Consider the following 57,671-nt stretch of genomic DNA (forward strand, 5'->3'; position numbering starts at 1 on the left):
AACAAGTACTGCGGGCAATTCGCCTTACGCCGCCAGATGTTCCCATCGACCTAATTTTGCACACTCCTGGCGGATTGGTGTTAGCAACAGAACAGATCGCTCGCGCTTTGATTCGCCATCCCGCTAAAGTTACCGTCTTTGTTCCTCACTACGCCATGAGTGGGGGTACGATGTTAGCCTTAGCCGCAGATGAAATTGTCATGGATGCGAATGCGGTTCTCGGGCCCGTCGATCCTCAATTAGGCAATATGGCAGCTGCAAGTATTCTTTCTGTGATCGATAAGAAGCCGATTGACAAAATTGACGATGAGACTCTAATGATGGCAGATTTAGCCCAAAAAGCCATCAATCAGGTACAGCGTTTTGTCCGAACCCTACTTAAGGACGAGATCCCCAGTCAGAAAATTGCTCCTGAAAACATTGAAAAAATTGTAGATGCTCTCACCAGCGGACGTATTACCCATGACTGTCCAATAACTGTCGAAGAAGCTTCTTCACTCGGTCTGCCAGTTACCGTTAGCCTGCCCAAATCGATATACGACTTGATGGAATTATATCCCCAACCTCCAGAAAGACGACCGTCGGTGCAGTACATTCCCATGCCGTATAGACGCTATCCTACTCTACCCGAAAGTACCAGAAAACCAAGATCTTAGTTAAAATTGACAGGCAATTATTCTAGATCCTCGTGAATTTTTTTTCATTTCTGCCAGCACGGAAATCCAAAGCTCGATAATGTTAATTAACTTCTTTAAATTGAAGTTATTCATTGGACTTTATTGGACTTTATTTAACTCTATTTTGGAGAGAGTTAGCGCTATTTTATCGTGTTTTATTTTGTAAAATTTTTCACTGCGATCGCGCTAACTCTACATCTTGCTAGTTTGAGTTTGAATTGCTTAATTTTCTTTTTCAATTGTTAAAGCGAGCTAGAACGAGTGATTTGCTGCCAGATAAAGATAGCAATAATCGCGCCTAAAACAGCTAATGCTATTCCTGGAATACTTAGAGAAGCTGCGGTTAACGCAAAAGTTCCCGTCTCAAAAAATACGGCTAAAGTACCGCCAATTAGAGCGCCAATTATTCCCAGAACCATAGTACCAAGAATTCCCCCGCCTTGATGACCGGGATAAATCGCTTTAGCAATAGCACCTGCTATTAGTCCTAAAACAATCCAAGCAATAATGTTCATATTATTTTCCTAAAAAAGTTTTTCTTGGTCTAACTCTAACTTGTTGAAGAAAAAATTACCTATATCCTAAGATATAAATCGAGTTTTCTAAATTTTAAATTTAGGTTTAAAAATGATGTTTATTGCTTAGCTTCGTTAAGCGATCGCTATCGCGAAGTTTCTTTGCACCCTTTAATAAAGAAAATATTGTTAAGAATTTGACGAACAATTAGATAGCAATCCTAGATGATTTGCAAGCATCTTGTTCGCTTGTAAGCAAATAGCGAGCAAGATGCTCGCACTGCCTAAACCTCTCGTCATTAATCTAGGACTGCTATAGTTTAATTTCACCTGTATTTTATATCGATAATTCTCTCAGGACTATTCGATACAGAATTTAAATCTCTGAACATCTATCTTTCTGTCTATAGTTAGAAGGGTGTACTTTAAAAATTTACTGGCGATTTTTAGTCGATTAAAAACTTAACTAAAGATAGATAAATATCCAACTTCAATCGAAGTAACCTAAGACTAGAGAAAAACGTCAATAAGTAGACAAACTCTCGAATTTTAAGTTATTTTTTAGGAGGAAAATCTCATGATTAAAGAAATGGCTTGGCTGCCTATGCAAGAAAACAAAGAAGAAATGGCATTGCATTTACGCACCACTCCCAATCGACCATGGAAACCTTATACATCCTTTCCAGAATATGCCGTTCCAGACCACCCCATCCCCGGAGGCTCGAAGGGATATGCAACTTTTCAAAAACTAAGACTCCAGGGCTGGAATTTACTTTCGACTCGCCAAGCAAGTCGATTAAATTATTATGCTTAAATGCATAGAATAATACTTAGATAGGAAAAAAATTATGGTGCCGTTAAGAGATGAGAACCCCAGTCGCATTACTCCTTATGTCACTTATGGGCTAATCGCTATCAATATTCTCGTATTTGTCTACGAGCTTAGTTTGACCGATTTCCAGCTCGCTCAATTTTTTGAATTGTTTGCCGTAGTTCCGAAAGAACTAACAGCTAGTTTTAGTGGCATTCCCGTCAATCAACCCGTACCAGAACCGCTAACTTTAGTGACCTCGCAATTTATCCATGCCGGATTTGTCCATATTGGTTTTAATATGTTGTTTTTATGGATTTTTGGCAACAACGTCGAAGAAGCACTAGGTAGCTTAAAATATCTAGTTTTTTATTTAACTTGTGGGATATTAGCTTCTTTAACTCAGTGGTTCTTCTCGGCCCAATCTCCAATTCCTTCACTAGGTGCCAGCGGAGCGATCGCGGGCGTTATGGGGGCTTATATTCTCAAGTTTCCTACCGCTAGGGTTGTCACCTTAATTCCGCTGGGCTTATTTTGGACAACTGTTAGAATTCCCGCCGTTTTTTTCCTCGGTTTTTGGTTTTTACAACAAGCCTTCAATAGCTTGGCTAGCTTCGATGTCAGAGCGCACATCGGCATGGAAAGCGGCGGCGTTGCCTATTGGGCGCACGCTGGAGGGTTTGTCTTCGGGGCTATCCTGGGTCCTCTATTGGGATTATTGTCCGATCGCGCCGAATCTTATACTCACTAGGATCGCGGCGATCGCTATTTCAAAAGAAAATTGAGAACTTTAAATTGTTGAAGAAGTATTGATAATATGACTCGTAAAGCTTGCCTTATATTTAATCCCGTGGCTGGTCAAAGCGATCCAAACCAGGATTTAGAAACAATTAAAGTGCTTTTGTCACCTGAATTTGACCTAGATATTCAGATAACCTCACAAGAAGTCGATGCTGACGAACTGGCCCAAAAAGCTGTAGAACGAGGTGTTGAAGTGATAATAGCGGCAGGGGGTGACGGCACCCTGTCAGCTGCCGCCGCTGCCACAGTGGGAACCGATATTCCCCTGGGTGCGATTTCTCGCGGTACTGCCAATGCCTTCGCTGCGGCTTTGAATCTTCCGAGTACGATTGAAGCAGCTTGTCGGGCAATTTTAACGGGAAAAACGAAAAAAGTAGATGCAGCTATATGCAACGGTAAGGCAATGGTATTACTTGCCGGAGTTGGATTTGAAGCAGAAACGGTCGAAAATACCTCGCGGCAGTTAAAAAATCGTTGGGGAATGCTGGCTTATGTAATGGCTGGAGTGCAACAGTTAAGTCAGCTTGAGGCTTTTGAGGTAGAAATCGAAACTGACGACAAGATTATTCGCTCTCCCGCCGTTAATGCTGTAACTGTGGCTAATGCGGCACCGCCAACCTCGATTTTAGCTCAAGGACCGGCAGGAATTATCTACGATGACGGGCTGTTGGATGTTACCATCGTCGCAGTCGAAAAATGGACTGATGCGATCGCGACATCTTATCATCTTTTACAAACGGGCAGAAGTGGTGATGCGGCTAGCCTCGATAAAATTGGCTATCTCAGAACTAAACGGGTAAAAATAACAACTCAGCCACCCCAGAAAGTCGTCTTAGATGGAGAAATTATCGGTACGACTCCGATTGAAGTTGAGTGTGTCCCTGACGGTTTAACCATTTGCATTCCCGAAACTCTAGCAGAAGAACCATCTGAAAAACTAGAGGGATTGCCCGGAGTAGAGGTAGAGATGAAGTCAGATACTTGAAAAATCTATGATTGAAGTTGGTATACTCAGATCTTTTGGTTCGCTCTCGCTACGCTCAACATGACGAAGTACTTTTCAGGTTCTGTCGCTCACTTGGCGGAGTACCTTGCACATTCTCTACTTTGGGGACAACCTGCTAGGAAGAAAAATTATTAGACTATCTGTGGATTTGGCATGAAACTCCGTTCCCTTTTTAAACTATTGCAAGAGACTTTTCAGGAATGGCAAAAGGACAAAGCATCTCAATTAGCCGCAGCTCTAGCATATTACACGGTTTTCTCGATCGCGCCGCTATTAATTATCGCGATCGCGATTGCGGGTTCTATTTTCGGTCGAGAAGCTGCCAGAGGGGAGATTTTCACTCAACTTCAAGAACTCCTTGGTAGCAAGGGGGCACAAGTCATTCAGAGTGCGATCGACAATGCCAATCAGCCCGATCTTAAAAGTTTTGCCTCTTTAATTAGTGTAGCCATTCTTTTATTGGGAGCTTCGGGCGTTTTTGCCGCACTTCAAGATTCTCTCAATCAGATTTGGAATGTCAAACCCAAGCCAGAACAAGGAATTTTGCCGATCGTCAGAAAACGCCTCCTATCTTTTGCAATGGTGCTTGCGATCGGCTTTTTACTGCTATTATCTTTGATTGTCAGTGCAGCACTGGCTGCCCTGAGCCATTTTGGACCCAGTTTTTTACTGGGTTTTGACTTTCTTTGGCAAATTTTAAATTTTCTCATCTCTTTTGGCTTTGTTTCGTTTCTGTTTGCTTTGATCTACAAATATCTCCCAGATGTAAAAATTACTTGGCGAGATGTTTCGGTAGGAGCAATAATTACTGCTTTGCTCTTTACTATCGGCAAGCACTTACTAGGACTCTATTTAGGTAATAGCAGTTTTGGTTCGACCTATGGTGCTGCCGGTTCTTTGGTGGTTTTCTTGGTTTGGGTATATTATTCTTCCCAAATTCTCCTATTTGGGGCAGAATTTACCCAGGTCTATGCCAGAAGGTATGGTTCGCAAATTCGACCAAACCGACACGCTCAGTTGTCACAATGACAATTCAGATCGCTGTTTTGGTCGTCAATCGGCCCACTTACGCAACAAGTTAGAATGGGTTTTTGAGAGTAAGTCAAATTCGAGGGTTTTCCCCTCCTTCGCGAATATAGATCGACGCACCGTATCCAACTCAAAGAGGATTTCCCGTTCTGAGGGATCGCGCACCAAACTTTGAATCCAGCCGACGGCAACCAACCTCGCCCCTTCGGTTACGGGTTCTACTCGATGAAGCATCGAAGATGGATAGACAATTGCCGAACCTGCTTCTAGTTTATAACTGCGATCGCCGTCCATCGTTGCAACGACTAACTCGCCACCGGAATAAGTATTCGGAGAACTGAGAAAGAGCGTAAATGAGACATCCGAACGCCACTTGCCCATAAAGGCATTATCGGTATGGCTGCCGTAGGACATTCCTTTTTCGTAGCGGCTAAACAGAATTGAGTGAATAATTTTCGGCAGGACGGCAGTTTTTAGTAAAAGATTGCGCTCTAGGGCTGCCTTAACCAGATCTGTCAGCTCTACAGACCGTTCGGAAGTTTTTTCCAATTGTATATTGTTTTTGACGAGCTTAGCATGCCAACCTGCGGTCGTTTTTCCATCCACAAAGTTAGCTTGAGATAAACTCTCAACAACAAATTGGAGTTCTTCTGGGGTAAGAATGTTATCGATAGCCAGAATCATTATACAGAGAAAGAGAGAAAAATATCACCTAAAGCTTGACCATGGTATGCTTGACAAGCTTTATCAATTAGAAGTAATCTTACCGTTTAAGTTAAAGAAAATACAGCCTGCTATGCTAGCGAACTTCAGGAGACTAATTGAGGAGGAAGACTATGAATTCTAAGGCAGTCAGCTTGTTTCTCGCCGTTACCTTAGCGACTACTCTCGGTGCTTGTGGTGGCGCTCAAAACACCGAAGGTGGCGAAGCTGGTAAAGAAACGACTCAACCTACACAACAAGCGCCTGCTAGTCCTGCTGGTGAGGCAGATGAAGGCGGTGAAGGCGGCGAAGGCGGCGAAGGCGGCGAAGGTGATGAAGGCGGCGAAGGTGGCGAAGGCTAGAGGACAATAGAAAAAGCCGTGTCAGAGATGTAGAGACATGGTATGCCATGTCCCTACTGACTCTTTAATGGATTGCAGATACTTTCTACTCTGCTTCGGGATCTTCTTCGCCTTCAGCCGAGGGTGGAACTAGAGCAACTGCCGCGATCGCGTCGTCATCGTCAAGACGTTGCACCCTAACTCCCGTCGCCATCCGCGATTGCAGCGAGATGGCATCTACTGCCTGACGAATAATAATGCCTCGGTTAGAGACGATCATCATCTCATCTTCCCGATTGACCACGTGAATGGCAATCAAGCGGTCTTGTGCAGAACGGAACTTGATCGCTCTCACGCCCATACCTGCCCGCTTTTGCAGTCGGAATTGCGAGACTGGTACTCGCTTGCCATATCCGCAAGTGGTAATGGCCAGCAGCCAAGGACCTTGATTGGCTTCTTCCGAGGAGACTAATTCCTCATTTTCAAGGGTTTCATCTTCCGATTCTTCCTCAGCCGTACCGATACGAGCAACGACTTGACTGGGTAGGATATCCATACTGATGAGTTCGTCGCCTTCTTTTAGTTTCATTGCTTTTACGCCTCGCGTGGCGCGACCTAAAGGACGCAATTGCTGGCTGTCGGCTTTGAAGTGAATTGCCATGCCTCCTTTGGAACCAAGAATGATGCTATCCTCTTCGCGAGCAAGTCTTACCCAGCGCAGTTGGTCGCCTTCTTCTAAGGAAATGGCAATGAGTCCGTTGGCACGAATATTGCTGAAGGCTGAGAGTGCGGTTTTTTTGATGTAGCCTTTGCGCGTCAGCATGATCAGGTAGTCATTTTCGGTAAATTCTTGCACCGCTATAATTGAGGTAATCTTCTCCCCTTGGGAAATGGGTAGCAGTTGCACGATAGGCACGCCTCTGGCAGAGCGCGATCCGGCAGGAATGTGGTAAGCATTGAGCGTATAAACTACGCCGCGATCGCTAAAGAACAGGATGTTATCGTGATCGCAGCAAGTCAAGAAATGCTCTACGACATCATCCTCTTTGATTTTCGCTGCTGCTTTGCCTCTGGTTGCTCGATTTTGCGCCCCAAAAGTATTGACGGGCATTCGCTTGATGTAACCCTGTTCGGTTAATAAAATAACTGCCTGTTCGTTGGCAATTAGGTCGGTATCGACCAGTTCTCCTTCTGCCTGTATGATTTCTGTTCGTCGGGGGGTTGCGTAGGCTGTCTTGATTTGCTGGACTTCTTGTTCGATAATGGCTTCGATCCGTTCTCGCCGCGCCAGAATGTCCTGCAAGTCGGCAATTTTAGCTTGCAGTTCTTCGTGTTCGGCTTGAATCTTTTCGGCTTCTAATGCCGTCAAACGTCGCAGTTGCATTTGTAGAATGGCATCGGCTTGCGCTTCAGACAAGCTAAATCGTTCTACCAGTTGTGTTTTTGCCGTTGCTGTATCTGCCGCCCCTCGAATTAGCTGAATGACCGCATCTAAATTGCCGAGAGCAATCAATAAGCCTTGCAAGATATGGTCTCTTTCTTCGGCTTTGCGCAGTTCGTACTGAGTGCGTCGGGTAATGGTTTCGATGCGGAAATCAATGAAGACTTGGAGAAATTGCTTCAGACTGAGGAGGTGGGGTTCTCCGTTGACCAGCGCCAGCATATTGGCACCGAAGTTAGCTTGTATGGGAGTCTGCTTGTAGAGGTTATTGAGAACGACGCGGGGATAGGCATCTCGCTTGAGTTCGATGACGATGCGCATGCCATCGCGATCGCTTTCATCCCGAATGTCGGAAATTCCTTCAATCTTTTTATCGTTAACCAGTTCGGCGATTTTCTCGATGAGCGCTGCTTTATTGGTTTGATAGGGCAGTTGAGTGATGATAATCGCTTCTCTGTCGGGACGACCATGCTGTTCGATGGTTTCAATTTGGGCGACTCCTCGCATGATAATCGAACCGCGTCCCGTAGTGTATGCCTCTTTAATTCCAATGCGACCTAAAATCTGTCCTCCGGTAGGAAAGTCGGGACCGGGAATATAGCGCATCAAGTCGGCATCGCTCATCTGTGGGTTGTGCAGCAGTGCCACAACTCCATCGACCAGTTCTCCTAAGTTGTGAGGAGGAATATTTGTTGCCATCCCCACCGCAATTCCCGACGATCCATTGAGGAGTAACTGAGGAATCCTGGCAGGTAAGACGACGGGTTCCTGTTGCGAACCGTCAAAGTTATCGACGAAATCGACGGTTTCTGCTTCGATATCTCGAAGCAGGGCGTTAGTTGATAGCGATTGCAAGCGACATTCGGTATAACGCATCGCGGCGGGCGGGTCGTTGTCCACCGAACCGAAATTGCCATGTCCTTCGATGAGGGGATGGCGCATGGAAAAGTCTTGCGCCATTCGCACTAGGGCATCGTATACTGCCGTATCGCCGTGAGGATGGTACTTACCCAAAACTTCCCCGACCACGCGAGCGCATTTACGAAATGGGCGATCGTGGGTCAATCCCAGTTCGTACATTGCGTAGAGAATACGGCGATGTACTGGTTTGAGACCATCTCTGGCATCGGGAAGCGCCCGTCCTACAATAACGCTCATCGCGTACTCTAAGTAAGATCGGGACATTTCGTTGCTCAGATCCGTAGGAATAATCCGATCTTGAGAGAAGGTCATAGGGGAAAAAACTCCGTTAATCTGTATAATATAAGAGACAGACAGCTAAAAAGCAATTATAACGAGCAAAAAACGCCTTCTTTTTAACAGAGAAGACTGAAAAAACCGCGAGTTTCCTAACTATTTTAACACGCAGAGTCTCTTTTTGGCTTTGGCTAAGACTGCTTCAAAAATCGAGGATAGCTCTAAGCTTTTGATTTTGAGGGGTTAAGTTTTTTTTAGATTGTGGCGATCGCCTGGCAAAATCAGAATCAAAAAAATATTTACTTTTAATATATCCTACCTAAATATTTTTGGTGCAAATAAATATAATAGTAATTTTTCTAAAGGATTATTTGGATCGAGCATTAAATGATAAAACCCTTTAACCAGATAAGCAAAAGCTATTAAAAATAGCAAAAAAGACCCAAAAAACCAAATTTTATCCGAATTAAATCTTAAAAATCTCATATTTTCAATCTATTTTTCGTTTGCAATCGCTGGCTCTATCGCCAAATATATAATGAATAATCAAAAGCTTGCCCAAGAGGAATTTTCACCAACGCTTTATGCAAATTTCTCCATCAATGCTTATGGCGCTCTTAGCTGCTAAAAACATTCTCGGAGAGGAACACGATCTCTGGAACGTCAATACGGAACGCTCCTATCACGAGGAATTTACTCAACAAGAGTGGCAAAAACGACAACAGGAATTAAAAGCAGCGCAAGTCTAAGATAAGTCGTTAGAAGGGGTAAGGCAATGCCTTGCCCTGACAAAACGCTCTTAGCAGATTGGCACGAGGATAGTTAGACACTTTAATTTTCATGTTATATACACTCGTCGTTTGGACGATACTAATTTTTGTTTGTCCTGCTATCGGAATAGCCGTTCTCAATTGGTTAAAAGCAGATTGCTTCGATCGCAGGAGCGATCGCTTGATGATTGCCGTTTGGTTGGGGACGATCGCTCTTAGTATATCCTTGCTTGCCATCTCGCTGGTCGTTCCCCTATCGCCGTTGGTCGGCGGGACAGTCGCGATCGCTTTAGTTGCATTGTCTTTGGGATCGCGCCAGGCGAGGAGGGAGATTTTTAGTTTTCAATCGCTTCTTTCTCTGAAATTAATTACAGGATGTCTCGCTGTAGAAATAATCGTCGCCGCTTTAACGACCCAACAAATTAATTGGTTTGATACGGGTCTTTACCATCTCGGTTCCATTCAATGGCTATCTCAATTTGGAGCCGTTCCTGGATTGGCTTTAATTCATTCTAGATTTGGGTTTACCTCATCTTGGTTTGCTTTTTCTGCCCCATTAACTCCTCAATTTTTAGGCGATCGCATCGGGGCAATTACTAACGGATTTGTCTTTTTAATTTATGTTTTCTATTTTTTAATCTGTTTGCGTCGAGGAATTAGCAAAAATCTTCGATTATCCGATTGTTTTTTTATTTTCTTTTCAGGCGTAATTATTGGTGCCTATACTTTATCGGCTTTTTTGAAAGAATCTATCCTGGTATCCTTTTCTCCTGACGTTCCGATAACGTTTCTTGTCGGCATCACAGCTTGGAGTATTTTAGTCATTTCCAACTATCGTCGATCGCCTTTAGCAGAGGAGAATACTTCTTATTTAGATGCCTATCTTATCCCGCTGATTCTCTCTGTTGGAGCAGTTAGTATAAAGTTGAGTGCCCTTCCTCTTTTGGCGATTGGCTTCTTGTTTTATATTTTTGGGAAAAAGTTAGCGATCGAACGAGTTTTTGTGGGAGTTATCCTAGTCGCTATTGCGTTACTACCAAATGCTCTGTTTAGCATCACTACCTCTGGATGTCCCTTCTATCCTTCCCAGTTCATGTGCGTCGATCTACCTTGGTCGGTTCCAGAACAAACCATTGCCAATGAAACGTCAAAGATAACCGGATTGGATGTGCCGTCTGGTAGCGATAATTTTTTATTGGCTGCCTTACAAAAGCGATTTGCCTGGATAAAATCTTCAATTAAATTACAAATAATGCTTCTATTATTTGTAACTTCACTAATTTTATCAATATGGATGTTAGTAATATCGAGAAGCTCAAAATTCATCAAAACTAGGGGAGGAGATTGGATAATTGCTTTGGGAATTTTAGGAACTTCTTTTATATATACTAAAATTCCTTTGTTAAGATTTGCTATGGGATATTTAATTGCAATTCCTGCCTTATTTTTAGCTAAATATTATTTGGTTAGGGAAGAGAAAAACTTTATCTTATCTCATTTTTTCAAAATAATCGAATTGGCTAGAGTTAAACAATTTACTCGCTTAGGAGCAATTGGCTTAGCTGTAGTTTCTGTTGCGATCGCGGGAGGACAATCTCGCCTAGTTTTTCCCTCTAAATTACCGAGTTTTGATTTAATATATGCAAAAATTAATGATGTAGAGTACACCTATCCAGCAAACTGGACGAATAAATGCTGGATTACTAAATTGCCTTGTTCGGAAGTAGAAATAAAAAATGATATTAAATTGCGCGATCCAGCTAAGGGAATAGGAGCGGGATTTATTCGCAATGAACCCAAAAATAGTGAGATTGAGAGATGATTGACATAAGAAAATTCTCGCTTATTGTAGATTTTATTAAACCGTCAAAATCATCGGAGCATGGAGTACAAATCTAGACCGTTTGTTTCTGCGATCGTTCCGGTTTTCAACGATTCCGAGCATCTGAAAATTTGTTTGGAAGCTCTAGAAAAACAGACCTATCCAAAAGAGCTTTATGAAATAATTGTTGTCGATAACGGTTCGAGCGATCGCGAAAAAGTTCAAAGCATTATCGCTCGATTTAGACAAGCTATTTTAACCGATGAAAGCATTCCGGGTTCCTACGCTGCTCGCAATAAAGGAATCTCGCTAGCTAAAGGAGAAGTAATCGCTTTCACCGATGCAGATTGTATTCCTGCTCCAAATTGGATAGAAAAAGGAGTAAACAATCTGCTCAAAGTTCCTAACTGCGGGCAAGTGGTCGGTAAAGTAGACCTTTTTTTCAAAAACCCAGATCGACCGACAGCCATCGAACTTTATGAAAGTATTACTGCCTTTCCTCAAGAGAAATTACTTAAGGAGTATAAAGGTGGGGCTACCGCCAATGTTTTTACCTTTAAAGAAGTCATCGATCGCGTCGGAGCTTTCGATGCAAGTTTAAAATCGAATGGCGATCTTGAGTGGGGAGCGCGGGTTTTTGCTAAAGGATACGTGCAAATTTATGCCGATGACGTATGCGTGGCGCATCCAGCAAGATATTCTCTGGCTCAACTATACAAAAGAACGATCAGATTAGCAGCAGGAAGCTATCAGCGACAGTGTAAAAACGTGTCTTCTCGCATACAAAAGCAGAAGCTGTTTCTCGATTGTTTATGGCGCAATATGATTCCTCCTTTATTTTTTGTCTTTAATGCTTTTCGAGATTCGCGCTTGCAAGGATTGAACCAGAAAATTCAAGTGTCTCTGATTATGTTTTATGTCAGATACGTAAGTGCTTGGGAACTGTGTCGGCTTCAATTAGGAGCAACGTCAGCGAGGGAATAAAAAACTTTCTGAGGATAAGCGAGACTGGAAATTCCACCGCTCATTTTGACAAAAATATAAAACTATGGAACCCAAACAGCCTTTCTTTTCCATCATTATTCCCACTTACAATCGCCCAGAGCGACTGGAAACTTGCTTGAAGTCCCTAACTCGTCTGAACTACCCGCACGATCGCTTTGAGGTCATCGTCGTTGATGATGGTAGCGCGCGATCGCTAGATTCGGTCGTATCGCCATTTAGAGGGGAACTCAACCTCCAGCTCATTCGGCAAACTAACGCCGGACCCGCCGCCGCCCGCAATACGGGCGCTGCCAGTGCGAGGGGAAAGTTTCTTGTCTTTACCGACGACGACTGCCAACCCGATCCCAACTGGTTGAAGGTGTTCGAAATTTATTTCGACCGATATCCCGATAGCTTGCTCGGCGGTCATACGATTAACGAATTATCTGAGAATCTCTACTCGGAGGCCAGCCAGCTTTTAGTCGATTATCTTTATACTTACTACAATCGCGACCCCGAACGAGCTGCTTTCTTTACTTCTAATAACTTTGCCCTATCGACAGAACGCTTTCGCGAGCTTGGCTACTTCGATACGACATTTCCCTTGGCGGCAGGAGAAGATCGGGAATTGTGCGATCGCTGGTTGCATCGCGGTTACACGATGGTTTACGTCCCGGAAGCTTTAGTGTATCACGCCCATAAACTTTCATTGCCTACCTTCTGGCGGCAGCATTTTAACTACGGTCGCGGCGCATTTCATTTTCACCAAGTCCGTTCGCAGCGCAATCTAGAACCTATTAAAGTCGAGCCACTGACATTTTATACCGACCTGCTGCGCCATCCTTTTTCTATCCCATCTCGCCATCCAAGAGTCTTATTGGCTGGCTTATTTTTTGTTTCCCAAGTTGCCAATGTCGCAGGGTTTTTCTGGGAACGGTTGCAGCGCGATCGCAGTCCTAAATGACGAAACTAATGGTGCTGATGACAAATTAATTAGACTTTTTGTTTTGATTCGGGGAAAGGACAATCTTCGATTTGGAAAGTTAATACCAATTTTCAGGTTTTCGCGATCGACATTCTTCTCCCCTCTCCCTTTTTGGGAGAGGAGTTGGGGGTGAGGGCGATCTCATTAATGAATGAAAAATGGTATAATTTAAAGTTCATAAAATACATAATATAGATTTAATATAAGCTCTCCCATCTCCCATTAGTTATTTTCAGCCAGGGAACTACTTCATCGATAAAACCTCTAATTGTTCCAACTGAAATATGTCTTCCTACACCAGTTTTTCGATGTCTGTGAGAGGTAATCCCGATCGCTTGTCCATAAGAGTTAATCAATGGTCCGCCGCTATATCCGGGGAGAACTAAGTCACTAGAAGTTATAAAAGCTTTTAAAAGCGTTCTATAGGATTGTATTTTTTGACTCTGTAATTTAAGAACCTGTCCATTGGTCATCTTCCATTCTTCTGGGAAAGGAAAGCCAATTGCATAAACTGGATTTGAATCTATTAAAACTAACTCCTCTCCTGCCTCATCTTTAATCTTAGTATCAGCCCAAGTCACTTTTGGCAGATCGTTAGCTCCTTGTAATTTTAATAGAGCCAAATCAAAAACTAAATCGCTTTCAAAAACCTTGCCAGTAAACTTTCTTCCATCTTTTAATTTAACTGATACCGTCGATTTTTTTCCGACAACATGCTGGTTAGTAAGAACTAACCCATCAGAAGTAACAATTATGCCACCACCTCCACATTCGCTGTCTTGGCTCGTTTCTTTTTCGATACAAACAATAGATGGACTAACTTTTGCATAAACTCGATCGGGAGACAAGATTTTCCCTTCTTCAACAAAAGCAGTTGCCATTAACTTAGAGGAATGAAAGGCAAAGTTTTTTTTACTGTCTGACTTGGATTGAAATTGAGCGATTAATTGTTCTGCTTGCCAAGTATTGTAATTATTAGTTGCTCGATAATCTATTTTGCTTTTTTCTCGAAATAAATCTCGTGCTTTGCTTAGATGAAAAATTGCCTGTTTTTCTTTTCCTAAAACTCCTAAAACATTCCCTAGATCGCTATGAGCTTCTGCAAAATCCGATTGAAGATCGACAGCTATTTGGTACTCGGCGATCGCGGCAGGTAAATCCCCCAGCACATCTAGCACTATTCCTAAATTATAGTGAGACCAAGCACTACGAGGATTTCTTTTTACTTGCGATCGGTATTGCTCGATCGCCTGGGCTAGGGTACTATAGTCCCACCGATCGGAAGCTGGTTTTAGGATTAGGCTATACCTAGCTAAAGACTCATTGGGATTAACAGGCATTTTTTTGGCATAAGTTTTTATAAATTCTTGGAAGTAATGTTCAGTTTTCAACAGCCAGCCTAAATTGGTATTAGCGACTCGATAGGATGGCTTAAGATCGAGTGCTTTCCTAAAAGCCGCGATCGCGTCTTGTGAGCGATCGTTCCAAAAAAGGATTACCCCTAGATTGTTATAGGCTTCCGCTAAATTAGCATCCTGTGCGATCGCTTTACGAAAAGCTATCTCTGCATCTAGCATTTGTGAGTGTTGGTAAGACTCGATGCCTGCTTCTAAAGCAGCAATCGCATTGGGATGGCGAGATATACTTTCTTTCTCAGCGGTGACAGAAATATCGGTACGCAAGCAATCGAGGTGTGTTATAGAGAAAATTAAAATGCCAACAATAACCCCGCAAATGACCAGAAAATAAAACTTTTGAGTAAATTTGGACATGGCATATCTACAAGACTTGCCTCTCAATCTCGGTTTTTCTAATCAGAACTGATGTATCGTTCGAGCGATTGGATCGTCACTCATCCCATTTTAATTGAATGCGATCGCGCTAAAATCGATCTCTGTAGGGGATAAGCAATATAGCAAGATAAATCTTTAAGCAATCAATTTCTTGGAGCTAAAATATTAACCTAATAAACTGAAATAGCCTTGTATATTCAGGTACAATCTTTGAAATAATTTTTAATCTAAAAAAATGACCAAAAAAGTTTTAATTATTGGGGGTTGTGGAAGAATTGGGAGTAGCGTAGCGCGAGATATCGCTAACCACACCGATGCAGAAGTTATTGTTACGGGTCGCCAACCCAGACAAGATATTAAACAACCTCTACAATTTCTTGCCCTAGATTTAGAAGATTTAGAAAGATTAAGAGCTGCGATCGCAACTTCTAACTTAGTCATTCATTGTGCGGGACCGTTTCATTATCGAGATGGTCGGGTTCTCAAAACTTGTATCGAACAAGGCGTTAATTATATCGATGTTAGTGACCACCGTTCTTTCTATCAGAAGGTTATCAATTATCGAGACGAAGCAAAAGCGGCTGGTATTACAGCAATTTTAAATACGGGAGTTTTTCCAGGAATTTCTAATAGTATGGTTCGTCAAGGAATAGAACAGCTTGACGCAGCTGAAACGATTCATCTCAGTTATGTTGTAGCAGGTTCTGGCGGTGCTGGTATTACCGTCATGCGCACTACTTTTTTGGGATTGCAACAACCATTCGAGGCGTGGATAGATGGCAAATGGCAAAAAAAATTGCCTTACACCCAACGAGAAATTATAGAATTTCCCAAACCATATGGCAAGACAGGCGTTTATTGGTTTGACGTGCCAGAAACTTATACCTTTGCTGAATCTTTTCCTGTCAAAAACGTTATTACAAAATTTGGGTCAGTTCCCGATCTATATAATCATCTAACCTGGATTACAGCTCATGTTTTTCCCTCAGCATGGGTTAAGAGCAAAAAAGGAGTTGAATTTTTTTCTCATGTCGGTTATAAAATGACCTCCGTGACCGATCGCTTTAGCGGCATCGGGGTGGCAATGCGAGCGGAAATAAGCGGCAAGAAAGGCGATCGCAATGTCAAATATTGCTCGACAATGGTACATGAAAATACAGCCATTGCTGCTGGATATGGAACGGGAGGCGTTGCTCAATTAGTACTAGCAGGAAAACTCCACCAACCCGGAATTTTTCCGGTAGAACAAGTCTTGCCAACGAATTTATTTGAGGAAACCATGGCAAGTCGAGGAATTGAAATTCATCGACAACTAAACGTTGAATAATATCAAATCCGTTTATAGGTTGTCCCAAAAGTAGAAAATGAATTCCCTTGCCGCTAAAACTCGAAATAAATAAACTCCGATGGCGTTTTTTCTGCCAGTAGAACAGTTAAACCAAGCAATACTGGCGATACCCAAGGAGAGAGGAGTAACTCGTACTCAAATTTCCGCTGCCAAATAGCGATATGCTCCATCAGGAGAACAGCCGTTGCCAAGATCAAAATGGCAATCAGCATGACTCCTTCATTTAGGCTGTAGGAACTAAATAATTCGCCCAAGCCAGTCAAAGAATAGTTCCAAGGAGTTGCGATCGCAAGTAATTTAGCTAGCAGTCGTCTAGTATTCGTCTCCATAAAGAATAAACATCCCAGAACCACCGAGGCAAAGGTTAGTCCCCAAGAGATAAATTGAGGCTGGGACAGGTATTTGCCAACAAAGCCATAAAAGGGTCTGCCCAAATAGCGTAAAACTAGCAAGAGAGCGCCGTGATAAGCTCCCCAAAGGATGAAATTCCAGGCAGCACCATGCCAGAAACCAGAGAGCGTAAAAGTGATAAACAGGAAAAAGGGAGCCAATTGCTTTTGCGAACCCATGAGCGGAATAAAGACGTAATCGCGGAACCAAGTACTTAGCGTAATATGCCACCGCCGCCAAAATTCATTGATACTCTGAGAAGTATAGGGAGCTAGGAAATTAAGCGTTAATTTAATGCCCAAAAATCTAGCCAGACCCACTGCAATAAAGCTATATCCGGCAAAGTCAAAATAAATTCTGAGTGCAAATAAGAAAGCCTGGAACCAAATAATCCAAGCGTTATCTGCCACTTTCAAATCAATATAAGGCGAAAGGTTGTCGCCGAGGACGAATTTCATAAACAGCCCCAAAGACAGCCACTTTAGCCCTTGCTCGCAATTATCAAAAGAAAATTTAAAGCGAAACGATTCAATTTGAGGAAAGAGATCCACGCGGCGTTCGATAGGACCGGCGACGATTTGAGGAAAGAAAGAGACGAAGTTAACATAATCGATAAAACCGATCGGTTTCTTTTTCCTTGCCGTCAGCGAATCGACGACAAAAGCGACCATTTGGAAAGTATAGAAAGAAACGCCGGGAGGAATGCGATCGGGTACTGGAATGGGAAAGGTTGTTTGCCAATTTTGCGGTATAGTTGCTACCAATCCCGCCACATCTTCGACAAAAAAGGCTAGATATTTAAAATAGGCAAGAATTGCGATATCAAAAACGATGACAGTCATCGCAATAAGCCTAGCTTGCACGCTTTGGTAACGCAACATCAGCGCCACCATAATGTAATTGAAGACGACCTCGAAGACAAAGACAGCGAAGCTAATGCGATCGGTATTCAAAAACAGCATTAGCGACCAAACCATCAGTCCAATGCTGTCAAAGCTATCTCGCCAAAGATTGAGTGTCTTTGCAAGATAGCGTATCCCGAAATAGGGGATAGCAAATCCGATTAAAATAACCCAAAAGGAAAAGTCAGAGTAATTCAAGGCTCTGCAATATGGGATTGGTGATTAGCGATCCCGTCCGTAGGACGGTGGAGATAAGAGAAAAAAGAAAAACAGTTAAACTTATCAAATAGTACGGGCGCACGGCGGTGCGCCCTTATACTGATTACTGATTGTATTATTTACGCCCCCAAAGACCCCCCCAACCTTTTTTTCCGCTAGAAGCTGGCTGTACTGTTTCCTGGCTAGGAGCTTCTGCTTGGGCAGTTTTAACGTCGCCTAACGCACTCGACAAATCAAAGTTCTCGCATAAATATTGAGCTGACTTCTCAATGGTTGGATGATCCCAGAACAGCGTAGAAGGAAGCTCTAGATCGAGCCAATCTTCCAAGTCGCCCACCATCGTCACGGCATCGATAGAATCGAGTCCGTAGCGGGTCAACGGTTCGGTAACGCTGATCGTTTTGGGATCGAGAGATAGTTGCTCGGACAACTGCTTGACCAGCCAATTTTGGACGGCTTCGGCGGGAGTCATTGCTGGTGCTTGTTCGTCAAGCTTGAAGCTGGAGTTCTGAATTTGCATGGGTTTTATCCTCTTGTGTTTTTGATTGCGATCGCGCGAGTTGAAAAGGAACGATTGAGAACAGTTTATCTTCTCTATAAAGCTTAAGCAGTTCTTGAGCGACGTTTTCTACATAAGCTTCACAGATAAAGTACGGCAGGGGTCGCAAGGTACGCAAAAGTCTGTGCAGACTCAGTACCAGCCATTCTCCCTTAGCAAAGAAATCGCCCAAATTTTTCCGATTATACAGCCACATATGCAAGCAAGCTGCTGCTGCGTGCAACGTGCAGTACTTCTTGGCGATTTCAAACAATTCGGGCGATTGCTCGTGACCGAATTCAAATTTTGAGTTCGCTATCTGTTCGTCATGGGCATTTAATTCCTCTAATACTAGATTTCCCAGATCGAGCAGCTTAGCCAACACTGCTCGATCGAGAGCGGCATCTTCTTTCAATCCCTCCAGTTGTTGTAGAGCAATTTCTAGTCCTTGTAATAGGTCGTCCATACCGCGACCGAACAGTTCTAATTTTTGGGGTTCAAAGGTCGGCAGGGGTTGGTCTAGAGAAAAGATAGTTTCCAGGCGAGACTGAATTTCTGCCATCGTTTGCGGCTTTCTTCTGGCGCGGTATTTGCTCAACTGACGCAACTGAAGGATTAGCGCGTGCAAGTTAACGATCGTGCTGCCATCAAACATGCTGATAATGGAGTTATCCCGCAGCACCTTTTGGAAAATGCCATAGTCGTGTTCTTCCCGAAAGTAGAAACGAGAACCCAGAACGACATAAACGTTATTCACCATCGTCTCTAACCGCACAGTGACGAAGTATTTCACCACCGATGCCCAGACGCTAAACTGCTCTGGGATAATGTGAAATCCTCTAGCTGCGCCTATCGTTTCGCACTCGCAAATTAAAATGTCGAGGAAGGCATCGACGAGGGTTTTACGAGGCTGAGGGATGTCAATAACTTTCTTGCCGTAGAGAACGCGGTTAGTGGCAAAGTTCAGGGTTGTCCTAAGAGCAGTATCGGCAGCCCCGTGGGAGAAAGCAGCGCACAACATTCGCGTAATTTGGAAGCCTTTGAGCGCCAATTCCAAGCCGTCTCCCTCTTCCTTGAGGCGCATCGAGTCGGGAACGAAGCAATCTTTAAACCCAATCCCGCTCATATCAGAAGCGCGAATGCCGTGGGTAAGGATTTTGGGGAGGTTGTAGTACTGAGAGGGGTCGAGTTCGCGCTTGTCCACCATAAAAAGGGTAAGGCATTTCGGACCGCCTGCGGGTTCTGTTTTCGCCAAAATATAAGCAATGCCAGAAATAGTAGCGCGGTTGATGGGCCATTTTTCTCCGTTGAGAAGATAGCCGCCGGGAACTTTCGTCGCCGTCAGTTCGCCGCCTACTAAATCGCTGCCGTGTTCTCTCTCGGAATAGCCGAGACACATTGCTCCACATTCGTCTATGATGTAGCGAGCGAGTTTTTGTTTCTGTTCCTCGCTTCCTGCCATCCAAGTCAGAAACGACCAGAAGAGGGTGGTAAAGGCAATGCCGATGGTCTGATCTCGACGCGACAGAACTCTGACAAAGGCGACAAATTCCTCAAAAGAGGTAAATTTTCCGCCACAATTGGCAGGGACGTAGTAATGTTGTAATTTCCATTTGTATAGCCAATCAATTTCTTGGTGCGGGAATTCCTCGCTTTCATCGATTTCCATGACCCGCCTAAAAGACATAATGCTGTCTGGGGCGAGAGGATCGCCTAAATCTTTTTCGAGCGTTTGGGCAACCCAGTATTGCTTGAGTTCGTGCATCAGATTTTCGCTCCATTCATCCAAGAAATGATTTCAAAACAATGCTTTTTTTGTCATTGCTGAAGGTCGAGAGGTTACCAGAATTTGTCGCTATTTTAGCTATATCTTCTGTTGGTTAGCTCAAAAGGAGCGCGATCGCCTTCCGATAAAACTACAATTTTTACTCTTCAATTGCCTCATCCGCAGGACTAAATTTTGCCACGAGTTCGGGATTTTCGCTCCAAGCGGCAACGATATTAATCGTTCCATTCAAGAAGTTCTGGCGGCAAGCGCGACGCTGAATTTTGCCGCTCGCCGTTTTGAGAATGGTTCCCGATTTTGCCAACACGATCGCGTAGACAGGAATTTCATGCTGTTCGGCAATTTCTTGACGAATATCGCCAATTATTTGCTTTAGATCTAAATTTTCAGTTCGACGCTCGACTTCCTGCACGATAACCAATTGTTCTTCTCCATTATCTTCAATAGAGAAGGCAGCCCCATAATCGGGACGAAGAGCAGGATGCAGATGTTGCACCGTCCATTCAATATCTTGCGGATAGTGATTCGTGCCTCGCATAATAATTAAATCTTTGATCCGTCCGGTAATGTAGAGTTCTCCATCTTTGAGGAATCCGAGGTCGCCCGTGCGCAGGAAAGGCCCTTCTCCGCTATCTTGGATATAAGCTCTGAAAGTGCGCTCTGTCTCTTCCTCGCGCTGCCAGTACCCTTGAGCGACGCTGGGATCGGCAACCCAAATTTCGCCTACTTCATCGGGTGCACAGCGAATTAAGGTATCGGGATGCACGATCGCAACTTTGGTATCGCAAACCAGACGACCGCAGCTAGCAATAGTCCGAATGCCGTTTTCTCGCTCTGGCTTGGCATCGACAATCTTATCTTTTTCTAAGGCGGCAGCTTCTAGGCGTGTAATAACGGGTTTGTGTCCTTTGGGTTTCGTCGAGACGAGCAGGGTATATTCTGCCAGTCCGTAGGCGGGGGCAAAGGTTTCCCAAGCAAAGCCGCAGGGAGAAAAGGTTTCGACAAACTTTGCCATCACTTTCGGGTTGATGGGTTCGGCGGCGTTTCCTGCCGCTTGCCAACTGCTCAGATCGAGTTCTTCAAGATCTTTGGGTTTAACGCGGCGAATGCACAAGTCATAGGCGAAGTTAGGCGCTTGAGAGTGGGTGACGCGATATTTAGTAATGTTTTTCAGCCATTGAACGGGACGCTTGATAAAGGCGAAGGGAGACTGGAGATAGCAAGGCGTGCCGTTGTAGAGAGGCACCATCATTCCTTCAACGAGTCCGTAATCGTGGAAGTATGGCATCCAAGTAAGCGTCACGCTATTGGGTTCGTAGCCGCAAGCTTTTTGTAAGTAGCCAGCATGGTGGATCAGGTTAAAATGACTGAGCATTACACCTTTGGGCGTGGAAGTAGACCCCGATGTATACTGAAGATAAGCTAACTGGTTTTTGTCTGCCTGCGGATCTTGCCACTGTTCGGCGAGGGCAAGATCGACGGTTGCCGAATCGATCCAGTGCATTAGCTCGAATTCGGGAAATTCGTCGCGCACGTTCTCGATTAAAGACAAAATTCCCGCCGTAGTTAGAGCAAAGGTGGCTTGAGCGTCTTTAACAATTGCTCGCAGTCTGGGTAAGGTTCGCTTGAGTCTGCCGGATTCTGGCGGGGGAACGGGAATGGCAATCACTCCCGCATACAGACACCCGCAAAAAGCAGCGATGACTTCCAGTCCTTGAGGATAGAGCAATAGCGCTCGTTCTCCTTTTGCCCGATACTGTTGTAGTAAGGCGGCGATCGCTCTGGCTTGACGGTCTAATTCTCCATAGGTCAGAGGCGCACTTTCTGTTTTTCCATCGATGAGAAAGGTGTAAGCATGACCGTCAGGTTGTTGTGTAGCTCTCCCGCGCAGGAGTTCGATTAGGGTCGAAGGAACCGTTTGGGTCGCTGTTGATTTTTCAAGGCTTTGGGTCATCTTTAACTCGTTAGTAAATTTTAGATTAGTCCTCCTGCCGTTCTGCGACTTCCTTCAGACACGACGGAGCGGCAGAGCGTTACCTACATTGTTGATAAATTAGAACATATAAACGTTAACTTATTACAAATTATGTCAACCTCTTACCTAAATTGTCAGCCCCATTCAACTTTTTTCCGTAAAAGTAACTTTCAAGAGCTTTAAGAAAGCTACTCTTGCATAAATTCAAGATAAAGATTCAAGCATAATACTATTTTTAAAGCTTTTAAAGATAGAGTTTCTAAAAACCTTTTTAATTTAATAAGAAAAGCTATGGCACCGACTCGGTACGATTGAAAAAAAAGATCGGGGATCTCTCGTAGGCGTAATTAATACGAAGCCTATAAGCTAGTACAAGCCAAAATAGATGGGAAAGGAGGTCGAAAGAGGGTGCGATACTCACTTTTGAGTCGGTTTCAAGGCGGTTTGCTCGGCGGTTTCCTGGGAGAGACTTTAATTGACAGTTCTTCAAAACGAGAAGGAACGATCGCATCGGAGATAGGGATCGACTCGATCGAACCTTGGCTCGCTTCTAGTACGTTGTCTGCCGAAGACTGGGAGCAAATTGGCGATCGCCTGTCTGCTGCTTTAGAGGGCAAAACGCCTACTAACAGCGGCGAATTGGCTGTAGCGGCGCTACCTATACTGTTCTTTTTTCATGACGACTTGGGGTTGCTCAAAGAGCAGCTACAACATTTGGTAAACATTTGGCAATTGTCCGCACAGACCTTAGAAGATGTTTTAATATGGGCGTATGCGATCGCGCTGGCACTCAGAGAAAAACTCGATCCCGATCGATTGCTTCCTCAAATCTTGGTTCGCTATCGATCGGCTCAGACTCCCCTCATCGACCAGCTAGAGCAAGTTCGGACTTGGTTAGAGCAAGGAACTTCCCTACGGCAAGCGATCGCCCAAATCTCTAGGGACGGCAAACCGAATCCGATCGCGCTAGCGCTCTACTGTTTTGCTCGCACTCCAGAAGATTTTCGACTTTGCTTGATGCAAGCTATTCGGACGGGCAAACAAGCTTCTCTCGTTGCTGCTCTAACTGGTGCTTTGGCAGGAGCGCACAACAGTTTTAGCGGAATTCCTATCGATTGGCGTGTAGCGGTTGGAAAACACCCAACGGGTCAAAAACTTACTAGAGAGGCGACTTGTCTGTTTGCCGCTTGGTCGGGCGCTTATAAACTAGAAGGCTTGGATACTCTTAAATCTGCTGCTGTCACTTCGCCTCTGGTGATGCAACCCCGCTCTTCTGTCAAGATTATTTCTCAAGGAGAATATTCATTTTTAGATCCTTTGTTTAATGTAGACAGTAAAGTAATAAAAAAGTAAACGCTGATGTTTTACACGATAGTTTACTAAGTATTTATGCTTAAAATTTATGAAATCGCTAGCGAGGCAATTCCAGCCAGCTCCTTCTAATCCTATAAAATCAGATCGTTTTCACAATCTATGAAGACCTTTCGTTTATTGACCCAGCAATTTGAAGAATGGCGACGAAAAGATCGAGAGTCTCATTCCTTCTCCGGATCGGAGAAGGCCCCTGTGCCAACGACGGCAAGAGCAGGAGCAATTTTAGAAGAGCAGGCCGTCTCAAACCAACCCTCTGCATCAAAGCACGAGCGCAAAGCTCAACCGCTAGTAATCGTAGTGGCGATCGCTTCTTTGACCAGTATTTTTGGCTATCGCTTCTACAATCAACCTCAACTAGGTGTCGGTACGGTTGCCCCCGAAACGATTCAAGCGCCCAGAGACGGTCGTTTTGAAGATGCTAAAACCACAGAACAGAGGCGCAAAGAGATTAAAACGGGAGTTACTCCGATTCTGAAACGGGATTTGCAAGCCAGTTCTCAAGTCGAACAAAATTTAGCTGCCATTCTCGATCGCATCGAACAATTAAGACAGGATATCGGCGCTTTTCCATTCGTAGAGGTAAGCGTTCTCTCTCTAAACAGCCAAAAAGCTTTACGTTCGATGCCCGAACCTAACTGGCAAGCCATTCTTGCCGCAGCCCAATCTAGCGCGTCGTTTGAGGGTTCAGATCCCGTCATGAAGGCGGCGATCGCCTCTTTAAAAACCTATCGCCAAAAAGTACCTCAACCCGAATTTGAAACCTTAATAACCAAAATTTCCATCGCTCGTCAACGATATGCCAAAGCCACGAGCGTAGCAGTAACACATGCCCAGATCGAATTAGACCCAGGCGCGATCGCTGCTTTTCTAGATTTGAGCGATCGCACTTGGCAGAATACCAAACTCGAACTCTCTCAGGTATCGAGAAGGATTCTCACTCAAGGAATTCCCAGGGGGCTGCCGCTTAACGTGCTAGAAGAAACCGTTAAGATGCATTCGAGCCTCTCGCTGACGCAACAAATCCAGCCCGCCGCCAATCAATTGTTGTTGATGGTGTTGCAACCTAATTTGATGGTCGATCGCGAAGAAACGCAACTGAGGGCAGAACAAGCGGCACTCGCTGTAGAACCCGTTATTATAGAAGTTAAAAAGGGAGACACAATCGTTGAGGAAGGCGACGTTATCGCCCAAGAAGATTTTGTCGTTCTCGACGGTTGTGGGTTAAGCCGTCGCGGAATTAGCTGGATGGGTTTAGGTGTCTCTGCTATTCTCGTCGCTGGTGCGACAGGTATATTTTGCCTGGTCGTCAAGCGAGTCCGCCGCCCAATCCGCCGTCGCGATGCATTTTTGCTGTGTTTGTTGACTCTGAGCGCTCCCGTCATGGCTGCCCTTCATCCCCGATACATGAGTCTGCCCGCGATCGGGCTGTTGGTCAGCAGTTTCTATAGCCCAACCCTAGCAGCGACCCAGGTCGTTCTAACAGGCGGACTGACGACTTTTGCAGTCGGGGCTGTCGGTTGGGAGTATTTGCTGGCAGGTACGGCAAGTGGGCTACTTGCTGCTTACTTCGCCGGACGACTTCGTTCTAGAGATGAATTATCGCTACTAGGAGTAGGAGTGGGCTTAACCCAAGGAGGAACCTACTTCGTTGTCAATTTGATTCTGACTTCGTCGGCGGGAACGCTTTGGTCTGCCCTTTTGCCAGGCGCGATCGTTTACGGGCTGTTGGGCTTAGCTTGGAGCGTAGTTGCATTGGGAATCTCGCCCTACCTAGAACGATTGTTTGATTTGGTAACGCCGATTCGGTTGGTAGAATTGTCCAATCCTAACTGCGGTCTCTTAAAACGACTGGCAACAGAAGCGCCCGGTACGTTTCAACATACGCTCTTTGTTGCCTCTCTTGCCGAAGCAGCTGCCAGGGAATTGCACTGTAATGTAGAATTGGTCAGGGCAGGAACCTTATATCACGACATCGGCAAAATGCACGATCCCATGGGATTCATCGAAAATCAGATGGGCGGTCCTAACAAGCACGATACAATTAATAATCCCTGGATTAGTGCGGATATTATCAAAAAGCACGTGACTGAAGGCTTGGTAATGGCTCGCAAATACGGATTGCCCAAGGCGATCCGAGATTTTATTCCCGAACATCAAGGAAAGCTACTCATTTCTTATTTCTATTTTCAAGCTAAACAAAGAGCCGAACAGGAAGGCAAGCCCCCCGTATCGGAGTTAGATTTTCGCTACGATGGTCCGATTCCCCAATCGCGAGAAACGGGGATTGTTATGCTGGCAGATGCCTGCGAAGCAGCGTTGCGATCGCTCAAAGAGGCTACGCCAGAAGTCGCTCTAACAACCATTCACAAGATTTTTAAAGCCCGCTGGCGGGATAATCAACTCGTCGATAGCGGCATCAGATACGAAGAGCTACCGATTATTGCAGAAATTTTTGTCAGGGTTTGGCAACAAGTCAATCACCAGCGTATTGCTTATCCTAAAGCGGTTCTAGATTCTCACAATCCTGGAAAACTACACTAATACGAGTTTGAAGACGATTTTTCAAGACGCGATCGCAGATAAGTATCGATTAGAAAATTCAATTAATAACGAGCAATATCAGTAATCCTAATAATCGTAATTTCAACTACCTGAAATTACATAGAATCAAAAATATTTTGATGGCTGACAAAATTTACTTTCTAGATATATCTGCTAGCTACTTCCTATCGCGATCGCAAACTCTCCGTATTTCCACTCATCCTCTCGACAATTCCTTCTGCTTGATGAACGAGTTCCCTTAACTTCTCCAACGTTTCCTGACCGACAGATTGCCATAAACCTCTTTGATTCGCTTCTAACAATCTCTCTGCCATATCTCTTAACGCCCAAGGATTCTTTTCTTGGATAAACTGTTGTACTTTTTCATCAAATAAATACGCTTCGGCTACTCCTTGGTACATAAAATCTTCTACGCATCTCGCCGTTGCATCGTAGGCAAATAAATAATCGACTGTCGCCGCCATTTCAAAAGCACCTTTATAGCCGTGTCGCATGACACTTTCTATCCATTTCGGATTGACGACGCGCGATCGATAGACTCGTGCAATTTCTTCTCTTAATAACCGAACTTTGGGATTGGCTGGAATCGAATTATCGCCGAAATAAGTTTGAGGATTCTTACCCGTTAATGCACGAACGGCAGCCGTCAATCCTCCCTGAAATTGATAGTAATCATCCGAGTCTAATAAGTCGTGTTCTCGGTTATCTTGATTGTGCAATACGACTTGTAATTGTTTTAATCGTCGTTCAAATACTTCTGGTGCTGCATGACCGATTCCCTGCTTGTCATAAGCATAGGAACTCCAGTTAATATAAGCGCGGGCTAAATCTTCATCGTCTTGCCAATTTTGTGCTTCAATTAATCCCTGCAATCCCGCACCATATGCGCCTGGTTTTGAACCGAATATTCTGTAACAAGATTTCTGTTTAGCTCGTTCTTTTTCTAATCCTTGTTGTTGCCAGAATAATGTATCTGCTTCAACTTGCGCCGCCAAGGGATTAATTTCTTTTTCTTCTTTTAGGCTTGACACTGCATTTATCGCATCGTATAATAATTCAAGTATGTTGGGGAAGCTGTCCCTAAAAAAGCCCGATATCCTAACCGTCACATCGACGCGAGGTCGTCCTAAAGCAGACGGGGAAAGAATTTCAAAATCTACGACTCTTCGAGACGAACTATCCCAAACGGGTTGTACTCCCAGCAAAGCGAGGACTTGCGCGACATCATCTCCTCCCGTTCGCATGGTGGAGGTTCCCCAGATAGAGATAGCAAGGGTTTTGGGATATTCGCCGTTTTCTTGGGTATAGCGTTCGACCAGTGCTTCTGCTGCTTTTCGTCCTACATCCCAGGCGGTTTCGGTTGGAATGGCACGAATGTCTACTGAATAAAAATTGCGCCCTGTAGGAAGAACTTCGGGTCTTCCTCTAGTAGGTGCGCCAGAGGCACCGCTGGGGACGTATTTGCCATCTAATCCATTCAAAAGGTTAGTAATTTCTTGAGGGGTTTTTTGGAGGGCGGAGAGGAGAATGTTTTGAATCCATTCGAGTTCTTTTTGGGTTGCTTGTCCGAGGGGAGTTTGGGTTGGGTTTTCTATTAGTTCGGCGGCGTATTCTTCTATTGCTTCTATTGCGTCGCCTTGAGTACGGGCGTTTTTCAATCTCTCGCAGAGGCGATCCCCCCTGCCCCCCTTATTAAGGGGGGAGGGCGCAGGAGAGAATTTATCGCTGGGGTTGGCGGTGAGGGGGTTAAAGTCGAGGTGTAAATCTTGGGCGATCGCGCGGGTTAAACCAAGGCGATCGCGACTAGGAGAACGGGCAATAGAAACAATTAAATCTCGCAGTTGTTTTCCTTGAGGACATTGACCAAATATATGCAATCCGTCTCGTATTTGGGCTTCTTTTAGTTCGCATAAATATCCATCGGCAAGGGTGAGGTATTGGGCGATGAATCTGGGATCTATTTTATCGATTCCTAAGTCTTTATTTAGGTTGGTTTTGGTGATGAGTTTGCTGATGCGATCGCTAATAATTTTAAGTCGAGAGGGATCGAGGTTTTGCGCTTCGTAATATTCATCGATTAATGCTTCTAGTTTTTCTAAGTCGCCATAGAGTTCGGCACGAGTCAAAGGGGGAGTTAAGTGATCTAAAATAACGGCATGGGAACGGCGTTTTGCTTGCGAACCTTCTCCTGGATCGTTGACAATAAAAGGATAAAAGTTTGGTAGGGTTTTTAGAGTAACTTCTGGGTAACAAGTCTCGGATAAAGCAATACTTTTACCGGGCAGCCATTCTAAGTTACCATGTTTGCCAAGGTGAACGATCGCGCTTGCTCCAAATTTCTGTCGCAACCAATAATAATAGGCAAGATAATCATGGGTTGGTTCTAAATCGGGAGCGTGATAGTTTAAACTCGGATCGCGATCGTATCCTCGCGATGGTTGTATGCCAATAAATATATTTCCTAGTTGGATTCCGGGAATGGGAAATGAAGAAATCTTTTCTCCTCTGTCCTTTCTAAAGTCTCCCCAGCGATCGCAAATTTCTTTTTGGACTTTTTCTGGCAAAGTAGAAAAATACTTTTGATAGTCTTCTAAAGATAATTTTTGATGAATGAGACGTATTTCTTTTCCTTCTGGATCGTTGGTTATGCCAACCGTCAATCGTCTTATTAATTCATCGCCATTTTCAGGAATGTCTCGAACAAAATAGCCAGCGTTTTGTAATGCTTTGAGAATTTCAATACAACTTGCCGGCGTATCTAAGCCAACTCCATTGGCAATTCTGCCATCGCGATTGGGATAGTTTGCTAAGATTAAAGCAATTTTTCTTTTCGAGATGGGAGTTCGCCTTAGACGTATCCAATTGGCCGCGAGATCGGCAATAAAATTAATGCGATCGCATTTGGGTTGATAAACGACAACATCAGTTTCTAAGGATTTATTCCAAGTCTTGACTGATTTAAAAGAAACGGCACGAGTAATAATTCTTCCATCTACTTCTGGAAGGGCAACATTCATGGCTACGTCTCGCGGCGTTAATCCTTGAAAACTAGACTTCCATTTTTCTTCAGTCGTGCTACTTAAGATAACTTGTAAGACGGGAACGTTAATTTTTTGCCATAATTGTGATTGTTCTTCTTTCCCAATTCTGGCTAAAGAAAAACTGGTCGTATTCAATAATAATTCAATCGAGTCTATAGGTGAAGGTTGAAAGTAAGTTAATAGTTCTTCTTGTACGTCTGGATCTCGCAAAGAAGAAATAAATACTGGTATAGGGGATAAGTTTTTCTTCTTTAAAGCTTGACAAATTGCATCAATTGGTAATGTATTTCCGGCTAGATAATGAGCGCGATAAAACAATAAACCAACTTTTGGGCGAGCGATCGCTCGTTCTTTTTCTACTAATTGCCAATCATACAATCCAACGCGAGGAATGACTTTAGGAGGGGAAGGATTGTAATTATATCTCAGACAAACATCGGCAACGAATTTTAAAGCATTAATCCAGTTTTCTCTGCCTCCTTCTGTAAAATAGCGCCACAAGCGATTGACTGTTGCTAAAGAAACCGTGGAATGGCTCATTAAGTCGGGATCGGGTCGATCGTCGCCAGGTAATATAAATAAAAAAGCCTCCGTTTCTTGAGCGATTTCTTTAAGAACTTCCAATCCATAAGACCAATAGGATCGTCCGCCAAGTAAGCGAAGAATAATAACTTTTGCCTGCGACAAAATTGTATCTGCATAGGTATCAATACTGAGTTGTTGTTGTAGTTGTAGAAGATTAACAACTCGAATCGCAGGAAATTGAGAAGGTAGACAAGAAACGCAAGCAGCGAGGGTTTGAATATCAGTATCTGCTGCCGTAAGTAAGACAATGGGAGCAGGAGTTTGTTCGATAAAAATTACCCCTTCCGAATCGGAATTCCATCCTCCTGGGGTAGCAGTAATTCGATGCATTTAAATTTCTTATCTTTAAAAATGATTAGGTTTCAAGATAGAGTGAATAATGACGCGCCATTCTAAATATAGCCAACCCTAGTGCCTACCGACCCAACCGCAGGAATGGATAATTCCCAGACTTCCATCTTACGCCGAACTGTGTCCAGCGATACTTATAAGCGACTCTGTTCCTTATGGCAGCAGATGGCAGAGAGGAAGGGACAAGATAGCATTTTATTGACAGAAGAAACCCTTTTTTCCGTAAATCCAAGCCTTGCAGAGAAAAAATATCGAGAACGCTTTTGTTTGCTATTTTCTCCAGAATTTAGAGCACTTTTGATAGGAACGCTCAGAACAGAGGATTTGCTTTATCAAATTAGCATTATCTGGGATACTCGGACGATCGCAGATTTTGTCGATCGACTTAGCGAAGAAAGCGGACAACGAACAGAAATACAATGCCTGCGCGATCGCCTGCAACAAATTTTAATCGCTCAACCGTCTAATAATCCGGATCTCCAATGTCACTTTACTCTCAAATTATTAGACATTCTGACTCCGGAGACTTTAGGAGGATTGGAGCAGATGTATCCTCGCGTGTCTATTTGCAAACCCGTAGAAGATGCACTGCGCCAACAGGTTACACAAGAGCGTCTTCTCAATCAAGTTATTACTCAGATTCGTCAAAGCTTAGAGTTACCCGTCATTTTAGAAACTGCCGTCAAAGAAGTTAGGAGTTTTCTTCAGGTCGATCGCCTGGTTATTTATCAATTTATCAATGAGAGTTCTGCTGAGAACGAACGGAATCATTCTTCTCAAAGTTTGGGACGGGTGACTTATGAATCCAGAGCATCCGATCGCATTCCTTCTATCTTAAACCTGACTGCAGAAGATGATTGTTTCACCTACATTCCTCGTTACACAGAAAAATACCGTCGCGGTTTGGTTGTTGCGATCGAAGATGTAGAAAAAGCTTATTCTTCATCTTTTTGCTTAGTAGAGTTACTCAGACAACGCGATGTAAAAGCTAAATTAATTGCTCCTATTGTCGTAGAAGAAAAACTGTGGGGATTACTGATTGCTCATCAATGTTTTGAGACTCGTCAATGGTTTGAAAGCGAAAAAAACTTTTTGGGACAAATTGGAGAACACTTAGCAGTTGCGATTTATCAAGCTCAATTATACGCTGAAGTTCAACAGCAAAAAAATACTTTTGAACAACGGGTAATCGAACGCACCCAAGAACTTCGCGATACTCTGCTAGCCGCTCAATCTGCCCATCAATCCAAAAACGAATTTTTGGGCAATATGAGTCACGAATTACGGACACCTTTAACCAGCGTTATTGGTTTGTCGGGAACTTTATTACACTGGTCGGATCGAGGTTCTGCTCTCTCGCTAGCAAAGCAGCGACAATATATACAAATGATTCAAGACAGCGGCAAACAATTGCTGGAATTAATTAACGAAATTTTAGATTTTGCTCAATTAGAGGCAGGAAAAGTATTATTAAATACTAAAGAATTTTCACTGCAAAATTTGTCTCGTCAAGTGCTTAAAAATCTTCAAACTGAAGCAACTAATCAACAAATTCATTTAGAATTAGATTGTCGAGTCGAACCAAGACACGATCGCTTTTATGCCGATCCCGATCGCCTTCAACAAATTCTCTTTCACTTGCTTAAAAATGCTATCAAATTTACTCCGGCTGATGGAACTGTTATTCTAAGAGTTTGGAAAGAGAATAACTACGCTGTTTTTCAAGTCGAAGATACGGGAATTGGCATTTCTGAAGACCAATTACCGCTATTATTTGAGAAATTTCAACAGTTGGAAAAATCCCGCCAACGCACCCACGGCGGCACAGGATTGGGATTGGCATTAACCAAACAATTAGTCGAATTGCATCGAGGAACGATTGAAGTCGAATCAACAGTAGGAAAAGGATCGTTGTTTACCGTTCGCTTGCCCAACCAATCTCATCGTCAGCTCAAAACTACGCCAGCTTCAAAAGTAGAGGAACGGGTAACTTTTGAAAGTAAAAGTATCGTTCTCATCGAAAGAGATGAAGAAGTTGCTACTTTAATGTGCGAACTTCTGACAGCAGCTACTTATCAAGTTGTCTGGTTGATTGACAGTACGACAGCGATCGGGCAAATCGAACTTTTGTGCCCTTCTCTCGCTATTGTCGATCGCAATATCCCCGATGTTTATCATATTAGTAAAACTCTCAAAAAATTACAGACAACAAAATCAATTAAAATTCTTTTATTGAGCGATAAAATTACCTCAACAGACTGGCAATCTCTCTCAAGAAAAGGTATTGATGATTATTTGCTCAAACCCATTCAACCTCACCTTTTATTACAAAGGGTTAGTGCTTTAGTCTCAAGCGATCAAAACTCAGAGAATGATAAAATGAAGTTGTGATTGGGGATTGTTAGTAGTCAGTGATAGGTGGTTTATGGTTGGTCGTTTCTCTCTTCTTGGTTTTATGCAATATTTACTAATATTAGCTTTATTGCTTGCTACTTTCTTCGTATTATTCGCCCTACAAAATGCTGAGGCAGTCACGATAGATTTACTTTTTTTTAAAGTTCAAAGTTCTTTGGCGATCGTGTTGTTATCCGCTCTAGGTTCGGGAGTACTGATTGGCTTATTAGGTTCGAGTTACAATAGCTTTAAAAAAAGCCTACAAATTGCTCAACAGAATAAACAAATTCAAGAACTTCAGAAAACTTTAAACGAAAAAGAAATGGCTTTAAAAGCCCAAATAACAGAAGCGAAGAAGATAGAAGAAACTGTAGCCAGCGAATCTGCTAAAACGTCTCAATGAATATTGAAACGCTGAAAAATAGCTTAATAGTATCCTGTCAAGCTCCTATAGATTCTCCCCTACACGACCCGAAAATTATCGCAGCAATGGCAAAAGCTTCCGTTATGCAAGGAGCAGCAGGAGTAAGAATCGACACGCCCGCTCATATCGAGCAAGTGCGACAACAAATGCCCGACATTTCTATCATTGGCTTGTGGAAAAAACAGTTTCCAACGTCGGAAGTTTATATTACGCCTCGTTTTGAAGAAGCGATCGCGCTCGCCCGGGCAGGGGCAGATATCATTGCCATTGATGCTACCCGTAGAGAACGCCCAGAGAGAGAAACAGTTTCAGAAATTATCGAGAAAATTCACACAAGACTAGACAAACTGGTTATGGCGGATATCGATACGATTGAAAGCGCGATCGCATCCGCTCAAGCAGGAGCCGATCTTGTCGCCACAACGCTTTATGGATACACGCCCCAAACTCAACACCTCTCCCCTCCCGGTTACTCGCTCCTAACGGAGATGGTAGAAAAGTTACAGATTCCAGTCATTTGCGAGGGAGGAATTAGTTCTCCCGAAGACGCAAAGAAGGCCTTAGATTTGGGTGCTTTCGCTGTCGTTGTCGGTACGGCTATTACCGGAATCGATCTGAAAGTAAAAGCTTTTAAGGCTGTTTTTAGTTAATTCTTCTTCATTTTGAACTTTGAACTATTTTGTCAGCTCAATGCCTGGAACTGCTGCCAACACAGGTACAACGCACGGGGGACGTGGAAGCAGCCCTTCCATTTACCGCCTTTGAGATTCAAAAGCACTTCACCGCGACGGTTGAGGTAGCCAAACCACTCGCCGTATTCTGGATCGGCAAAATGCGACCAAGCGTAATCGTGCATCTTTCGATACCAGTCCCAACACGCCTCGCGCCCCGTCAGGCGATAGCCCATTGCCAGTGCTACCAAGGATTCTAAATGAACCCACCACAGTTTTCGATCCCACTCTAGTTGCTGTGGCGGATGACCGTCTGCATCCAGAAAATAATATAATCCGCCATACTCAACATCCCAAGCAAAATTGAGGGTATTAAGCATCGCGTCTACCGCCTGGTTTATCGTTGTGGCGTCGTGACGACGACTGGCAATATCCATAACGAACCACATCGCTTCAATCCCATGACCGGGATTAATCAGCCGCCCGTCAAAACAATCGACGTGGGAACCATCGGGGGCAACATTTTCATAAATTAGTCCTCGATCGCGATCCAAAAAATCTGCCATCACTTCCCGAACCGTCATATCTAGGACATTTTCAATGGTTTCCTCGCTCAAAAGCCATGCCATTTCCAGCGTCAAATTGGCTAAAATCATCGGCACTGCCAGCGCTTTCATCGGACGAGTGCCGGGATAGATCTTGTTGTATTTTCCCTTCGGATTATCCTTGCGGCGTAACACATTATTGTAAGCTTGCAAGGCTATCTCTGTTGCCCAGCTTTCGCCAGAAGCCATTGCATATTGGCTGAATGCCATGGCAGCAAAGCAATCAGAAAAGATACTGTAGGGCTGCACTAGCGGATTTCCGGCGCGATCGAGGGCAAAATACCAGTTGCCGTCTGCATCTGTGCCATGTTGAGCCAGAAAATTGGCTCCAATGGCAGCAATTTTGAGCCAGTCTTCGCGCTTTTCTAACTGGTTGTAAAGCATCGAGAAGATCCAGATCTGACGGTTTTGCAACCAGACAAATTTGTCGGTATCATAAACGTTTCCCTCTCGATCTAAACAGGTGAAATAGCCGCCTCGTTCCCAGTCGAGCGAGTGTTTTTCCCAAAATGGAATCACATCCTTGAGGAGTGCGTTTTTGTACAGTTGCGCCAGTGCTTTAAAGTCGTACTCCACGATCCGATTTTTTCCAAAACTAATCGCGTTAATTATCGCCTTTGTGAGAGATCTTCAACAAGGGATTTTGTGGGGTGGGCGACGCGGGCGATCGCTTTTCCCTGCAATCGGAATCTGACTAAAATGCTTTAGCGATCGTTCCCGCTCTAGGACAGTTTTTGGGCTGGCTAGCCATTTATGACATTTAGGCTCTTTATTTGCTACTGTTAATCCTATAGACAAAGTTTCATAAAAAAGAGTTTTACAGCCATATCACCTATTAAAGTCTATGTTTGCTATCAAATTATCTGCTAAACGTCCGATCCTTGCCCTATTTGTCTCAGGTTGTTTGTTGGCTGGCATGCAAACGATTGGCTGGGCGCAGGGCAATCCTGGATTAACAATTTTCAGCGGTGTCGAGCGCGAAAACATTCTAAATTACTATCTAGATTTTGGTGGAATCCCTCGCCAGTGGGATCGCTATAAGCTTTACGTTCCTGCTAAAAAATTGACTCAGGGAGCCAGCAAATTCTTCATCTCCTATCCAGAACACTTCAACGGCAAGTTTGATACAGATAAAGTTGAAGTCCGAGTCAATAAGGAGTCTGTTCCATTGCGAGAAGTCTATTGGGATAAAGAGAGTCGCGTTCTCGAAATCGATCTAGAACGGCCAATCGAAGCAGGCACCAAAGCGACTATTGTCTTGTCTAACGTTAAAAATCCTGACTTCGGAACATACTACTTTGTGTGTGACGCTCAAGCCGCCGGACAGGTTCCCGTTCGTCTCTATTTAGGCACTTGGATTGTTAGTATAGAAGGACGGTAAACATTGGTACTTCCTCCGAATAAATTCGGGGGATTCTAACAGGTTGTCCCAGAAGTATAGAAGGTGCAAGGTAATTCGCCGCGAGGCGGCGGAGCCTGAAAAGCCCTTCGTCATGTTGAGCGTAGCGATCGCGAAGCGAAACATCTTATCCCAATTCACAATTCGCAATTATCAGTTCGCAATTATTCAATCGCTCTGGGTGTAAAGCTTTTGCCTTGAACATCTGTAGCGTTCTTTTTTAGAGATGGTCTGATAGCACTTTTGAGTTAGATGAGAGACGGGCATTGGTCGATTGGGGAACACTTAGAATGACAAAATAAAATGGACTTTTGGGATGTCTTCTAATAGTTGTCTAAGACGAGAGAAGAAAAGAAACTGCAACTAATAATCATTAACTAAAAGGGAACAAATCTTCTGCATCGATAAGTCATATGAGGCGAACGCACTCAAAAAATAGACCTTGCCGATACAAATTATCAGTGCCACGCCAGGACCTACTACGACTGAAAGAATTCTTGAGCTGATCCTAGCCCATCCTCAAGGAATTACTATCAAAGAATTGAGCAATCGTTTAAATCGCCCTGTTTCGATGGTTAACCTATGTTTAAAACCCCTTCTCTCATCCAAACAAGTTTATGTTCGACTCAGCGAAAGCGGGATGCAACAGATTTATTATCCAAGCGCGATCGCATAGATAGTTTCATTATTTCATCTAGCTGAAGCGATTGGTGCGATCGCAACTTCCCCAGTTTCTACCCTAACAATTAAACTAATTTTATTTTTCTGATTAACTTTATTCATTTCAAAAAACGAGCGAATATCTGTCTATAATATTTTGCTAGAGAAATTCTTACAAAAAATACCCCCAATATGCCTGACATTGTTGATATTGCAGTAAGCGCCGATAACTTTCAAACTCTGGTTAGTGCCGTTAAAGCTGCTAATTTAGTAGATACTCTAAAAAGTCCCGGACCCTTTACCGTTTTTGCTCCTACTGACGACGCTTTTGCTAAACTTCCCCCAGGAACGATACAAACCCTAGTACAAAATATTCCTCAACTAACTCGAATCCTCTGCTATCATGTCGTTCCTGGTAAATTAATGAAAGCAGACTTAGAAAAAGTTGATTCGATAACTTCTGTAGAAGGTTCGCCCATTCGGATTGATTGTTCCGATGGCTTTGAGGTAAAAAATGCCACTGTTATTGCTGCGGATATCGAAGCGGATAATGGGGTAATTCATGTTATCGATCGTGTTATTTTGATGGGATAGTGTATGGTTGGTTATTTTCTATCTAACCAGATTGGCTTTATTAAGTAAGATAGCAGCGATCGCTTTCGTCTCCAAGACATTGACAAATAATCTAGTGACAGAATTTTTCTATTGCAGTTTAGTATGAAATATGGACGTAACTGGACTCGAACCAGTGACCTCTACGATGTCAACGTAGCGCTCTAACCAACTGAGCTATACGTCCGCACAATTTGTTATTATAACACAATAACTACTTATAGGGACAAATTTTTTAGTTAATTTCAAAACAGAGCGCTTCACTTTAAAAACTGTCTCTAAAGATCGCGCGATCGAGCAGGGTTTGCTACAATAGCATGCGGTCATTCAGCCTATGTTTAGTTAAAATCTTTGAGCCAACCAGTAGATATTCTTCCCCCTGATACATTAGCGCAAGAACTAGCAGCCATTCAGCAAACTGGCTCCAAGCGCATTGCTATTTTAGGCTCGCGCCATGTTCCCCTAACTCACCAGCAGTTGATCGAAATGATGAGCTACGCTCTCGTGTTGGGCGGCAATCGCCTAATGACCTCTGGTGCCACGGGAACGAATGCAGCCGCTATTAAAGGTGCCATGCGAGCCGATCCCAATCTTTTAACCGTAATTCTGCCTCAAAGTCTCGAACGCCAGCCACGAGAATCGCAGGAACAACTCAGGCAAGTTATTCACCTAGTACAATGCCCAGAAAACGATCGCTTGTCTCTGGCTGAAGCCAGTGCTATATGTAATCGAGACATTATCTCTCGCTGTCAACAGCTTATTTGCTTTGCCTTTCACGATAGCGAGACGTTGCTGAAAACTTGCCAAGAAGCAGAAGAACAACGCAAGCTAGTTACCTTATTCTATTTTGACTAGGATAACGCTCGCCCTCGAATCGCGAGATTGGGGGAATTAACCAAAACTAACCCAATCGCCCTGTAATATATTTTGCTATCTTTGCTAGCGTACTTTGATGCCTCGCCTTTTATTATAGTAGGCAATTAAAGCTCTCAAGTTCTTTTTTAAGCTCTCTCAAAAGAGTACTTTTCAGAACTTTTGAGAGCGAAGAGCCAATAGAATACCTAATCTAAAGAAAAGAGGAGTAAACTCATATGAAATGGAAGTTAATTGCATCTATTTTTCTAGGGACAGTTTTATTAACGACGCTCAGTTTGAGACCAGCCAAAACTCTCTCTCAGGAAACCCCTCAGCCTAACTCGCAACCTGAAATGACTTTTGTCTGTGCTTCAGATGTAGCTCCGCCAACTACCTATGCTTACATTCCAGGAAAGGTTGAGCTTCAACCCTTAATGAGTTGGTATTCTGAATATTTACTTCCAGGCGATTCGGCAGCAGCACTTTGTCAACAAGCCGCTCAAAAACTACAAAGTAAATACAACGAGCAACAAGAGTACCTCTTGGCAAGCAATTGGACAGATGAAATGTGGAAAGTCTGCATGGTCTCAAAAGAAGGGGAAGACTGCAATGCAAGCAGTAGCGTCTATTTATTTAGCTTAAACAGTAGCTATCAATCCCCTAGATGTTTAATGGAGGGAATTCAACCTTTACAATGTCCTCGCTCCAGAGGAAAGGTTATCAGCCTTCCAGGAGGAAGTTATACGCCTAGATGGTGGATTTTCTAAAGCTACATTGGTCTCGTCAAAAGTTGCTATCTGTGAAAAGATGGAATGATTGAGCTAAAAATTTGGAATTTATCTCCTTAAACTTTGAAAAATGCTTGCTAAGTCCATCTACTGGCTATCTTTTGTTTCTTTACTAACTGCTACTTTATTACAAGGTACTACGCAGATTGCCCGAAGCATGGAAGAGCAAGATTCCATTTCAATGCGATCGATTCAAAATATAAATCCTCCAGCACGGACTGGAAGTTTTCTTGAAGACTCAAACTTTTTTTCGCTGCCAATTTCTCAGTCTAACACGCCATTCTCACAAAATACAACGATAGAACCCCCTAACTTGCGCCGCGCGCCCGTTGGCGGAGAAGAGGAATTTAAACCCCAAAAAGTGCCTTTAAATATTCCTGGACTTGAACAGATAGAGCAACAGGAAGCTAGATCGGCTCCCTATAAAGCCGCTCCTAGCATTTCCATCATAACCCCTTCTGGTTATGGAGCTGATTGGGGAACGGCGGGGATCGGAATCGGTTTTCAACAGAGAACTCGTTTTACAGAAACCAGCGATGCGGTAGTTGGATTAGGTTTTGGTTTAGGCGACGCTCAAAACCTTGTGGGCATTCAAGTCGGTCTTGCCTTAGTAGATGTCAGCGATCCTTTCAGAGATGGAAGTATAAGTTTTAAAGTCCATCGACGTTTACCATACGATTTCAGTCTCGCCATAGGCGTACAAGGTGGAGTAACTTTTGGAGTAACCGACGGAGGTTCATCTGTTTATGGCGTTGTCAGTAGAAGATTCGCCCTCAAGCGAGATGTCAGAGAACCGTTTAGCGAAATTTACACTTCTTTAGGAATTGGGGGAGGACAATTTCGCTCGGAGTCTGATATTAATGAAGGAGTTGAATCTGTGGGATTATTTGGCAGCGTAGCCGTAAGAGTTCTCGAACCAATGAGTTTAATTACTGAATGGACTGGTCAAGATTTAACGATAGGAATTTCATGGGTTCCTTTTCGAGATCTCCCTCTAGTAGTTGTTCCAGCAGTTACCGATGTGACTGGGACAGCTGGAGATGGCGTTCGATTTCTTATTGGCGTTGGTTACGGCTTTTCATTTTAATTGATTTAACAATTAATTAAGATTTTGATGATAAGAATATGAAAATCTTTCAATCTTGGTTCAAAATCAGTTTATTTGTCAGTCTATTTCTGATGCTTACCACTCCCGGTAATACTCAGACTGGCAATATGTCAGATGTTACCGGACCCAATCCTATTCCTGGGGATACTACCCCAGGGGGCGGTAACAATAACTCTGGCGGCAATACCAACTCCGGTGGGAATACCAACTCAGGCAGCGATAATCAAGCAGGGGAGAATACTAACTCCTCCGGTGGGAATACCAACTCAGGCAGCGATAATCAAGCAGGGGAGAATACTAACTCCTCCGGTGGGAATACCAACTCAGGCAGCGATAATCAAGCAGGGGGGAATACTAACTCCTCTGGTGGGAATACCAACTCCGGTGGTGGAACCGGCAACATCAGTTCGGGTACTGGCAATACCAATTCTAGCAGCAATAACCAAGCAGGGGGCAATACTAACTCCGGTGGAACTACTAACTCCGGCAGCAATAACCAAGCAGGGGGCAACCGCACGGGGACTAATACTTCTGACAACCGAAACGCAGAAGGCGGCAATCGGACGGGAGCTAATTCTCGCAACGCTGGGTCGGAAGATAAGACGCAACGGGCAACTGAATCGGAAAATCAGAGCGGGAATACCAATTCCGGCAACAATAACCAAACAGGGGGCAACCGCACGGGGACTAATACTTCTAACAACCGAAACGCAGAAGGCGGCAATCGGACGGGAGCTAATTCTCGCAACGCTGGGTCGGAAGATAAGACGCAACGGGCAACTGAATCGGAAGACCAGAATCGACAGGCAACGGAACGAGAAAGAACTGACCGACAGGAAGCTTCGCGAGAGCAAGAGGAAGCCAAACGAGAACAAGCTGAAAGAGAACGAACCCAACAAGAACGAGAAGAACGAGAACGAGCCGAACGGGAAGAACAAAAGGAAGAGAAAACCGATAAAGAGACTCAGCCACGACAACCTGCTGTCGCTGTAGATAGAAGTGCGTATGACAGTCAGCTTCAACAAGCAGATCCCGTGCAAGCAGTGCAGCTTCAGGAAGAGTTTCAAGCAGTAGAAATTCAGAATTACTTAGGCATAGAACTGTATGGGGACAATCCTCCTCCTGAAAAGATTTCTGCTAGTTTATCCAATCTCAGTCAAGTCACTGGGAAAAAATCCGCAGTGATTTATGTATCTGCTGTTGATGAAGAAATCATTACTTTTTCAGTTTTGCCAAGTCCTTCCCAGGTTTCCGATCGCTCTGGTGCTAGCAGTCAAATTCATGGTTCTAAAGAGCAAAACCAAAAAGATAAGCTCGCCCAGCAAAATGAGTTTACCATGCTGCATAAAACATCGATCCCGCGAGCTAAATTATTAGAAACTGTCAAAAAGTTTCAGGAAAATATCAGCGATGAATTCAAGGTAGGAGAACAAGAATATTTACAATATTCTCAGCAGTTATACCAGTGGATTATCGCACCTATAGAAGACCAGTTAAAAGCCAATGGGATTGATATTTTGGTGTTCGCATTGGATGATGGTCTGAGAGGATTACCGATCGCAGCTCTTAACGACGGTCAACAGTATTTAGTTGAGAAGTACGCTTTAGCTATAGTTCCCAGTTTTGGTCTTACCGACATTGGGTATGTCGATGTAAGAAGAAGCCCTATTCTAGCTATGGGGGCTTCAGAATTTACCGATAAAGTTCCTCTACCAGCAGTGCCAGTCGAACTACAAACCGTTATCGAAAATCCTCGTCGCGGAGAGAAGTTCCTCAATCAAGATTTTACGATCGCCAACTTCAAAAACGAGAACCTCAAAGAACGGTTTTCTATCATCCATCTGGGAACTCACGCAGAATTTCAACCAGGCGATCGAGATCGATCTTACATTCAATTCTTTGATAGCCGACTCAGCATGAGTCAACTCGTACAACTCAGCGACGAACTGGGCTGGAGTTCGTCTAAAAATTATCCGGTAGAATTACTGGTGTTGAGCGCTTGTCAAACAGCTTTAGGCGATCGCCAGGCAGAATTGGGATTCGCTGGGTTAGCCGTTGCAGCTGGAGTCAAGTCGGTACTCGCCAGTCTTTGGAATGTCAGCGACTTGGGAACTCTGGGCTTGATGGGTCAGTTTTATCAAGAGTATGACGAATTTGCTAATAAGGCAGAGGCTTTGCGACAAGCTCAATTAGCAATGCTCAAAGGGCAAGTACGAGTAGACAATGGAAAGATGATGCTGGCCAACGGAGAAAGTATCCAGCTTCCGCCGGAGTTTCCCAAGGGAACTTTAGAGCTATCTCATCCTTACTATTGGGCTTCTTTTACCATGATTGGCAATTGGAACTAGCAAAAGAAAAGTTTTTTCCTAATTTCTTTTTAATTGGCGATCTCAGGAAAATAGCTTGAGCCTACTAAAAAAAAATTGAGAGGCTCAAGCTTTCTAATATCAAAATATTTAAGATTGTATAGGGTACGATTGGCTACGAATTATTTGAGATTATTGGCAATGGATACGTCATCGCTTGATTTTTCTACTTATACTCAATGGTCGGGAATCTTGACTTTAGTATGTCTCGTCCTCACAATTTTGGGGTTTATCTTCGGGTGGGGCATTCGCTTTCGCTTGGTCGGGGTAACGAGTTTTATGGCAGTTCTGACAGCAGGAATATTTGCTCTGGGACTGGGATTATTTACTCGCACGGTTGTCCCCGGTGCTGTTCGTTTTGCTCTGGTTTATGATAACGGGGCAACCCAGGCAGTAATCGCCGTGCCGCCGAAAATAACCGAATCGGAATTGGAGGCAACGCTGCGGCAAGCTGCTGACGATTTATTTTCCTATGGCAGAAACAGCATTGGCGGCGAAAATCAATTAACCATTCGGGCGCGCGTCTTGCTGCATCCAGAATCGGGAGTATCAGTACCCGTGTATGTGGGACAAGTCAAGCGATCGCTTGCTAAACGAGACGATGACCAAATGCAAATCGAAATCTTCCCCGAAAGTCTCGCTAAATTGGAAATGAACGCCAAGGGATAACGATAAAAGAACAGCAGAGGCTAACATAGAGAAAAATACATCCATATTAATGAGATAGAACGTTACAAAATTGTCTAGTCACGCTGCCACTTCGCTCATTTCCATGCTTGTCGCCCCCACTCAAGTCCTGCGGGGCGAAAATTCTCTTCAATCTGCCGCAGAAGCGATCGCCCGTTTGGGAAAGCGTCCCTTAGTTGTCGGCGGCAACCAGACTTTAGGGATCGTCAAACCTTATCTCCAACCCCTCTTCAAACAATCTAAACTGAACGCTTCTCAGGCAACCTACAGTCCCGACTGTTCGGAAACTTCGTTAGCCTCTCTCAGAGAAGCCGTCAAAGAGCATCAAGCCGATCTGATTATCGGCGTTGGTGGCGGAAAAGCCCTAGATACCGCAAAATTGCTGGCGCATCAGTGTCAATTGCCCGTAGTCACCATTCCTACCTCTGGGGCGACTTGTGCCGCTTGGTCGGCTCTGTCTAACGTTTATTCTAATGAAGGGGCATTTCAATACGATGTTCCTTTAAGTCGCTGTCCCGATCTCCTCATCCTCGATTATGAGTTGATTAAAACTGCGCCGCAACGGACGCTTGTAGCAGGAATTGGAGACGCGATCGCCAAGTGGTACGAAGCCTCGGTTAGCAGTGGTACTTCAACGGCGACTCTTACTATTGCTGCGGTACAACAGGCAAGAGTTTTACGCGATGTCCTCTTGCAAAAATCCTCTGCTGCCCTAGAATCTCCAGGCGGCGAAGAGTGGCGAGAAGTGGTCGATGCAACCGTTTTACTCGCAGGAGTCATCGGCGGATTGGGCGGGGCAAATTGCCGCACGGTGGCTGCCCATGCCGTTCACAATGGCTTGACCCATATTCGAGCCGATCACCATGCTTTACACGGAGAAAAAGTCGCCTACGGTATTTTAGTGCAATTGCGGCTTGAAGAAATGATTCAGGGAAATCAACTTGCCGTCTCCGCCCGACAGCAGTTATTGAAATTCTATAACGAGATCGGTTTGCCCAAGACGTTAGAAGATCTAGGGCTGAAAAATATTACTTTAGCCGAACTGCGTCATGCGGCAGAAATCGCTTGCCGTCCCGGTTCTGACATTCATCGCCTGCCTTTCCCCGTTTTGCCCGAACAGTTAATGGCGGCAATGGTGTCTACAGCCTATGAGTGTGCTGAAGTTTCCAGCCTGCGCGTGTAGTTTATCGCGATCGCGCGGGTAAGCGCATTAAATAGATCTGTTGTTTTCAATCAGAACATTTAATTGCAATGAAGGGAAAAGGGAAAACTGGATTTTTCCCCTTTCCCCTTTTCCCCTGCCCCGAATAAAAACTACATAAAATTTTTTCGATCGCTCATAGTTGGAGCCAATAATCGCCACGTGATGGATTCCAGTGGTTTGCATCAAAGATTTCTTGCCTTAGCAACGGTATTCTACTAAACGAGCCTATCAATATTTTTCAAGAGTGCGATCGCTTTACTTGATTTTATAACAAATGTTCGATATATTAAAACTCAGCGATTCGAAGGACTCTTACAGAAGACGATCTCGTTCCCAAGAGAATAGTTGAAATTTACTCTGACGGAAACGCGATCGCGCTTTACCCAAATTCCATAGATATTTCATTGGGCAGAATTTTTTCATGACTCAGTCTTTCTCAATCCAAAATCTAAAATGGTATGATGCGAGCGGGAACTTTAGCACAAGAGATGTAGTTAATAGCGGCTGGAACTAGAAGGAAGAAATGAAAAGCAACCTATTGTCTAAAACTTCGCGCATTTGGCTGCGATTGACGAAATGGAAGCTTCGCTGGGCGATCGCTCCCAATTCTTATATCAGTACGCTGATGATATTACACGAGATTGCTTTAGAAGACTTGGAGTTTTATGCCATTTACGACCCTAATATTTTCAGCGTAGCCGTTACGATTTTGATGTTTAAGCCGATTGAATATCTCCTTGAGGTTGCTGTTTGCTTATTTACCTCCCGCTGGCAGTGCGATCGATAAGTTTGTACCACTCTCAAGTCAGCGATTGAAATCGCTACCTTATATTTCAAGTCGTCTAAAGACGACTGCATAAGGGAATTTATTTCCCGGCGGTTGATGCAACTGATGCAAGAGGTAATACCATTTTTCATTCATTAATGACAGAGATGGTCGATTGCCCCCACCCCCAACCCCTCTCTCAAACTGGGAGAGGGAAAAAGATGTCGATCGCGAAAACCTGAAAATTGGTATAAGTTTCAACTAAGATCTTGCACCTTCATTTTCATGTGTCCTGTACAGTCCAGGATTAAAAAAATTTTTATCATAATGAATAACTTGTGTTTATGATAGTACTTCATTACGATCTTATTTATAACGAACATTCGATATTAAGTTGATTCATTAATGATTCTCAAACGCTTGCGCAAAACCCCCCTAGCTTGGCTCCAGCTAAAGAAAGAAAAAACGCGCTTTTTCGTCGCTTTAGCAGGAATTGCCTTTGCAGACATTCTCATGTTTATTCAATTAGCATTTCAAGATGCGCTCTATGATGCAGCCGTCAAACCCCATCGCAATTTAGAGGCAGATTTAGTCTTAATCGATCCGCAACTGCAAACCCTGTTCTCGGTCAAAAGCTTTCCGAGAGAGCGTCTTTATCAAACATTGGCGTATGAAGGAGTCGAATCCGTCAGTCCCGTATACTTTGCCTCCGGGCAGTGGCGCAATCCTGAAACTCGTCTAGAGCGGACTATTCTCGTGTGGGGAATCGATCCAGCCAAACCGACATTTAAGTTTCTAGAAAGCCACCAAAACCGAGAGCAACTAAAGCAGCTCAATCGGGTGCTATTCGATCGATCGGGTCGTCCAGAATACGGCGCGATCGCGGATATTTTTAACAGGACGGGTACCCTTGAGACAGAAATAAACAACAAAGCGATCGCGGTGACAGGTTTGTTTGCCAATGGGGCATCCTTTGCTGCTGATGGCAACGTCATTGCTAGCGAATCTACCTTTCTGCACCTATTCCCCAATCGCCAACCCAATCAGATAGATATTGGTTTGATTGCGCTCAAACCGGGTGCAGATGTCGAGACAGTGCGATCGCAACTCGACGCGGGTTTGCCCGACGACGTTCTAGTCCTGACTACAGAAGAATTTGCCCAAATCGAGCAACAATACTGGGCAGGCAGTACGGGCATCGGCTTTATCTTTGGACTGGGGGTAATTATGGGTTTCATCGTCGGGATCGTCATCGTCTATCAGATCCTCTACTCCGACGTATCCGATCATCTACCGGAATACGCGACGCTCAAAGCAATGGGATATAGCGATCGCTATTTACTGACAGTTCTCATGCAAGAGGCTTTAATTCTGGCGGTACTGGGTTACATTCCGGGATTTATTCTATCGCTCGGACTGTATCAGCTAACCTATGCCGCCACCATGCTTCCCATCGCTATGAAAACCAGTCGGGCTATTACTGTGTTTATTCTGACAGTTTTGATGTGTTTTATATCGGGCGCGATCGCGATGCGGAAATTACAATCTGCCGATCCCGCAGATATTTTTTAGTTACTCAATATTTTAGCTGAATTATCAATCCAAAATCCCAAATCAATCATGACCCAAACTATACTCAGTCCCATTATTTCTGCCCGCAACCTCAATCATTACTTCGGTCAAGGTGCGCTTCGCAAACAAGCTTTATACGATATTAATTTAGATCTCGACTTCGGCGAAATCGTCATTATGACGGGACCTTCTGGATCTGGTAAAACAACTCTATTAACCTTATTAGGAGGCTTGCGTTCTGCCCATGAAGGTAGCCTAAAAATATTAGGACAGGAAATATGCGGTGCAAGCAAGCAACAGTTAACGCAAGTTCGCAAACGAATTGGCTATATTTTTCAGGCAAATAATCTAATGACTTTCTTGAGTGCAAAGCAAAATGTGAAGATGTCTTTGGAATTACACGAGAATTTTCTCGATGAAAAGATTGATGCCAAAGCGATCGCGATGTTAGAATCCGTCGGGTTAGGAAATCGCGTCGATTATTATCCAGAGAATTTATCTGGCGGACAGAAACAACGAGTTGCGATCGCGCGTGCTTTAGTCAGTCATCCTAAAATTGTCTTAGCAGATGAACCCACCGCCGCACTCGATAAAAAATCCGGTCGAGATGTGGTGGAATTGATGCAGAAATTAGCGAAAGAGCAAGGCTGTACTATTTTACTGGTGACTCACGACAATCGCATTCTCGATGTCGCCGATCGCATTATTTACATGGAAGATGGTCGTTTAGTTTGATGATGGTAATACAAAGTAATGCGATCGCACATATTTCATTCCAGATATTTTAAGAATTTACCAAATATAAAGATTTGAATAGTTTGATAAACCAGAAATCTGAGTACAAATTCAATGGCTAGCGTAGTTTTGTCTGCGGTAGTCGATCGAGTTTAGGCGACCGCATGCGAGCAATTTATTAACATAAATCAAACTGCGATCGCCTGATAAAAGTCTTTTAAAATCCAAAATTGATTTGGATCGTTTCGCGTTGACGCGGCTAAAACGCATAAAATAGCTTGTAACTAAGTTTTTGCACTCTTCGCAACCGGTGCCAGTGCCTGGAAATCAATTTCCAAGCTTATATATCAAGTCCATTAAAATGGACTGAAACACTTCTCTAGTCGTATAAAGATGACTTTAAATATGAGACAGCGATAGAACATCGAGGGTCGGACTGTTGAGACTGGCGCAAGATCTCACAAGAGCTCAATTTTAGCTAACTTTTTGTTCTACGCCAAATCCAACTAAAGCGACTTGTTCGAGTGGCTGTCCTTCTGGCGGACGTTGATAGTTGATTATTTTTCTAATGCGTAAACTGGGATTAACTAATGTAATCGAATCGACGGAGACAACGCGAGTGTAATGAGTCGTCATTAATAATTCTCTGGTTTGAGAATCGAAGCGAAAATGAGAAATAATTGGTTTTGCTTCTTCATAGGCGCGATCGCGCAGATAATCCCCTTCTAAAAAAGCATCAACTTCTTGTTTGGGAACGAATAAAAGATTGAGTTGTTGGGAGACTTCTTCGCCCTTTTCAGAAATTGTATAAAATCCTAAGCTAAATCCTGGAAGATTTTCTAAATTTGATAGTAGAGCATATTGATTATCTGACATAACTTTAGCTTTTAGATCGGAAGTTAGAGGAGTGATAGTAAATTCTGTTCGCGATCGCTCGACTTCATTGTGGGTTAAATAGTGATACGTTCGTTCCGTCGCCCAACTGCCCACGCAACAATCAAAAAATTCTACAAATTTAGAAGTATCCATGATTCAGTTTTTAAAAAAGCTAAAGACTTACAATAGTTAGTGTAAAAAAAATGCCCATACAGTCATTTATTCAAATTTACTGAAACTGTTTCATTTTCTCAATTAAATGGTCAAAGTAAGGAGCGATATTTTCTGATTCTTCCCCTTGAAATTGTTTTAAACTAAAACACTTTAAATTTTCCAATCCTAAAACCATTGCCTCTAAAGGAACGCGTAATTCTTGGTAAAGTAATTGCATATTTTCTAATCCTTCTTGACTAGTATAGGCGGTACTTTGACCAGCAATGCCATAAGAAATGCAGCGCAAAAAATGCCAGAAATCTCTCCAACAGGCTTCTGCCCTTTCAGGAGGATATAAGTCGCCTCCTGGTTGAGTAATATTCGGAAATCGTTCTAAAACTTTCTTTCTAGCTTCGCTAACGATTTCAGTCGCTTTTTCTCTCAATAATTTTGCTCTTTCGAGTGACACTAAAGTGTCTGAAGAAAGGGTTTTGATTCGTTCTATGTCTTCATCAGTAAGATAGCGACCTTCATCATCTGCTTTCTGAAAAATGGCAATAACTTCACTAGGATAATGGTTTTTCCAAGTCGCAAAGCTAACAATTCTTGCCTTGGGAATTAATTGTTTAGCTCTCTCGCTGAGTTGCATAATTCTAAGATAACTTAACTAAATGTTTTTGTTCCCGAACGTTTTACTGAATTTGTTGGGCACGAAGTTTTTCTATGGCGGCATCAATCCGAGCAATTTCAGGATGTCGGGAAAGGTGTTCCATAGCAGCCTTTTTAGAAAATTTGGCTTTTTGGGCCATTTGGAGCATTTCGTTGACCAGCCTTTCTCGGTATTGCTCTAATTCTAGGATGACTTCCTCAATTTCTGCTGCTGATACTGGTGTGGTTAAATTCTCAGACATAAGCTCTACTTTCTGTTAGCGACATATTGCTCTAGCCTTTATCTTCCCAAAACCTGTCTCCTATCGCTACTTTTGTAAAGTAAAGTAAAGTAGAATTAAGAAAACTGTCTCGATAACGCTTATGGAAATTAACCAGATTGAAGCCTGTCTGAAAAGTTCCGACTCTCAGGATAGACTCAAAGCGATCGTTGAGTTAAGACGTTATGATTCAAAGATAGCCGTTCCCCTGCTGCTCACTAGAATACGCGACCAAGAATTTATCGTTCGTTCCTTTGTGGCGATGGGATTGGGCAGAAAGCAATCGGCAGAAGCATTTGCTGCCTTGCTAGAGTTAATGCAATTCGATCGCGATCCTAACGTTCGTTCGGAAGCTGCGAATTCTCTCTCGTTTTATGGCGAGATAGCCATGCCTCATTTAGTGACAACCTTTTATCGAGACGATCATTGGTTAGTTCGTCGCAGCATTCTTGCAGCAATGGTTGAATTAAATTCTCCAGAAGAATTGTTTGAAGTCTGTGCGTGCGGATTAGAAGGGGAAGATCTGACAGTCCAAGAAGCTTCTGTTAATGCGTTGGGTTTGCTTGCTGGTACGATTAGAGAAGATGCCGCATTGGAAAAACTTTTAGCTTTAGTTAAAGCAGATTGGTGGCGCATGCGAGCAGGTGTTGCCAAAGCTTTAGCAAAATTTGACGATCCGAGGGCAAAAGAAGCTCTCCTACAGCTAAAAGAAGATGCGGATCATCGCGTTGTAGGGGCAGTCTTGGAAAGTTTATTGTAGCCATTAGCGACTTTGAGAAAAAACTCGCTCGATCCTTTCTAATTCTAAGTCCCACAAGTAATCGATCGCCCAGTTAGCTAAACGTTGCATGATATGAAAGGGATAGGTATTGGCTATCCCGACTACTTGCATTCCTGCCTTTTTTGCTGCTTGAATTCCGGCAGGAGTATCTTCGATCGCTAGGCAATTTGAGGGTTGTAGTTGTAGCGTCATGTCTAAACGATTGAAGCGTTCGACTGCTAGGAGATAGCCATCGGGTTGGGGTTTGCTGGCTTTTAGATCGTCGCCTGCTACAATAACACTGAAATAGGAAGCGATGCCAGCGCATTTCAGAATCAGTGTAACTTCCGAACCCAACGCACCCGTCACCACTCCCATTTTTAATCCTTTTGCCTGAATCTTAGCCAGAAAATCTATTAGCCCCGAATAAATTGGAAGCGTTTCTAATTGTTCTATGCGTTGCTGATAAGATATAGATTTAATTTCAATTAATCGATCGAGATAATCGTCTAATACCATTCGTCCTCGACGAGAAAGAATGTTAGACAGACAAGCGCGATCGCTTCTTCCCAAACAAAACTCTTGAAACTCCCCAGCAGAAGGACGCAGATTTTCTCTCAATAAAATTTCATCAACTAACTCTTTATGAATTGGTTCGTCGTTGATAATAACGCCATTTAAGTTAAATAAAATTGCTTTTAAAGTCATCCGCTTTTGGATTTTTATATTTAATTTGATGATGAAATTTTCGGGAAAATCATTAATAAAAAGAGACACGACAAAAAATTTTATCGCGTCTCTTTTTTATTTTATCCTACTTTAAAATTACTCAATCCCTTCAATCCGATCTTCAACTTCTTGATACAACTCGCGCAAACGGTCTAGATTCTCTTCGCTGGTTTCCCAATAACCGCGACCATTGACTTCGAGTAACGTGCCGACAATTTTGCGAAAAGAATTGGGATTGAGATTCATCAAACGCCGACACATTTCCTCATCTTTAATGAAGGTGGAATTGACATCTTCATAAACCCAATTATCGACCGCATCGGCAGTTGCAGACCAACCCATCGTATTGACAAGACGTTTTGAGAGTTCCCTAACGCCTTCGTATCCGTGACTGAGCATTCCCTCATACCACTTGGGATTGAGTAGCTTTGTCCGCGCATCCAAGCGCACGGTTTCCGATAGCGTCCGTACCTGTGCGTTAGCAGTCGTCGTATCGGCAATGTATGCCGCAGGTTTCTTGCCATCTGCCCGCAGGTTAGCAACAACTTTTGTCGGGTCGGAGTCGAAATAGTGAGAAACGTCGGTAAGACTGATCTCAGAAGAATCGAGGTTTTGGAAGGTCACTTCCGCGGTTTTGAGTGCCGATTCAAATATCTTCCGATTTTCATTCATCACGCCGGGATTGTCGGAGTCAAAGGCAAAGGACTTGCGATTGAGATACATTTCCTGTAATTCTTTTTCCTCTTCCCAACTGCTGTTTTCTACTGCCAGGTTGATGTTAGAAGAATAGGAACCGGAAGCGTTGGAGAAGATGCGAGTCGCCGCTTGACGCAAGCTTAATCCCGTATCTTTTGCTTGTTCTAGGGCGTGTTTGCGGACATAGTTCATTTCTAAGGGTTCGTCTGCTTCCGCTGCCAGCTTCACCGCTTGGTCGAGTAGATTCATCTGATTGATGAACAAGTCGCGGAAGACTCCAGAACAGTTGACCACTACGTCAATACGAGGACGACCCAATTCTTCGAGGGGAATCAATTCTAATTTATTAACTCGTCCTAAGGCATCGGGAACGGGTTTGACTCCCACCATCCACATAATTTGTGCCAAAGATTCCCCATAGGTCTTGATATTATCAGTTCCCCAGAGGACACAGGCAATGGTTTCGGGGTATTTGCCGCCATTATCTGCCTTTTGTCGCGCTAGCAGCCGGTCTACGACAATTTTAGCCGATTTTACTGCCGCAATCGTCGGAATGGATTGGGGATCTAGCGCGTGGATATTCTTGCCCGTCGGCAGAACGTCGGGATTGCGAATGGGGTCGCCTCCGGGGCCGGGAAGAACGTATTCGCCTTCGAGTGCCTTTAGCAGCGCACCGAGTTCGTTATCGGCGCAAACCTGTTCCAAGCAGAATTCGAGATATTCAAACAGGGGTTTTAATGCCTCCTGGTCAACTTTGGGATAACCCAATTGATGCAACGCTTCTATCCAAGGCGCTTTTTTGCCGATATTGAAGAAGTTAAGCTTGGAAATCATCGACACTCGTCCCTCTGCGTCTACTTGTGCCTTGACTAAGGCAGATACGGCAGCGCGAGTCGCATGGGTGATGTTTTGCAGCAAGTCAACGTCTTCGAGGATCCCTTTGTCGCTATTTTTATAGATCTCGTCGATATCGCGTCCGATGCTATTAGCAATGATACGAGGTAAGGAGAGAATTTCTTCTTCTTCGCGATCGAGACTGGCTATATTCACTAAAGTTGCGATCGCTTCTTCGGCGCTTGGCGGTTTGCCGATGACATGTAATCCGCAAGGCAGTAAGCGCGATTCGATTTCCATTAACTTGCGATAGACCAAACCGACGACGTTATCTCGTTCTTGGGCGGTCATGTTTTGGGCATTGGTTTCTGGTAAAGCGATATCTTTATCCAGATTGCACAGTCGCGCTTTATCTAAGATGGTATCGACAATCTGTACCCCGCGCCCGCTATCTTTGAGGGTTTGATAGGAACCAATTAACTCGCTGAGTTCTTTCAACCCTTTGTATAATCCTGCATTTTCGGCGGGAGGAGTGAGATAGGAGATAGTTTCGGCATAGCTGCGACGCTTGGCAATAGTCGCCTCGGAAGGATTATTTGCTGCGTAGTAGTAGAGGTTGGGAATATTGCCAATGAGGTTGTCGGGGTAACAATCTCCAGACATTCCCATTTGTTTGCCCGGCATAAATTCTAGGGATCCGTGCGTTCCGAAGTGAAGGACGGCATCTGCTTTCCAGACATGGTTGAGATAGGTATAGTAAGCGGCAAATCCGTGGTGGGGACTCGCAGAACGAGAGAATAACAAGCGCATGGGGTCGCCTTCGTATCCGAAGGTAGGCTGTACGCCGATGAAGACGTTACCGAAGTGCTTGCCGTAAATGAGTAGGTTTTGTCCGTCGCTGTTGAGATGTCCTGGCGGCGGTCCCCAGTTTTCTTCGAGACGGACTGAATAGGGGGTCAAGCTTTCGTACTGTTCGACCGACATCCGATAGGCAATGTTTAATTCGGGGCTTTTATATTGTGCCTGCGCGTCGTGAATGACCGCTTCCATTAACGCTTTGGGCGATTCCGGCAAGTCTTGTACGTCGTAACCATTGCCTTGCAGTGCCTTCATCACTTCATAAATCGAACCGAAGACATCTAAATAGGCAGCCGTTCCGACATTACCTTTATCGGGTGGGAAACTAAAGACAGTAATAGCTATTTTCTTTTCTAGTTTTGGCTTTTTGCGTAGGTTTGCCCACTTCATTGCCCGTTGCGCGATCGCTTCAATTCTATCCTGCAATGCGATCGCCCGTCCGGTGTTTCCATCTCGACCGGAGAGAATAATCGGTTCGATCGCTCCGTCTAATTCTGGAATGGCAATCTGCAAGGCAACTTGAATCGGATGCAGTCCCAGATCGCTTTCTTCCCATTCTTGCGTGGTTTGGAATACCAGGGGCAAGGCGCACATATAGGGGCGATTCAAGCGCTTAAGCGATTCAATTGCTTTGGGATGGTCTTGTCGCGCGGGACCTCCCACTAAGGCAAATCCGGTTAAAGAGACTGCGGCATCGACAAGAGGAACTTTGTCCTTTGTCATTTGTCCTTTGTCATTTGTTCTTTGTACTAATGACGAATTGTAGAAATAAGCGTCAACGGGTTTAGAAAAATCCAATCCGCCTGCAAAGACGGGAATTACCCTTGCGCCCATTGCTTCTAATTCCTGGATCGTGGCGACATAATGGGCATCATCGCCAGTAACTAGGTGCGTTCTTTGTAAAATTAGACCGATACAAGGAGCTAAAGGATCTTTGAGGTCTTCGGAAATATCGGTGCGGCTGTTATACCAATGGAGATAGTCTTTGATATCCTCAAACATTTTCATCGCTAGCGGATGCCAAATGCCCATGTCGGGATAAACAACAGGTTCTTGATACTCAACCGACTTCTCCTTATTTCGATCTTTAAAAACATATTTATCTGCCAACATTAGCAGGAAGTTCTCTAAATTGTCTGAAGAACCGCCCAACCAATACTGGAAACTGAGCATAAAATTGCGGGCATCCTGTGCCTTATCGATGGGAAGGTATTTCAGGACTTGCGGCAGAGTACGCAGGAGTTTGAGCATGGCATCTTGGAACGATGCACCCGAGTTTTCCTTGCGCTTGCGCATGAACTGCGCGATCGCGCTTTTAGACTGACCGAGTTGCGCCATCGAGAAACTTCCCATTTTATTGAGGCGCATTACCTGTGGCATCGACGGAAAGACCACGATCGCGTCCAATTTATCTCTATATGGCTGTACTGCTTCTACCACTTTTTCGGCTAGGTCTTCGATAAAAATCAGCGAGGCGATAAAAATATTCGCTTCGGCAATATCTCGCTTAAAATCTTTGTAATTTTCTCGATCGCGCAGTTCTTCGATTAAATAGCCGCTAATTTCGATCGCTAGTCTGGGATTGTTTTGGTTAATCTGCCTGACGGCGGCAGATAGAGAACTCTGGTACTGAGGCTCTAGCACGACATAGACCACCTTTAGTAAGGACCGCCCGTCTAAGTTTTCTGGAACGATATGGCGAATGGTGGACTTGACGTGAGTGAACATATATGACGCTTCTCCTTCTGATTCGGTCTGCTTGGATAGAGGAAAAAACAGGCTCAACAATTTTTAATGACCTGCAATATATAGTCCATCTGTGTTTGTATCAGAAAACGACCTACCAATGAGCGCTTACTCTCCTATTCGACACAATTTGATAAAAATAGAGCCCCTTTTTGTTACATTTTTAAACAAAAATTGCGAGTATTTACTTTATTTTTTTTAAAAAATCTTAACATAATAAATCTCTATTTGTTATAAGCGATTAGCTTTGATGCGATCGCTGAGCTTCTAATTTGAAGAGTAATAATTCAACCGCTTAATCTTTAGATGAAGAACAACGTTAAGCAACTGAGGCGACTTGGTGTTAAGGCGATCGCACAACCACCAATTACGGCATAAAATCAAGATATACACAGTGCATGAAAGTTTGGTAGTCAAAGTGATTGGTCAGTTGACTCGGGTTGATGCCGACCAACTTGAGCAATCCTTGCGAGGTTGGCTAGGCTTGTAGGCTACTCCCACAGGCGCAGTCTAACGCTGTGTTGGTGTGATTAGAATAAATGTACTGATAAGAGTTCAAGCTTGTCTGCTGCCGCTCACCTTCACCGTTATTAGTCAGTGGATAGTTGGGTTTTGACCAACCACTAACTCCTAACCAACAACATTAATTAGAATAGAAAGCTGCACGTTAAATAAAAGTCTATCTAAAAGGGGTATTTCGTGACGGTTAGAGTTCGCATCGCGCCCAGTCCGACAGGCAATTTACACATTGGAACAGCCAGAACGGCAGTCTTCAACTGGCTATTTGCCCGCCATCACGGCGGGAAGTTTATTCTAAGGATAGAAGATACGGATTTAGAGCGATCGCGCCCAGAATACACTGAAAACATCAAATCGGGACTGATTTGGCTAGGGCTGAACTGGGATGAAGGACCGTTTTTCCAAACCCAACGCCTCGATCTCTATCGCCAAGCGATTCAAACGCTTCTCGATCGAGGGTTAGCCTATCGCAGCTATACCACACCCGAAGAACTCGATCGGATGCGAGAAGAGCAAATCGCGAGAAAACAAGCCCCTCGTTATGATAATCGCGATCGCAACTTAACCGAAGAACAACGAGCAGAATTTGAAGCCCAGGGACGCAAACCCGTGATTCGCTTCAAAATAGAAGACGATCGCGAGATTATTTGGAACGATTTAATCCGGGGTAAAGTCGTCTGGAAAGGTCGGGATCTTGGCGGCGATATGGTGATTGCCCGCGCTGCCGAGAAGGAAGGGGAAGTATTCGGTCAGCCTCTCTACAATCTAGCGGTAGTCGTGGATGACATTGATATGCAAATTACCCACGTCATCCGAGGCGAGGATCACATTGCCAATACCCCAAAACAGATTTTGCTCTACGAAGCATTAGGGGCAACCGTACCGGAATTTGCCCATACGCCGCTCATTTTGAATCAAGAAGGGCGTAAGCTATCCAAGCGCGATGGAGTGACTTCTATCGATGATTTCAAGAAAATGGGTTTCTTGCCCGAAGCAATGGCAAATTATATGACCTTGCTTGGTTGGACGCCACCGGATGCAACTCAAGAAATTTTTACGCTCTCCGAAGCAGCGGAACAATTCAGTCTTGAGCGAGTCAATAAAGCTGGGGCCAAATTCGACTGGAACAAGTTAGATTGGCTCAACAGTCAATACCTTCATAAAATGCCAGCCGAGAAGTTGGTTGACTTGTTGATTCCCTACTGGCAAGAAGCAGGATATCAATTCGATCCCGAAAGCGATCGCGCTTGGTTAGAGCAACTGACAGCATTAATAGCAGGAAGTTTGACTCGCTTAGCCGATGCCCCCAAAGAAAGTCGCTTGCTGTTTGGAGAGTCGGTTAAGTATAGCGATGAAGCTATCTCCCAGTTACAACTAACCGGCGTAGCTGAGGTTATCAAAGCCGTACTAGAAGCGATTCAACCCAATCTCAGCGAAGCGAATGCTAAAGAAATCGTCGATCGCGTTACAAAAGCCCAAAACGTGAAAAAAGGATTGGTGATGAAATCGCTGCGGGCAGCCTTGATGGGAGAATTGCAAGGTCCCGATTTAATTCAATCTTGGCTATTGCTCAATCAGAAGGGCTGGGATAAAAGCCGCTTGCAACAAGCCTTAAGCCAGATTTAAATCAAAAAAGCAACAACCGCCTCTTAATCAAACACTTATTTAGTCGTATGAAGACGACTTTAACTATGAGGCAGCGATTTTAATCGAGGGGCGGTTATCGATCCTGCTGCAAGATTTCAGTTTAAATGAACTTGAACTGTTAGCTTGGAATTTGAATCCCAAGCGGTCGCGATCTTGAAATTAAGTCGATCCCAATGGGTATCAAACTAACAAACACTGACCTCCCGGACATAATTGTAAAAGTTCTACAGGAACGGGTTCGACTTTCCAAATCTTCTGAGCGTATTCTCGAATAGAGCGATCGCTAGAAAATTTTCCCATTCGCGCTACATTAAGAATAGACATCCGCGTCCAATTCTCGCGATCGCGATAGGCTTGGCTGACTTTTTCTTGAGTGTCGATATAAGACTGATAATCAGCTAAGAGCATGTAATCATCTCGGTACAGCAGATTGTCTATCAACGGTTTGAATAGATCGACATCGCCGTGGGAGAAGAAACCCGAACTAATTAAATCGATGACAGCTTTTAGTTCGGCATTTTGGTTGTAGTAATCAAAAGGTCTGTATCCTCGCGCCTTTAATCCATAAACCTCTTCAGTTGTCAAGCCAAATAAGAAAAAGTTTTCAGCCCCCACTTCCTCTCGAATTTCAACGTTAGCGCCGTCGAGGGTTCCAATCGTGAGTGCGCCATTGAGGGCAAATTTCATATTTCCCGTTCCAGAAGCTTCCTTGCCTGCCGTAGAAATTTGTTCGGATAAGTCGGCGGCGGGATAGATTCGTTGACCCAGAGTAACATTAAAGTCGGGGATAAAGACTACTTTCATGCGATCGCGCACGTCGGGATCGTTATTGACGATATTAGCGACGGAGACGATCAGCTTAATAATCAACTTTGCCATAAAGTAGCCCGGCGCTGCTTTTCCGCCAAAGATGAAAGTACGAGGCGTAATATCGAGATCCCGATCGTGTTTGAGGCGATTATAAAAAGTTATAACGTGCAGAACGTTAAGATGTTGACGTTTGTATTCGTGAATCCGTTTTACCTGAATATCGAATAACGATTTTGGATCGACGATAATATCCAGCTTTTTGCGAATATAGGCAGCTAAATCGCCCTTCGTCTCCTGCTTGATTTGTCGCCACTGCTGGCGGA

46 protein-coding genes, 1 tRNA gene and 1 pseudogene (2 of these 48 cut by a window edge) are annotated in these 57,671 nt (G+C 44.0%); 30 read left to right on the top strand and 18 right to left on the bottom strand.

The genetic code is table 11. From position 1 onward, the window contains the following. On the top strand, positions 1-656 hold the 3' portion of the coding sequence (locus tag NIES593_RS03625) for an SDH family Clp fold serine proteinase (RefSeq protein WP_073598278.1). The gene continues 217 nt to the left of window position 1, outside the view; 656 of the gene's 873 nt are visible here — the last part of the coding sequence; its start codon lies off the left edge, out of view; its stop codon occupies positions 654-656. A 263-nt stretch (positions 657-919) separates the two neighbouring features. Here the strand turns inward: NIES593_RS03625 and NIES593_RS03630 are convergent, their stop codons facing one another. Further along, a complete protein-coding gene (locus NIES593_RS03630; RefSeq protein ID WP_073598279.1) occupies positions 920-1,192 on the bottom strand; it encodes a GlsB/YeaQ/YmgE family stress response membrane protein in 273 nt (90 codons plus the stop codon). A gap of 577 nt (positions 1,193-1,769) precedes the next feature. On the opposite strand from NIES593_RS03630, the gene NIES593_RS03635 reads away from it, so the two are divergent. The 4 genes from NIES593_RS03635 to NIES593_RS03650 all read left to right on the top strand — a co-directional run bounded on the left by NIES593_RS03635 (position 1,770) and on the right by NIES593_RS03650 (position 4,839). Beyond that, positions 1,770-2,006, top strand: a complete 237-nt coding sequence (locus NIES593_RS03635) for a hypothetical protein (protein WP_073598280.1) — start codon at positions 1,770-1,772, stop codon at positions 2,004-2,006. Between the two features lie 34 nt (positions 2,007-2,040). Beyond that, positions 2,041-2,754, top strand: coding sequence for a rhomboid family intramembrane serine protease (locus tag NIES593_RS03640; RefSeq protein WP_073598281.1), 714 nt, complete (start codon positions 2,041-2,043; stop codon positions 2,752-2,754). A 66-nt stretch (positions 2,755-2,820) separates the two neighbouring features. Further along, positions 2,821-3,789: a YegS/Rv2252/BmrU family lipid kinase gene (locus tag NIES593_RS03645; protein ID WP_073598282.1), complete on the top strand. Its 969-nt coding sequence runs from the start codon at positions 2,821-2,823 to the stop codon at positions 3,787-3,789. A 174-nt stretch (positions 3,790-3,963) separates the two neighbouring features. Beyond that, on the top strand, positions 3,964-4,839 hold the full coding sequence (locus tag NIES593_RS03650; protein ID WP_073598283.1) for a YihY/virulence factor BrkB family protein: 876 nt from the start codon (positions 3,964-3,966) through the stop codon (positions 4,837-4,839). A gap of 24 nt (positions 4,840-4,863) precedes the next feature. Here NIES593_RS03650 and NIES593_RS03655 read toward each other — a convergent pair whose 3' ends face one another. Next, complete coding sequence (locus tag NIES593_RS03655; protein ID WP_073598284.1) at positions 4,864-5,523, bottom strand: Fe2+-dependent dioxygenase; 660 nt, start codon at positions 5,521-5,523, stop codon at positions 4,864-4,866. Between the two features lie 152 nt (positions 5,524-5,675). On the opposite strand from NIES593_RS03655, the gene NIES593_RS03660 reads away from it, so the two are divergent. After that, complete coding sequence (locus NIES593_RS03660) at positions 5,676-5,903, top strand: hypothetical protein (protein ID WP_073598285.1); 228 nt, start codon at positions 5,676-5,678, stop codon at positions 5,901-5,903. An 85-nt stretch (positions 5,904-5,988) separates the two neighbouring features. On the opposite strand, the gene gyrA is transcribed toward NIES593_RS03660, so the two are convergent. Then, positions 5,989-8,556, bottom strand: a complete 2,568-nt coding sequence (gyrA, locus tag NIES593_RS03665; RefSeq protein WP_073598286.1) for a DNA gyrase subunit A — start codon at positions 8,554-8,556, stop codon at positions 5,989-5,991. A 572-nt stretch (positions 8,557-9,128) separates the two neighbouring features. Between gyrA and NIES593_RS23395 the strand changes: the two genes are divergently transcribed. From NIES593_RS23395 to NIES593_RS03680, 4 genes are all read left to right on the top strand, one after another. Further along, positions 9,129-9,269: a hypothetical protein gene (locus tag NIES593_RS23395; protein ID WP_245817265.1), complete on the top strand. Its 141-nt coding sequence runs from the start codon at positions 9,129-9,131 to the stop codon at positions 9,267-9,269. A gap of 91 nt (positions 9,270-9,360) precedes the next feature. After that, positions 9,361-11,112 (top strand): LIC_10190 family membrane protein, encoded by a 1,752-nt coding sequence (locus NIES593_RS03670; protein ID WP_073598287.1) that lies wholly within the window; start codon positions 9,361-9,363, stop codon positions 11,110-11,112. Between the two features lie 60 nt (positions 11,113-11,172). Then, a complete protein-coding gene (locus NIES593_RS03675; protein WP_073598288.1) occupies positions 11,173-12,096 on the top strand; it encodes a glycosyltransferase family 2 protein in 924 nt (307 codons plus the stop codon). A 64-nt stretch (positions 12,097-12,160) separates the two neighbouring features. Beyond that, complete coding sequence (locus tag NIES593_RS03680) at positions 12,161-13,060, top strand: glycosyltransferase family 2 protein (protein ID WP_073598289.1); 900 nt, start codon at positions 12,161-12,163, stop codon at positions 13,058-13,060. Positions 13,061-13,278: 218 nt separating this feature from the next. Here NIES593_RS03680 and NIES593_RS03685 read toward each other — a convergent pair whose 3' ends face one another. Next, positions 13,279-14,853, bottom strand: a complete 1,575-nt coding sequence (locus tag NIES593_RS03685) for a trypsin-like peptidase domain-containing protein (RefSeq protein WP_073598290.1) — start codon at positions 14,851-14,853, stop codon at positions 13,279-13,281. A 256-nt stretch (positions 14,854-15,109) separates the two neighbouring features. Here NIES593_RS03685 and NIES593_RS03690 point away from each other — a divergent pair, with 256 nt between their 5' ends. Beyond that, on the top strand, positions 15,110-16,201 hold the full coding sequence (locus tag NIES593_RS03690) for a saccharopine dehydrogenase family protein (RefSeq protein ID WP_073598291.1): 1,092 nt from the start codon (positions 15,110-15,112) through the stop codon (positions 16,199-16,201). A 53-nt stretch (positions 16,202-16,254) separates the two neighbouring features. Here the strand turns inward: NIES593_RS03690 and NIES593_RS03695 are convergent, their stop codons facing one another. The 4 genes from NIES593_RS03695 to NIES593_RS03710 form a co-directional block, all read right to left on the bottom strand. Continuing rightward, a complete protein-coding gene (locus tag NIES593_RS03695; protein ID WP_073598292.1) occupies positions 16,255-17,712 on the bottom strand; it encodes an MBOAT family O-acyltransferase in 1,458 nt (485 codons plus the stop codon). A gap of 136 nt (positions 17,713-17,848) precedes the next feature. Beyond that, positions 17,849-18,205, bottom strand: coding sequence for a phosphopantetheine-binding protein (locus NIES593_RS03700; RefSeq protein ID WP_175561023.1), 357 nt, complete (start codon positions 18,203-18,205; stop codon positions 17,849-17,851). Between the two features lie 16 nt (positions 18,206-18,221). Next, positions 18,222-20,036, bottom strand: a complete 1,815-nt coding sequence (locus tag NIES593_RS03705) for an acyl-CoA dehydrogenase family protein (RefSeq protein WP_073598294.1) — start codon at positions 20,034-20,036, stop codon at positions 18,222-18,224. Positions 20,037-20,196: 160 nt separating this feature from the next. Then, positions 20,197-22,011 carry a fatty acyl-AMP ligase gene (locus NIES593_RS03710; protein ID WP_073598295.1) on the bottom strand — a complete coding sequence of 605 codons (1,815 nt, stop codon included), beginning with the start codon at positions 22,009-22,011 and terminating at the stop codon, positions 20,197-20,199. A 429-nt stretch (positions 22,012-22,440) separates the two neighbouring features. Between NIES593_RS03710 and NIES593_RS03715 the strand changes: the two genes are divergently transcribed. Beyond that, positions 22,441-23,385, top strand: a complete 945-nt coding sequence (locus NIES593_RS03715; RefSeq protein ID WP_073598296.1) for an ADP-ribosylglycohydrolase family protein — start codon at positions 22,441-22,443, stop codon at positions 23,383-23,385. Between the two features lie 120 nt (positions 23,386-23,505). After that, on the top strand, positions 23,506-25,947 hold the full coding sequence (locus NIES593_RS03720) for an HD family phosphohydrolase (protein WP_073598297.1): 2,442 nt from the start codon (positions 23,506-23,508) through the stop codon (positions 25,945-25,947). A 185-nt stretch (positions 25,948-26,132) separates the two neighbouring features. On the opposite strand, the gene cobN is transcribed toward NIES593_RS03720, so the two are convergent. Continuing rightward, positions 26,133-29,924 carry a cobaltochelatase subunit CobN gene (cobN, locus tag NIES593_RS03725; RefSeq protein WP_073598298.1) on the bottom strand — a complete coding sequence of 1,264 codons (3,792 nt, stop codon included), beginning with the start codon at positions 29,922-29,924 and terminating at the stop codon, positions 26,133-26,135. A gap of 105 nt (positions 29,925-30,029) precedes the next feature. On the opposite strand from cobN, the gene NIES593_RS03730 reads away from it, so the two are divergent. The 3 genes from NIES593_RS03730 to NIES593_RS03740 all read left to right on the top strand — a co-directional run bounded on the left by NIES593_RS03730 (position 30,030) and on the right by NIES593_RS03740 (position 33,413). Further along, the gene (locus NIES593_RS03730) at positions 30,030-32,336 is read left to right on the top strand and encodes a hybrid sensor histidine kinase/response regulator (RefSeq protein ID WP_073598299.1); all 2,307 of its coding nucleotides are present in this window, start codon (positions 30,030-30,032) and stop codon (positions 32,334-32,336) included. 64 nt (positions 32,337-32,400) lie between these two features. Next, a complete protein-coding gene (locus NIES593_RS03735; protein WP_175561021.1) occupies positions 32,401-32,742 on the top strand; it encodes a LapA family protein in 342 nt (113 codons plus the stop codon). Beyond that, on the top strand, positions 32,739-33,413 hold the full coding sequence (locus NIES593_RS03740) for an N-acetylmannosamine-6-phosphate 2-epimerase (RefSeq protein WP_073598301.1): 675 nt from the start codon (positions 32,739-32,741) through the stop codon (positions 33,411-33,413). Before NIES593_RS03735 ends, NIES593_RS03740 begins: the two co-directional genes overlap by 4 nt. Positions 33,414-33,445: 32 nt before the next feature. Here NIES593_RS03740 and NIES593_RS03745 read toward each other — a convergent pair whose 3' ends face one another. Further along, positions 33,446-34,615: a n-acyl-d-glucosamine 2-epimerase gene (locus NIES593_RS03745; protein WP_073598302.1), complete on the bottom strand. Its 1,170-nt coding sequence runs from the start codon at positions 34,613-34,615 to the stop codon at positions 33,446-33,448. 268 nt (positions 34,616-34,883) lie between these two features. Between NIES593_RS03745 and NIES593_RS03750 the strand changes: the two genes are divergently transcribed. From NIES593_RS03750 to NIES593_RS03760, 3 genes are all read left to right on the top strand, one after another. Continuing rightward, a complete protein-coding gene (locus NIES593_RS03750) occupies positions 34,884-35,420 on the top strand; it encodes a DUF2808 domain-containing protein (RefSeq protein ID WP_073598303.1) in 537 nt (178 codons plus the stop codon). A 460-nt stretch (positions 35,421-35,880) separates the two neighbouring features. Further along, positions 35,881-36,114, top strand: coding sequence for a winged helix-turn-helix domain-containing protein (locus NIES593_RS03755; RefSeq protein WP_073598304.1), 234 nt, complete (start codon positions 35,881-35,883; stop codon positions 36,112-36,114). Positions 36,115-36,290: 176 nt separating this feature from the next. Then, positions 36,291-36,692, top strand: coding sequence for a fasciclin domain-containing protein (locus tag NIES593_RS03760; protein WP_073598305.1), 402 nt, complete (start codon positions 36,291-36,293; stop codon positions 36,690-36,692). 131 nt (positions 36,693-36,823) lie between these two features. Here NIES593_RS03760 and NIES593_RS03765 read toward each other — a convergent pair. Next, positions 36,824-36,897 (bottom strand) — tRNA-Val (locus NIES593_RS03765). Positions 36,898-37,061: 164 nt separating this feature from the next. On the opposite strand from NIES593_RS03765, the gene NIES593_RS03770 reads away from it, so the two are divergent. From NIES593_RS03770 to NIES593_RS03795, 6 genes are all read left to right on the top strand, one after another. After that, positions 37,062-37,565 (top strand): hypothetical protein, encoded by a 504-nt coding sequence (locus tag NIES593_RS03770; protein ID WP_015144910.1) that lies wholly within the window; start codon positions 37,062-37,064, stop codon positions 37,563-37,565. Positions 37,566-37,801: 236 nt separating this feature from the next. Continuing rightward, positions 37,802-38,332: a COP23 domain-containing protein gene (locus NIES593_RS03775; protein ID WP_073598306.1), complete on the top strand. Its 531-nt coding sequence runs from the start codon at positions 37,802-37,804 to the stop codon at positions 38,330-38,332. A 91-nt stretch (positions 38,333-38,423) separates the two neighbouring features. Further along, entirely contained in the window at positions 38,424-39,440 is a 1,017-nt protein-coding gene (locus NIES593_RS03780; RefSeq protein ID WP_073598307.1) for a hypothetical protein, read from the top strand. 38 nt (positions 39,441-39,478) lie between these two features. Continuing rightward, positions 39,479-41,809: a CHAT domain-containing protein gene (locus NIES593_RS03785; RefSeq protein ID WP_073598308.1), complete on the top strand. Its 2,331-nt coding sequence runs from the start codon at positions 39,479-39,481 to the stop codon at positions 41,807-41,809. Between the two features lie 159 nt (positions 41,810-41,968). Then, complete coding sequence (locus tag NIES593_RS03790; protein WP_073598309.1) at positions 41,969-42,496, top strand: Ycf51 family protein; 528 nt, start codon at positions 41,969-41,971, stop codon at positions 42,494-42,496. Positions 42,497-42,599: 103 nt separating this feature from the next. Next, the gene (locus NIES593_RS03795; protein ID WP_073598310.1) at positions 42,600-43,697 is read left to right on the top strand and encodes an iron-containing alcohol dehydrogenase family protein; all 1,098 of its coding nucleotides are present in this window, start codon (positions 42,600-42,602) and stop codon (positions 43,695-43,697) included. A 132-nt stretch (positions 43,698-43,829) separates the two neighbouring features. On the opposite strand, the pseudogene NIES593_RS25735 reads toward NIES593_RS03795, so the two are convergent. Beyond that, positions 43,830-43,901 (bottom strand): annotated as a pseudogene (locus NIES593_RS25735) (VOC family protein); the annotation flags it as partial. Positions 43,902-44,241: 340 nt separating this feature from the next. Between NIES593_RS25735 and NIES593_RS03800 the strand changes: the two are divergent. From NIES593_RS03800 to NIES593_RS03810, 3 genes are all read left to right on the top strand, one after another. After that, a complete protein-coding gene (locus NIES593_RS03800) occupies positions 44,242-44,505 on the top strand; it encodes a hypothetical protein (RefSeq protein ID WP_073598311.1) in 264 nt (87 codons plus the stop codon). A 384-nt stretch (positions 44,506-44,889) separates the two neighbouring features. Continuing rightward, positions 44,890-46,056, top strand: a complete 1,167-nt coding sequence (devC, locus tag NIES593_RS03805) for an ABC transporter permease DevC (RefSeq protein WP_073598312.1) — start codon at positions 44,890-44,892, stop codon at positions 46,054-46,056. Positions 46,057-46,104: 48 nt separating this feature from the next. Continuing rightward, the gene (locus NIES593_RS03810) at positions 46,105-46,791 is read left to right on the top strand and encodes a DevA family ABC transporter ATP-binding protein (protein WP_073598313.1); all 687 of its coding nucleotides are present in this window, start codon (positions 46,105-46,107) and stop codon (positions 46,789-46,791) included. Positions 46,792-47,265: 474 nt separating this feature from the next. On the opposite strand, the gene NIES593_RS03815 is transcribed toward NIES593_RS03810, so the two are convergent. The 3 genes from NIES593_RS03815 to NIES593_RS03825 all read right to left on the bottom strand — a co-directional run bounded on the left by NIES593_RS03815 (position 47,266) and on the right by NIES593_RS03825 (position 48,731). Further along, complete coding sequence (locus NIES593_RS03815; RefSeq protein ID WP_073598314.1) at positions 47,266-47,820, bottom strand: phycobiliprotein lyase; 555 nt, start codon at positions 47,818-47,820, stop codon at positions 47,266-47,268. Between the two features lie 76 nt (positions 47,821-47,896). After that, on the bottom strand, positions 47,897-48,469 hold the full coding sequence (locus NIES593_RS03820) for a globin family protein (protein WP_073598315.1): 573 nt from the start codon (positions 48,467-48,469) through the stop codon (positions 47,897-47,899). Between the two features lie 43 nt (positions 48,470-48,512). Further along, positions 48,513-48,731 (bottom strand): acetyltransferase, encoded by a 219-nt coding sequence (locus tag NIES593_RS03825; protein WP_073598316.1) that lies wholly within the window; start codon positions 48,729-48,731, stop codon positions 48,513-48,515. 121 nt (positions 48,732-48,852) lie between these two features. On the opposite strand from NIES593_RS03825, the gene NIES593_RS03830 reads away from it, so the two are divergent. After that, positions 48,853-49,509, top strand: a complete 657-nt coding sequence (locus NIES593_RS03830) for a HEAT repeat domain-containing protein (protein ID WP_073598317.1) — start codon at positions 48,853-48,855, stop codon at positions 49,507-49,509. A gap of 3 nt (positions 49,510-49,512) precedes the next feature. Here NIES593_RS03830 and NIES593_RS03835 read toward each other — a convergent pair whose 3' ends face one another. Further along, complete coding sequence (locus NIES593_RS03835) at positions 49,513-50,217, bottom strand: HAD family hydrolase (RefSeq protein WP_073598354.1); 705 nt, start codon at positions 50,215-50,217, stop codon at positions 49,513-49,515. Positions 50,218-50,334: 117 nt separating this feature from the next. Continuing rightward, positions 50,335-54,354 (bottom strand): magnesium chelatase subunit H, encoded by a 4,020-nt coding sequence (locus tag NIES593_RS03840; protein WP_073598318.1) that lies wholly within the window; start codon positions 54,352-54,354, stop codon positions 50,335-50,337. Positions 54,355-55,071: 717 nt separating this feature from the next. Here NIES593_RS03840 and gltX point away from each other — a divergent pair. Beyond that, positions 55,072-56,517 (top strand): glutamate--tRNA ligase, encoded by a 1,446-nt coding sequence (gltX, locus tag NIES593_RS03850; RefSeq protein WP_073598319.1) that lies wholly within the window; start codon positions 55,072-55,074, stop codon positions 56,515-56,517. A gap of 201 nt (positions 56,518-56,718) precedes the next feature. Here gltX and NIES593_RS03855 read toward each other — a convergent pair whose 3' ends face one another. Then, positions 56,719-57,671, bottom strand: partial view of a glycogen/starch/alpha-glucan phosphorylase gene (locus NIES593_RS03855; RefSeq protein ID WP_073598320.1) — the 3' end only. Its footprint extends 1,576 nt past the window's final position; only the last 953 of its 2,529 coding nucleotides appear in the window; the start codon falls outside the window, past its right edge; it ends in the stop codon at positions 56,719-56,721.

The sequence above is a fragment of the Hydrococcus rivularis NIES-593 genome, from assembly GCF_001904635.1.
In the GTDB taxonomy this organism is placed as follows: domain Bacteria; phylum Cyanobacteriota; class Cyanobacteriia; order Cyanobacteriales; family Microcystaceae; genus Hydrococcus; species Hydrococcus rivularis.

Excerpts from the sequence above, each read along its gene's own strand:
- NIES593_RS03630 (WP_073598279.1), bottom strand. The coding sequence starts at position 1,192 with ATGAACATTATTGCTTGGATTGTTTTAGGACTAATAGCAGGTGCTATT.
- NIES593_RS03635 (WP_073598280.1), top strand. The coding sequence starts at position 1,770 with ATGATTAAAGAAATGGCTTGGCTGCCTATGCAAGAAAACAAAGAAGAA.
- NIES593_RS03640 (WP_073598281.1), top strand. The coding sequence starts at position 2,041 with ATGGTGCCGTTAAGAGATGAGAACCCCAGTCGCATTACTCCTTATGTC.
- NIES593_RS03645 (WP_073598282.1), top strand. The coding sequence starts at position 2,821 with ATGACTCGTAAAGCTTGCCTTATATTTAATCCCGTGGCTGGTCAAAGC.
- NIES593_RS03650 (WP_073598283.1), top strand. The coding sequence starts at position 3,964 with ATGAAACTCCGTTCCCTTTTTAAACTATTGCAAGAGACTTTTCAGGAA.
- NIES593_RS03655 (WP_073598284.1), bottom strand. The coding sequence starts at position 5,523 with ATGATTCTGGCTATCGATAACATTCTTACCCCAGAAGAACTCCAATTT.
- NIES593_RS03660 (WP_073598285.1), top strand. The coding sequence starts at position 5,676 with ATGAATTCTAAGGCAGTCAGCTTGTTTCTCGCCGTTACCTTAGCGACT.
- gyrA (WP_073598286.1), bottom strand. The coding sequence starts at position 8,556 with ATGACCTTCTCTCAAGATCGGATTATTCCTACGGATCTGAGCAACGAA.
- NIES593_RS23395 (WP_245817265.1), top strand. The coding sequence starts at position 9,129 with ATGGCGCTCTTAGCTGCTAAAAACATTCTCGGAGAGGAACACGATCTC.
- NIES593_RS03670 (WP_073598287.1), top strand. The coding sequence starts at position 9,361 with ATGTTATATACACTCGTCGTTTGGACGATACTAATTTTTGTTTGTCCT.
- NIES593_RS03675 (WP_073598288.1), top strand. The coding sequence starts at position 11,173 with ATGGAGTACAAATCTAGACCGTTTGTTTCTGCGATCGTTCCGGTTTTC.
- NIES593_RS03680 (WP_073598289.1), top strand. The coding sequence starts at position 12,161 with ATGGAACCCAAACAGCCTTTCTTTTCCATCATTATTCCCACTTACAAT.
- NIES593_RS03685 (WP_073598290.1), bottom strand. The coding sequence starts at position 14,853 with ATGTCCAAATTTACTCAAAAGTTTTATTTTCTGGTCATTTGCGGGGTT.
- NIES593_RS03690 (WP_073598291.1), top strand. The coding sequence starts at position 15,110 with ATGACCAAAAAAGTTTTAATTATTGGGGGTTGTGGAAGAATTGGGAGT.
- NIES593_RS03700 (WP_175561023.1), bottom strand. The coding sequence starts at position 18,205 with ATGACTCCCGCCGAAGCCGTCCAAAATTGGCTGGTCAAGCAGTTGTCC.
- NIES593_RS03705 (WP_073598294.1), bottom strand. The coding sequence starts at position 20,036 with ATGCACGAACTCAAGCAATACTGGGTTGCCCAAACGCTCGAAAAAGAT.
- NIES593_RS03710 (WP_073598295.1), bottom strand. The coding sequence starts at position 22,011 with ATGACCCAAAGCCTTGAAAAATCAACAGCGACCCAAACGGTTCCTTCG.
- NIES593_RS03720 (WP_073598297.1), top strand. The coding sequence starts at position 23,506 with ATGAAGACCTTTCGTTTATTGACCCAGCAATTTGAAGAATGGCGACGA.
- cobN (WP_073598298.1), bottom strand. The coding sequence starts at position 29,924 with ATGCATCGAATTACTGCTACCCCAGGAGGATGGAATTCCGATTCGGAA.
- NIES593_RS03730 (WP_073598299.1), top strand. The coding sequence starts at position 30,030 with ATGGATAATTCCCAGACTTCCATCTTACGCCGAACTGTGTCCAGCGAT.
- NIES593_RS03735 (WP_175561021.1), top strand. The coding sequence starts at position 32,401 with ATGCAATATTTACTAATATTAGCTTTATTGCTTGCTACTTTCTTCGTA.
- NIES593_RS03740 (WP_073598301.1), top strand. The coding sequence starts at position 32,739 with ATGAATATTGAAACGCTGAAAAATAGCTTAATAGTATCCTGTCAAGCT.
- NIES593_RS03750 (WP_073598303.1), top strand. The coding sequence starts at position 34,884 with ATGTTTGCTATCAAATTATCTGCTAAACGTCCGATCCTTGCCCTATTT.
- NIES593_RS03760 (WP_073598305.1), top strand. The coding sequence starts at position 36,291 with ATGCCTGACATTGTTGATATTGCAGTAAGCGCCGATAACTTTCAAACT.
- NIES593_RS03775 (WP_073598306.1), top strand. The coding sequence starts at position 37,802 with ATGAAATGGAAGTTAATTGCATCTATTTTTCTAGGGACAGTTTTATTA.
- NIES593_RS03780 (WP_073598307.1), top strand. The coding sequence starts at position 38,424 with ATGCTTGCTAAGTCCATCTACTGGCTATCTTTTGTTTCTTTACTAACT.
- NIES593_RS03785 (WP_073598308.1), top strand. The coding sequence starts at position 39,479 with ATGAAAATCTTTCAATCTTGGTTCAAAATCAGTTTATTTGTCAGTCTA.
- NIES593_RS03790 (WP_073598309.1), top strand. The coding sequence starts at position 41,969 with ATGGATACGTCATCGCTTGATTTTTCTACTTATACTCAATGGTCGGGA.
- NIES593_RS03795 (WP_073598310.1), top strand. The coding sequence starts at position 42,600 with ATGCTTGTCGCCCCCACTCAAGTCCTGCGGGGCGAAAATTCTCTTCAA.
- NIES593_RS03800 (WP_073598311.1), top strand. The coding sequence starts at position 44,242 with ATGAAAAGCAACCTATTGTCTAAAACTTCGCGCATTTGGCTGCGATTG.
- devC (WP_073598312.1), top strand. The coding sequence starts at position 44,890 with ATGATTCTCAAACGCTTGCGCAAAACCCCCCTAGCTTGGCTCCAGCTA.
- NIES593_RS03810 (WP_073598313.1), top strand. The coding sequence starts at position 46,105 with ATGACCCAAACTATACTCAGTCCCATTATTTCTGCCCGCAACCTCAAT.
- NIES593_RS03815 (WP_073598314.1), bottom strand. The coding sequence starts at position 47,820 with ATGGATACTTCTAAATTTGTAGAATTTTTTGATTGTTGCGTGGGCAGT.
- NIES593_RS03820 (WP_073598315.1), bottom strand. The coding sequence starts at position 48,469 with ATGCAACTCAGCGAGAGAGCTAAACAATTAATTCCCAAGGCAAGAATT.
- NIES593_RS03825 (WP_073598316.1), bottom strand. The coding sequence starts at position 48,731 with ATGTCTGAGAATTTAACCACACCAGTATCAGCAGCAGAAATTGAGGAA.
- NIES593_RS03830 (WP_073598317.1), top strand. The coding sequence starts at position 48,853 with ATGGAAATTAACCAGATTGAAGCCTGTCTGAAAAGTTCCGACTCTCAG.
- NIES593_RS03835 (WP_073598354.1), bottom strand. The coding sequence starts at position 50,217 with ATGACTTTAAAAGCAATTTTATTTAACTTAAATGGCGTTATTATCAAC.
- NIES593_RS03840 (WP_073598318.1), bottom strand. The coding sequence starts at position 54,354 with ATGTTCACTCACGTCAAGTCCACCATTCGCCATATCGTTCCAGAAAAC.